Annotated in this window: 46 protein-coding genes and 8 pseudogenes (1 of these 54 running past the window's edge); 33 read left to right on the top strand and 21 right to left on the bottom strand. The window is 40.2% G+C overall.

Features of this window, described 5'->3' with window-relative positions; all coding sequences use genetic code 11:
* Window positions 1-43: 43 nt before the first annotated feature.
* Both clpB and CYLST_RS29720 read left to right on the top strand, forming a co-directional pair.
* Window positions 44-2686: an ATP-dependent chaperone ClpB gene (clpB, locus tag CYLST_RS29715; protein ID WP_015328248.1), complete on the top strand. Its 2643-nt coding sequence runs from the start codon at window positions 44-46 to the stop codon at window positions 2684-2686.
* Between the two features lie 105 nt (window positions 2687-2791).
* On the top strand, window positions 2792-3379 hold the full coding sequence (locus CYLST_RS29720) for an HdeD family acid-resistance protein (protein WP_015328249.1): 588 nt from the start codon (window positions 2792-2794) through the stop codon (window positions 3377-3379).
* 38 nt (window positions 3380-3417) lie between these two features.
* Here CYLST_RS29720 and CYLST_RS33845 read toward each other — a convergent pair.
* Window positions 3418-3633 (bottom strand): annotated as a pseudogene (locus CYLST_RS33845) (IS701 family transposase); the annotation flags it as partial.
* A 12-nt stretch (window positions 3634-3645) separates the two neighbouring features.
* On the opposite strand from CYLST_RS33845, the pseudogene CYLST_RS36190 reads away from it, so the two are divergent.
* A pseudogene (locus CYLST_RS36190) lies at window positions 3646-3861 on the top strand (cupin domain-containing protein); the annotation flags it as partial.
* Between the two features lie 198 nt (window positions 3862-4059).
* Here CYLST_RS36190 and CYLST_RS29730 read toward each other — a convergent pair.
* Window positions 4060-4341 (bottom strand): hypothetical protein, encoded by a 282-nt coding sequence (locus CYLST_RS29730; protein ID WP_015328250.1) that lies wholly within the window; start codon window positions 4339-4341, stop codon window positions 4060-4062.
* A 202-nt stretch (window positions 4342-4543) separates the two neighbouring features.
* Here CYLST_RS29730 and tnpC point away from each other — a divergent pair.
* The 7 genes and pseudogenes from tnpC (at window position 4544) to CYLST_RS29765 (ending at window position 10485) form a co-directional block, all read left to right on the top strand.
* Window positions 4544-6049 (top strand): annotated as a pseudogene (gene tnpC, locus CYLST_RS29735) (IS66 family transposase).
* Between the two features lie 5 nt (window positions 6050-6054).
* On the top strand, window positions 6055-6492 hold the full coding sequence (locus CYLST_RS29740; RefSeq protein WP_051056206.1) for a sulfotransferase domain-containing protein: 438 nt from the start codon (window positions 6055-6057) through the stop codon (window positions 6490-6492).
* A gap of 89 nt (window positions 6493-6581) precedes the next feature.
* Window positions 6582-6854 carry a sulfotransferase domain-containing protein gene (locus CYLST_RS36450; RefSeq protein ID WP_041234084.1) on the top strand — a complete coding sequence of 91 codons (273 nt, stop codon included), beginning with the start codon at window positions 6582-6584 and terminating at the stop codon, window positions 6852-6854.
* Window positions 6839-7444 carry a sulfotransferase domain-containing protein gene (locus CYLST_RS29750; protein ID WP_041234085.1) on the top strand — a complete coding sequence of 202 codons (606 nt, stop codon included), beginning with the start codon at window positions 6839-6841 and terminating at the stop codon, window positions 7442-7444. The genes CYLST_RS36450 and CYLST_RS29750 overlap by 16 nt, the downstream gene beginning before the upstream one ends.
* Before the next feature lie 126 nt (window positions 7445-7570).
* Complete coding sequence (locus CYLST_RS29755) at window positions 7571-8761, top strand: chorismate-binding protein (protein WP_015328251.1); 1191 nt, start codon at window positions 7571-7573, stop codon at window positions 8759-8761.
* Entirely contained in the window at window positions 8758-9756 is a 999-nt protein-coding gene (locus CYLST_RS29760; RefSeq protein WP_015328252.1) for an aldo/keto reductase, read from the top strand. The genes CYLST_RS29755 and CYLST_RS29760 overlap by 4 nt, the downstream gene beginning before the upstream one ends.
* Before the next feature lie 69 nt (window positions 9757-9825).
* The gene (locus CYLST_RS29765) at window positions 9826-10485 is read left to right on the top strand and encodes an isochorismatase family protein (protein WP_015328253.1); all 660 of its coding nucleotides are present in this window, start codon (window positions 9826-9828) and stop codon (window positions 10483-10485) included.
* A gap of 120 nt (window positions 10486-10605) precedes the next feature.
* Here the strand turns inward: CYLST_RS29765 and CYLST_RS29770 are convergent, their stop codons facing one another.
* Window positions 10606-11910: a hypothetical protein gene (locus CYLST_RS29770; protein WP_015328254.1), complete on the bottom strand. Its 1305-nt coding sequence runs from the start codon at window positions 11908-11910 to the stop codon at window positions 10606-10608.
* Window positions 11911-12545: 635 nt separating this feature from the next.
* Here CYLST_RS29770 and CYLST_RS36885 point away from each other — a divergent pair.
* Window positions 12546-12957: pseudogene (locus CYLST_RS36885) on the top strand (hypothetical protein).
* Window positions 12958-12966: 9 nt separating this feature from the next.
* Here the strand turns inward: CYLST_RS36885 and CYLST_RS35620 are convergent.
* Window positions 12967-13107 carry a hypothetical protein gene (locus CYLST_RS35620; RefSeq protein WP_216595265.1) on the bottom strand — a complete coding sequence of 47 codons (141 nt, stop codon included), beginning with the start codon at window positions 13105-13107 and terminating at the stop codon, window positions 12967-12969.
* Between the two features lie 28 nt (window positions 13108-13135).
* Complete coding sequence (locus tag CYLST_RS29775) at window positions 13136-15526, bottom strand: TnsA endonuclease N-terminal domain-containing protein (protein WP_015328258.1); 2391 nt, start codon at window positions 15524-15526, stop codon at window positions 13136-13138.
* 123 nt (window positions 15527-15649) lie between these two features.
* Here CYLST_RS29775 and CYLST_RS35625 point away from each other — a divergent pair, with 123 nt between their 5' ends.
* On the top strand, window positions 15650-15940 hold the full coding sequence (locus CYLST_RS35625; RefSeq protein ID WP_216595266.1) for a hypothetical protein: 291 nt from the start codon (window positions 15650-15652) through the stop codon (window positions 15938-15940).
* 65 nt (window positions 15941-16005) lie between these two features.
* On the opposite strand, the gene CYLST_RS36200 is transcribed toward CYLST_RS35625, so the two are convergent.
* The gene (locus tag CYLST_RS36200; RefSeq protein WP_245587549.1) at window positions 16006-16467 is read right to left on the bottom strand and encodes a hypothetical protein; all 462 of its coding nucleotides are present in this window, start codon (window positions 16465-16467) and stop codon (window positions 16006-16008) included.
* Window positions 16464-16949 carry a ParB N-terminal domain-containing protein gene (locus tag CYLST_RS36205; protein WP_245587550.1) on the bottom strand — a complete coding sequence of 162 codons (486 nt, stop codon included), beginning with the start codon at window positions 16947-16949 and terminating at the stop codon, window positions 16464-16466. The genes CYLST_RS36200 and CYLST_RS36205 overlap by 4 nt, the downstream gene beginning before the upstream one ends.
* Before the next feature lie 523 nt (window positions 16950-17472).
* On the opposite strand from CYLST_RS36205, the gene CYLST_RS29785 reads away from it, so the two are divergent.
* The 4 genes from CYLST_RS29785 (at window position 17473) to CYLST_RS29800 (ending at window position 21289) form a co-directional block, all read left to right on the top strand.
* Window positions 17473-17925, top strand: coding sequence for a helix-turn-helix domain-containing protein (locus CYLST_RS29785; protein WP_015328259.1), 453 nt, complete (start codon window positions 17473-17475; stop codon window positions 17923-17925).
* 413 nt (window positions 17926-18338) lie between these two features.
* Window positions 18339-19385: a tyrosine-type recombinase/integrase gene (locus tag CYLST_RS29790; RefSeq protein ID WP_015328260.1), complete on the top strand. Its 1047-nt coding sequence runs from the start codon at window positions 18339-18341 to the stop codon at window positions 19383-19385.
* A 106-nt stretch (window positions 19386-19491) separates the two neighbouring features.
* The gene (locus tag CYLST_RS29795) at window positions 19492-20814 is read left to right on the top strand and encodes an AAA family ATPase (protein ID WP_015328261.1); all 1323 of its coding nucleotides are present in this window, start codon (window positions 19492-19494) and stop codon (window positions 20812-20814) included.
* The gene (locus CYLST_RS29800; RefSeq protein ID WP_015328262.1) at window positions 20807-21289 is read left to right on the top strand and encodes a hypothetical protein; all 483 of its coding nucleotides are present in this window, start codon (window positions 20807-20809) and stop codon (window positions 21287-21289) included. Before CYLST_RS29795 ends, CYLST_RS29800 begins: the two co-directional genes overlap by 8 nt.
* 83 nt (window positions 21290-21372) lie before the next feature.
* Here CYLST_RS29800 and CYLST_RS29805 read toward each other — a convergent pair.
* From CYLST_RS29805 to CYLST_RS29840, 9 genes and pseudogenes are all read right to left on the bottom strand, one after another.
* A pseudogene (locus CYLST_RS29805) lies at window positions 21373-21957 on the bottom strand (molybdopterin-dependent oxidoreductase); the annotation flags it as partial.
* A gap of 520 nt (window positions 21958-22477) precedes the next feature.
* Window positions 22478-22885 carry a helix-turn-helix domain-containing protein gene (locus tag CYLST_RS29810; RefSeq protein ID WP_015328264.1) on the bottom strand — a complete coding sequence of 136 codons (408 nt, stop codon included), beginning with the start codon at window positions 22883-22885 and terminating at the stop codon, window positions 22478-22480.
* 91 nt (window positions 22886-22976) lie between these two features.
* Window positions 22977-23288, bottom strand: a complete 312-nt coding sequence (locus tag CYLST_RS29815) for a hypothetical protein (RefSeq protein ID WP_015328265.1) — start codon at window positions 23286-23288, stop codon at window positions 22977-22979.
* Complete coding sequence (locus CYLST_RS36210; protein ID WP_015328266.1) at window positions 23273-23455, bottom strand: DUF5674 family protein; 183 nt, start codon at window positions 23453-23455, stop codon at window positions 23273-23275. The genes CYLST_RS29815 and CYLST_RS36210 overlap by 16 nt, the downstream gene beginning before the upstream one ends.
* 111 nt (window positions 23456-23566) lie before the next feature.
* A complete protein-coding gene (locus CYLST_RS36455; RefSeq protein WP_281172840.1) occupies window positions 23567-23698 on the bottom strand; it encodes a hypothetical protein in 132 nt (43 codons plus the stop codon).
* Between the two features lie 350 nt (window positions 23699-24048).
* Entirely contained in the window at window positions 24049-25386 is a 1338-nt protein-coding gene (locus CYLST_RS29825) for a TnsD family Tn7-like transposition protein (RefSeq protein ID WP_015328267.1), read from the bottom strand.
* Between the two features lie 3 nt (window positions 25387-25389).
* Complete coding sequence (locus CYLST_RS29830) at window positions 25390-27066, bottom strand: ATP-binding protein (RefSeq protein ID WP_015328268.1); 1677 nt, start codon at window positions 27064-27066, stop codon at window positions 25390-25392.
* Window positions 27050-29278, bottom strand: coding sequence for a Mu transposase C-terminal domain-containing protein (locus CYLST_RS29835; protein ID WP_015328269.1), 2229 nt, complete (start codon window positions 29276-29278; stop codon window positions 27050-27052). The genes CYLST_RS29830 and CYLST_RS29835 overlap by 17 nt, the downstream gene beginning before the upstream one ends.
* 22 nt (window positions 29279-29300) lie before the next feature.
* Window positions 29301-30123: pseudogene (locus tag CYLST_RS29840) on the bottom strand (TnsA endonuclease C-terminal domain-containing protein).
* 516 nt (window positions 30124-30639) lie between these two features.
* Here CYLST_RS29840 and CYLST_RS29845 point away from each other — a divergent pair.
* The 10 genes from CYLST_RS29845 (at window position 30640) to CYLST_RS29890 (ending at window position 47457) form a co-directional block, all read left to right on the top strand.
* Window positions 30640-31296 carry a hypothetical protein gene (locus CYLST_RS29845; RefSeq protein ID WP_015328270.1) on the top strand — a complete coding sequence of 219 codons (657 nt, stop codon included), beginning with the start codon at window positions 30640-30642 and terminating at the stop codon, window positions 31294-31296.
* A 32-nt stretch (window positions 31297-31328) separates the two neighbouring features.
* Window positions 31329-32231 (top strand): hypothetical protein, encoded by a 903-nt coding sequence (locus tag CYLST_RS29850; protein ID WP_015328271.1) that lies wholly within the window; start codon window positions 31329-31331, stop codon window positions 32229-32231.
* Between the two features lie 390 nt (window positions 32232-32621).
* The gene (locus CYLST_RS29855; RefSeq protein ID WP_015328272.1) at window positions 32622-33656 is read left to right on the top strand and encodes a tyrosine-type recombinase/integrase; all 1035 of its coding nucleotides are present in this window, start codon (window positions 32622-32624) and stop codon (window positions 33654-33656) included.
* 109 nt (window positions 33657-33765) lie between these two features.
* A complete protein-coding gene (locus tag CYLST_RS29860) occupies window positions 33766-34236 on the top strand; it encodes a hypothetical protein (RefSeq protein ID WP_015328273.1) in 471 nt (156 codons plus the stop codon).
* Complete coding sequence (locus tag CYLST_RS29865) at window positions 34233-34928, top strand: hypothetical protein (RefSeq protein ID WP_015328274.1); 696 nt, start codon at window positions 34233-34235, stop codon at window positions 34926-34928. Before CYLST_RS29860 ends, CYLST_RS29865 begins: the two co-directional genes overlap by 4 nt.
* A 135-nt stretch (window positions 34929-35063) precedes the next feature.
* Window positions 35064-35675, top strand: coding sequence for a hypothetical protein (locus CYLST_RS29870; protein WP_015328275.1), 612 nt, complete (start codon window positions 35064-35066; stop codon window positions 35673-35675).
* Window positions 35676-35975: 300 nt separating this feature from the next.
* Window positions 35976-36248, top strand: coding sequence for a hypothetical protein (locus CYLST_RS29875; RefSeq protein WP_015328277.1), 273 nt, complete (start codon window positions 35976-35978; stop codon window positions 36246-36248).
* Window positions 36249-36260: 12 nt separating this feature from the next.
* Complete coding sequence (locus tag CYLST_RS29880; protein WP_015328278.1) at window positions 36261-40610, top strand: SDR family NAD(P)-dependent oxidoreductase; 4350 nt, start codon at window positions 36261-36263, stop codon at window positions 40608-40610.
* Window positions 40611-40696: 86 nt separating this feature from the next.
* Window positions 40697-47143, top strand: coding sequence for a type I polyketide synthase (locus tag CYLST_RS32645; RefSeq protein WP_051056207.1), 6447 nt, complete (start codon window positions 40697-40699; stop codon window positions 47141-47143).
* Window positions 47140-47457 (top strand): hypothetical protein, encoded by a 318-nt coding sequence (locus CYLST_RS29890; protein ID WP_041234089.1) that lies wholly within the window; start codon window positions 47140-47142, stop codon window positions 47455-47457. The genes CYLST_RS32645 and CYLST_RS29890 overlap by 4 nt, the downstream gene beginning before the upstream one ends.
* A 300-nt stretch (window positions 47458-47757) precedes the next feature.
* Here CYLST_RS29890 and CYLST_RS35340 read toward each other — a convergent pair whose 3' ends face one another.
* The 4 genes from CYLST_RS35340 to CYLST_RS29920 all read right to left on the bottom strand — a co-directional run bounded on the left by CYLST_RS35340 (window position 47758) and on the right by CYLST_RS29920 (window position 50275).
* Window positions 47758-47949, bottom strand: a complete 192-nt coding sequence (locus CYLST_RS35340; protein WP_172642203.1) for a hypothetical protein — start codon at window positions 47947-47949, stop codon at window positions 47758-47760.
* Window positions 47950-48370: 421 nt separating this feature from the next.
* A complete protein-coding gene (locus CYLST_RS34955; RefSeq protein ID WP_157162738.1) occupies window positions 48371-48508 on the bottom strand; it encodes a hypothetical protein in 138 nt (45 codons plus the stop codon).
* Between the two features lie 87 nt (window positions 48509-48595).
* Window positions 48596-49492 (bottom strand): peptidoglycan-binding domain-containing protein, encoded by an 897-nt coding sequence (locus tag CYLST_RS29910; RefSeq protein WP_041234146.1) that lies wholly within the window; start codon window positions 49490-49492, stop codon window positions 48596-48598.
* Window positions 49493-49888: 396 nt separating this feature from the next.
* Window positions 49889-50275: a hypothetical protein gene (locus CYLST_RS29920; RefSeq protein ID WP_015328286.1), complete on the bottom strand. Its 387-nt coding sequence runs from the start codon at window positions 50273-50275 to the stop codon at window positions 49889-49891.
* Between the two features lie 387 nt (window positions 50276-50662).
* Between CYLST_RS29920 and CYLST_RS29925 the strand changes: the two genes are divergently transcribed.
* From CYLST_RS29925 to CYLST_RS29935, 4 genes and pseudogenes are all read left to right on the top strand, one after another.
* Window positions 50663-51049: a helix-turn-helix domain-containing protein gene (locus tag CYLST_RS29925; protein WP_041234091.1), complete on the top strand. Its 387-nt coding sequence runs from the start codon at window positions 50663-50665 to the stop codon at window positions 51047-51049.
* A 59-nt stretch (window positions 51050-51108) separates the two neighbouring features.
* Window positions 51109-51609: a transposase gene (locus CYLST_RS29930; RefSeq protein ID WP_085960646.1), complete on the top strand. Its 501-nt coding sequence runs from the start codon at window positions 51109-51111 to the stop codon at window positions 51607-51609.
* A 97-nt stretch (window positions 51610-51706) separates the two neighbouring features.
* Window positions 51707-52009: a tyrosine-type recombinase/integrase gene (locus tag CYLST_RS33870; protein WP_245587551.1), complete on the top strand. Its 303-nt coding sequence runs from the start codon at window positions 51707-51709 to the stop codon at window positions 52007-52009.
* A 349-nt stretch (window positions 52010-52358) separates the two neighbouring features.
* A pseudogene (locus tag CYLST_RS29935) lies at window positions 52359-53754 on the top strand (IS110 family RNA-guided transposase).
* Between the two features lie 468 nt (window positions 53755-54222).
* Here the strand turns inward: CYLST_RS29935 and CYLST_RS33875 are convergent.
* Window positions 54223-54426: pseudogene (locus CYLST_RS33875) on the bottom strand (transposase); the annotation flags it as partial.
* A 114-nt stretch (window positions 54427-54540) separates the two neighbouring features.
* On the opposite strand from CYLST_RS33875, the gene CYLST_RS29940 reads away from it, so the two are divergent.
* From CYLST_RS29940 to CYLST_RS29950, 3 genes are all read left to right on the top strand, one after another.
* Window positions 54541-56397 carry a fatty acyl-AMP ligase gene (locus tag CYLST_RS29940; protein WP_015328289.1) on the top strand — a complete coding sequence of 619 codons (1857 nt, stop codon included), beginning with the start codon at window positions 54541-54543 and terminating at the stop codon, window positions 56395-56397.
* A 106-nt stretch (window positions 56398-56503) separates the two neighbouring features.
* Window positions 56504-56839, top strand: coding sequence for an acyl carrier protein (locus CYLST_RS29945; protein WP_015328290.1), 336 nt, complete (start codon window positions 56504-56506; stop codon window positions 56837-56839).
* Window positions 56840-56890: 51 nt separating this feature from the next.
* Window positions 56891-57671, top strand: the 5' portion of a protein-coding gene (locus CYLST_RS29950; RefSeq protein WP_015328291.1) for a hypothetical protein. 590 nt of this gene lie beyond the right edge of the window; 781 of the gene's 1371 nt are visible here — the first part of the coding sequence; its start codon is at window positions 56891-56893; its stop codon lies beyond the right edge, outside the window.

Consider the following 57671-nt stretch of genomic DNA (forward strand, 5'->3'; position numbering starts at 1 on the left):
TTGACTGCCTAAATAATTTATTTCTCAGCTAAGGGGCACGATTATGCAACCAACCAATCCCGAGCAATTTACCGAAAAAGCCTGGGAAGCCCTTGTTCGTACTCCCGAAATTGCCAAGCAGTTTCAGCATCAGCAGATTGAGAGCGAACATTTGATGCTAGCGCTACTGGAACAGGAAGGACTCGCCAGTTCTATTTTCAACAAAGCTGGGGTGAATGTTCAAAAACTCCACGAGCGCACTATCGACTTCATCAACCGTCAGCCCAAAGTATCGGGGGCTAGCAGTGGTTCGGTATACATCGGACACAGTTTAGAGAGGCTGCTCGATCGCGCCGAACAATACCGCAAAGAGTTTGGTGATGAATATATTTCTATTGAACATTTAATACTTGCCTTTGCCAAAGACGATCGCTTTGGTAAAGGGTTGTTTCAAGAATTTGGACTGGATGAAAAAAAACTCCGCAACATCATTCAACAGATTCGAGGGAGTCAAAAAGTGACAGATCAAAACCCGGAAGTTAAATATGAAGCGCTAGAAAAATACGGACGCGATTTAACCCAATTGGCACATGAGGGCATACTCGACCCAGTGATTGGACGAGATGAAGAAATTCGCCGCACGATTCAAATCCTTTCTCGTCGGACTAAAAATAACCCCGTGCTGATTGGTGAACCCGGTGTCGGTAAAACGGCAATTGTAGAAGGATTAGCGCAGCGCATTGTCAGTGGTGATGTCCCGGAATCATTGCGCGTTGGCGTAGCCGGCCGTAGGCATCGCAAACTAATAGCTTTAGACATGGGTGCGTTAATTGCCGGAGCCAAATACCGAGGAGAATTTGAAGAACGCCTGAAAGCTGTCTTAAAAGAAATCCAAGAAGCACAGGGACAAATCGTCTTGTTCATTGACGAAATTCACACTGTAGTTGGTGCGGGTGCAACGCAAGGATCGATGGATGCTAGCAACTTGCTCAAGCCGATGCTTGCTCGCGGCGAACTGCGCTGTATTGGTGCCACCACGCTAGATGAATATCGCAAGTACATTGAAAAAGATGCGGCTTTGGAACGTCGTTTTCAGCAGGTGTATGTCGATCAGCCCAGTGTGGGAGATACCATCTCAATTCTGCGCGGTTTGAAAGAGCGCTACGAGTTACACCACGGCGTGAAGATTTCTGATAGTGCGTTAGTAGCGGCAGCTACTCTGTCTGCCAGATATATTAGCGATCGCTTCCTACCCGACAAAGCTATTGATTTGGTGGATGAAGCTGCGGCTAAACTAAAAATGGAAATTACTTCCAAACCAGAAGAATTAGACGAAATCGATCGCAAAATTCTGCAACTGGAAATGGAGCGGCTGTCACTGCAAAAAGAAACAGACAGTGCTTCCAGAGAGCGGTTAGAACGGCTGGAGAGAGAACTTGCAGAGTTAAAAGAACGGCAAGTTGCTCTCAATGCTCAATGGCAAGCAGAGAAGCAAATCATCGATCGCATTCGCCAAATTAGACAAGAGATTGAGCGTGTCAATGTAGAAATTCAGCAAGCCGAACGCGATTACGACCTCAACCGGGCAGCAGAACTGAAATACAGCAAACTCACTGAGCTGCAACGACAACTAGAAGAAGCCGAAGCGCGACTAACTCAAATCCAGACTAGCGGTAAATTTCTGTTGCGCGAAGAAGTCACCGAAGCTGACATTGCCGAAATTATCTCCAAGTGGACGGGTATTCCGGTGAGCAGACTGGTTGAATCGGAAATGCAAAAACTCTTGCATCTGGAAGAAGAGCTACATGAACGTGTGATTGGTCAGGAGGAAGCTGTAAGAGCTGTTGCCGATGCAATTCAACGTTCCCGTGCTGGGTTGGCAGACCCGAATCGTCCCATTGCCAGCTTTATTTTCTTAGGCCCAACCGGGGTGGGAAAAACAGAACTGGCAAAAGCTTTAGCGGAATATCTGTTTGATACCGAAGATGCACTGGTGCGGATCGATATGTCCGAATACATGGAGAAACACGCTGTTGCCCGTCTCATTGGTGCGCCTCCAGGTTACGTGGGCTATGAAGAAGGCGGACAACTCACCGAGGCGATTCGCCGCCGACCTTATTCTGTAATTCTGTTTGACGAAATTGAGAAAGCTCATCCTGATGTATTCAACGTCCTGCTGCAAATCCTGGATGATGGTCGCCTAACTGATTCTCAGGGACGCACAGTAGATTTTAAAAATACGATCGCGATTATGACCAGCAATATTGGTTCAATATACATTTTGGATGTGGCAGGAGACGATAGCAAGTACGAACAAATGCGCGATCGCGTCATGGAAGCAGTTCGAGAAAGTTTCCGCCCCGAATTCCTCAACCGCATTGATGAAATAATTTTCTTCCATAGCTTGCGGAAGGACGAGTTGCGCGAAATTGTCAAACTACAAGTGCAGCGTTTAGAGGAGCGACTGCGCGAGCGTAAACTCTTGCTCAAAATCTCCGACGAGGCTCTCAATTGGATTGTTCAGGTCGGTTATGACCCAGTTTACGGTGCTCGTCCCCTGAAGCGGGCGATTCAGCGAGAACTAGAAACTCCGATTGCCAAAGCGATTCTACGCGGCGAGTTCCACGAAGGCGACACAATCTACGTCCATGTGGAACACGAACGACTGGTGTTGAAGCGCTTATCACCTGAACTGGTCAATGCTTAGAGGGGGCAGAGGAGCACAAGGGAGAGATAACTCTTGGAAAGACTTGGGTTAATCACGTCTCTCTTTCAAGATTTAACCACATATCAAAACATTTTTGGAAAAGCTATGACTTCTGAAGATTTTAGAGAAACCAGAACAAATTCAGCATTGGCAATTGTCTTAGGTGTTTTGATGATTCTGCTGGGAATTGCAGCGATCGCAGAACCATTTATTGCCACTATTGCCATCACAATCGTATTCTCCTGGACTTTAATTATTGCTGGCATCGTCCGAATTGTTCATGCATTTCAATCACGTCACAAACGAGGCTTCTGGACAACACTAGTAGTTGGTATTCTATACGTAATTGGTGGAATTTTGTTGATTAGCAACATCTTTGGTGCTGCGCTCTCTCTCACCTTAGCTTTTGGATTTATCATTTTTATTGAGGGTGTATTGGAGGTGATTGCAGCATTTGAAATGCGTCGATATCCAAACTGGGGTTGGGTACTATTTAGCGGTATCATGGCTATTATTCTAGGGATTTTTATTCTGTATCAATGGCCTGTCAGCGCAGTTTGGGTATTGGGAGTATTTGTAGGGATTAATTTTTTGTTGACGGGCCTTTGGATGATCATGCTTTCATTAGCTTCTCGTAGTCTTCCTGACTATAGGGCAAGAGGTAAGGATTCAGGTGTAATATTGCGGAAGTAAAGAAGGGCGAGACTGATAATTATCCCTCATTTGTCACTCTAAGCAGAGGAAAATACAAAATCAGGGCAAGTCAGGAATATCAAAATTGAGGAAGTAAGCCTATAAACAATGGATTGAAGTTTAGCAAACCCTAATGATAGTTGGGGGATGGGAAAAACTGTAAGCCAAGGTTGAATTAAATTAAATAGGATAAAAGGTTGGATAATTAAACGGAGATTATTTAAAATATTTTTCCAGCCTTTGTCATCATCCCAAGAAGTGGCTGAGAGCCTTCCGCCAAAGGGCCAGCCGAGTATTTTACTGGCACTGTACGCATTGACCCCCTGTTCCCAGCAAACGATCCAGTACGCACGTCTGGTGCCAGTGTCACGTTCGAGCCTGGTGGTCGGACAGCATGGCACACCCACCCGTTAGGACAAACCTTGATCGTTATGGCAGGTTGCGGCTGGGTGCAGCGATGGGGTGCTCTAAGGGAGGATGTGGGAATTCACATGGATTGAGATCCCAAACCATCTGATTAGTGGAGAGTTAGACATAATTTTACTTGGGCTGATATGCAACCCTCTAATTTAAATCTTATAAAAGTGATAGGCAAGATTTTGCCTATCACTAAATTGTTTATAAATTTACCTTGTCTACAAGATAGTTACTCGATGTGCAATTTTTTGCACATCGAGTAACTATCTTGGCGTAGCATCTATCGTTGGGATTCCACATTGCGAGATGCATAGGCTGACTTGAGATCCAATCGCTAATGCGGCTGAATTAGAAATTGCTCTAGCCAAAATAATATTACCTAGCTTGTCCTGGACTTGATACCTGCCAGTAGTGGCATCATATCCCAAGATTGTCACATTAGCTTCTTGAGCGCTTTTTTGATCGCGTTGTATTTTTACCTGGGTGGATCGGTATAAAGTTCGATTTGTTCCAGCCAGTCTTCGTAAAATTGATAATTCATCCATCAATCAAATCCATCTATCAAACAACTGCTTTAGGATCGCGTACCCCTCGCTTGAGAGGTGGTTCATTTCGTCCCTGAAAAAAGATGATTTATTTATTGTTTTGTAACCGTTCAGGGGGTAGAAGAGAGATAGCCAAAAATTACCCCCAAAATCTGATAAATTAAGTGACATGGAACAGAAGTGCGTCAATCACTGAGAACAGATACCCCCAGAAGATTGGGGAAAGACTCCAGCCAGTGTCAAAAAACTGGTGGAGACAATGGCGCAGCAAATAGAGCAACAGTCAAAGAAACTAACGGAAGTCTTGACAGTTCAAGAACAATTATTAGAAAAAATTAATCGGACTTCCGTTAACTCATCATCACCACCATCAAGTGACCCACCGGGATTTGGAAAAAAGCTGCAAAAGAAAAAAAGCGGTAAAAAGCGAGGGGGTCAGCCCGGTCACAAAGGAAATAGCCGGGACTTATACCCAATAGAAGAATGTAGCGAAGTAATAGACCATCATCCAGAAGAATGCAGAAATTGTGGCTCTACCCTGACTGGAGTTGATACAAACCCCTATCGTCACCAGATAGTAGAAATACCACCAATCAGTCCCATAGTCATAGAGCATCGTCTACATCAATTGACCTGTAAAGGATGTGGCACAAAGACCCGTGCAATACTACCAGAAGACGTGAACCCAAGTGGATACGGAGTCAGAGTAGTAGCACTAGTAGCACTTCTGAGTGGAGTGTACCGCAACAGTCAGAGAATGGTACAAAGTGCCATGCAAGAAGTGTTTGGAATCTCAATATCATTGGGAACCGTCAACAGACTGCGGCTTGAAGCGAGTCATGCCCTGGCAACCTGTGTAGATGAAGCCAAACTATATATTCAAAACGCAAACATCGTCGGAGCCGATGAAACCAGCTTTAATCAAGGAAATATAGATGGTAGTAATCCTGAACAGAGAAAAGCTTGGTTATGGGTTGCAGTCACCTAGTCACATTTTTTGAAATCGCCCTCACCCGTTGCACCCAAGGGGCAAAGAATTTATTGGGTGAAAACTTCAGGGGGATTTTGAACTCCGACCGTCATGGCGCTTACAACTGGGTAGATTTAGAACGACGGCAATTATGTTGGGCGCATCTGCGACGGGAATTTATCAAAATATCGGAACGGACTGGAGTCTCGGCAGAATTGGGAACAATTCTGGTGAAACAACAGGAGAAGTTATTTGAGTTATGGCATCGAGTCCGAGATGGTACGTTATCTCGTGGTGATTTTGTGGTTTTGGTTCAGGAGATTCGCTCATCCATCAGAGCAACTTTGCACGAAGCTAACGAATACGAGATTACAGGACGGGAAAAAACTCCCTTAGCAAAAACAGTCCGCACTTGTCGTCAACTGCTCAAAGTTGAGTCGGCGATGTGGTTATTTGTGACAACTTTCGGTGTCGAACCCACTAATAATGCGGCAGAAAGAGCGATTCGGGAAAGCTGTGATATGGCGACGGACTAGTTTTGGCTCTCAAACTCAGGCTGGTAGTGTTTTTGTGGCTCGGATGTTAACTGTGGTGACAACCCTCAAGTCCCAACAGCGTCATGTTTTGGAGTTTATGACTCAGGCTGTTATTGCGGCTCGTGGTGGTACACCCCCTCCTTCTTTGATTCCAAACCCTACTACTTGTGCTGATGATTCTGATTTGTTGAAAGCTGCCTAATTTTATTGCTGGATTTTGGGGGTTGTTTTTCGTCTTCTTTATACCCCCTGAACGCTTACGATTTTTTTGAGTTTATTAACAGTTGGTGGCAGGTCAGAAATCTTCCGAATGTCCTACTAGTCCACTATGCTGATTTGATTCAAAATAAACCTAATTGGGTTGAAAAAATAGCCAAGTTTTTAGATATCAAAGTCGATGCCGAGTGCCAGGAGATGATCTTACATAAATCTTCTCTAGAGTATATGCGAGAGAATTCCGAAAAATTTGAACCTCGAATATTTCAAAAGCACCAATTCATTTACAAAGGCACCAATGGACGCTGGCAAAATTTATTAACGCAGCAACAGATCAAGCACTATGATGATATGATTGCTAAAAAATTAGGTACTGCCTGCGCTAACTGGGTAAAACATGGGGGAGCTTTACCTATAGCTTGTGATTGACTTTGACAATCCAGCAAAACTCAATCCGATAAATTTGAACGAATTTCAAAAGCCCAAGAGGCGGCATTCTTTAATAAATAGGATTACTAATGGCAGAATACAAACAGGTACTGGTTAAGGACGGTAAGAATCCAGAGGGATTAATTTCATTTCCTATCTTCATTACCCAGAGGGAAATTGGTGCACTTAATAGCTTTATAGTTCGCGATTGGGATACCTTTATAGTAGCCTATCCTAAATCTGGTACAACATGGATGGAGCAAATTGTTCACCTACTTGCTAACAATGGAGAGCAAGGTGACAAGATATTGAGTGAAGCGGTTCCTTGGCTAGAAGGTGCAGCAACTTGTTATGGAGTTTAGATAGACTCATCAGAGATAGTGGAGATCGCCGTTACTTTCACAGTCATTTACCTGTGTCTTTAATGCCAATATTTGGCAAAACCAAAGCCAAATATATTTATGTTGCTTGCAATCCAAAGGACAATGCTGTATCCTATTATTATCATGCCCGCAGCAAAATGGGATACGAAGGGAATTGGCGTGAATTTATTAAGCTATATATTGAGGGCAAGGTCGGTTATGGCTCAATATTTGATCATGTATTGGACTGGTGGAAAGTAAGTCAGGACTCAGATAATGTCATGTTTGTTAAATATGAAGACATGACAAAAAACTTAGCTCAAGTAGTTACAAATGTTGCTAATTTTATAGATATCCCCTTAACGTCTGATTTACTAGATGCTGTGATTGCGGCAAGTCAATTTTCTGCAATGGCAATTAATCCGAAAGCTAATCTAGATTGGGTTCCTCAGCGAGAAGGTATTCCTAAACATATGCGTAAGGGTATTGTAGGAGATTGGAAAAACCATTTTTCTTCAGAAGAGAATCTTCTCTTTGATGCTATGTATGAATCGAGATTTCTGAAATTGAGTTTGCAATTTGAATTCTAGTCAATCAAGCGTAAGGATTCAGGTGGCGGGGTATTGTGAGCTTCATTACTTTTTTAAAGTTTAGATTTTTCCTCTCAATAGCTAATAAACAGCTAGTAATTAATTATATCTCAAGGAGATTATCAAATGTGGATTTGGCATACCGAAACTAAATATATACGATGTATATCACCATTACTAAGCATTGAAGTAGTAAATATTGATGGCAAACTAAAAGTAATAACCTGTGGCACTTTCAAGGAGTCAATATGTTCAAATGCTCCTACAACATTAAGTCAATTATTGGTAGCTTTAGACAAATGGTTAGAAGCGCAAAGTCTTACTGCTTCAGGCATTATTGGGTATGAATGCAAGTCTCTTCTCAATGAGAAACTAGATTGGGTAACAGATTCAAATCTAATTGATCAACAGATTCAAGGTGAATCTGTTGTTTTTGTCATGCAAGCAGGAAACACTGAGGAAATTTGTGCTAAAAATAGCATTAGTAGTATTGATAGTATTTTAACTAAGGATGAGAAAAATAATTCTCTAATTAATAACCAAACAGTTGTAGAAGTCAATAAAGTAGTGACTCATGGATTGGAACTTAGGCAAAAACTGGATATTGATCATTTGGTCGTATCAGTACGTTTTCCCGTATATATTAATCCTGACCTACTTAATGATTTGGTCAATGGTGTCAAAACTCCTATCCACCAAAAATTTTTGATTAAAAGTGATAACTGGAATCTTATCAGCTGTACACCTGAGCAATTTATTTCGATTGCTGACTCAAAACTTCAAGTGCAAATTCTAGCTGGAACTTATCAACAAGGCAAAGATTTCGATAAGACTAGCTTAATAAATGAGCATCTATCTGCCCGTAATACTCTTCGCTCTCTTGTAGAAGATGTAGTTGGAAAACTTGAACTGATAGTGGATTGTGACTTACTTGCATTTGACAAAATTACACACTTCCACTCAGCTTATGAAAAACCTTACCATAGTGATATCTCTATGCTTTCGACTCTGGCACATCTAACACCGAGTCCGGCTACAGGAACACAAGACAAGCATACACAATTTGCTATTCAACAAATAGAAAGTCGCCCTCGCGGTTACTATGGTGGTTGCTTTTTTCTGAGAACTCCTGGTTGTCTAGAAAGCTTAGTTTCTATCCGTTCTATTTTCAAGATGGAAAATAGTGAAACTGGTGAGATGATTGTCGGAGCAGGTTTGAAAAAAAGTTCAAGTTTGAGTAGTGAAACAGTAGAAATTATCTCAAAAGCTACTAGTACAGCAAAATTACTAAGTGTACAACTAGGAAACTTACAATGAACCCATTGCAGAAGACGAGTTTGGGAAGCACAGGTTTAGAAGTAACCCGTTTGGGGCTAGGATGTACTTCTCTAGGAGGGATGTATGAAGATATATCAGAAGAACAAGCCTTTGAACTGGTACATCGTAGCCTTTCACTTGGATTAAACCTGTTCGATACAGCACCTTTCTATGGGTCAGGCAAAAGCGAAGAACGGTTGGGTAAGGCCTTAGCGGAAATCCCTCGCGATCAGTTTGTACTTGCTACTAAGGTAGGTCGGACTTTGATACCAACTTTGGGTGATGATCGTGGTAAGAAAATTTTCGTCAATCCTCTCCCTTTCCGACCAGTTTTTGACTTCAGCTATGACGGTGTGATGCGCTCATTCGAGGAAAGCCTCACTCGGCTAAAGAGCGATCGCATTGATATTGTGCATATCCATGATCCTGACGACCATTATCAAGAGGCGATTGAGTCAGCGTATCCGGCTTTGGAAAAACTACGCAGCCAAGGCGTTATCCGTGCTATTAGTGTCGGCATGAAACAGTGGCAGATGCTGGTTAGATTTGCCCATGAAGGAGACTTCGACTGCTTTTTACTAGCTGGTCGTTATACCTTACTTGACCAAAGTGCTATGTCAAAACTCTTCCCTTTATGTATAAAAAAGAATATTAGCGTCATTTTGGGCGGTACTTATAATAGCGGTATTTTGGCAACAGGAGTCCAGTCAGGTGCTAAATACGATTACGCAGAGGCTCCACCAGAAATTGTAGACCGAGTACGTCGTATAGAAGCTGTTTGCGATCACTACCAAGTTTCCTTAAAGGCAGCAGCCTCACAATTTGCTTTAGCTCACTCAGCAGTTACCACGATTATACCCGGTGCGGCATCAGTAAAACAGATGAACGAAAACTTTAATTTATTACAACAGAATATTCCTGATGACTTCTGGACAGAGCTACAGGCTAAAAAGTTGATTAATCAAGATGCGCCGCTACCGAAAGTAACAGAATAGCTCAAAGTTACCTCAATAAATCAAGTATCTTTGCTGAAGATAATAAATGATGAAATTTGGCGAAATAAAATGAATAAACTTAGCGCAGGTTGCCATCCCTATCAGTTACCGGGAATCGAATGTCTGCAATATAACCGAGTTCAGTGGTCAGTTCTACCTCATAGAGCAGCACTGTTAATTCATGATATGCAAAAGTACTATTTAAAACCTCTTATGGGTGGAGATGAAAGGCCAGGCAGACATTTAATTGAGAACATCAAGGCAGTTCGAGAAGTTTGTATTGCAGCGAATATACCTATTATCTACAGTGTTGCTAGTCCCTGTGAGCATATTGAGCAACGTGGTTTGCTGTACGACTTTTGGGGCGGTGGGATGAGCAACATTCCAGATCATGTGGAAATTGTGGATGAAGTGAAGCCAGACAATAATCGTGATTACATGATCATCAAACACAAATATAGTGCTTTCTACAAAAGCAATTTGGCAGATACTTTAAAGACTTTAAAAATAGACCAGTTAATTATCACAGGTGTTTATAGTCATATTGGCTGTACGGCTACTGCACTCGATGCTTTGATGAGAGATATACAAGTTTTCTTTGTTGGAGATGCAGTTGCAGATTTTTCACTGGATTTTCATATGGCTTCGATTGCTACTGTAGGTAATTGCTGTGGACAGATTTTCTTAACTCAGATGCTCAAGGAAACTCTTTTGCCACTGGGCATATAGCGGTATGCACTTGGATGAGATACATCATAGTCCCCTCATCGCTTGCGGGGAGGGGATTGGGGGTGGGGTTTTTGTATCTCACTCAACCGAGAACCGCTATAAGTAGGTAAACATAATTAATTACACAAGTTTATGTTCTGCACTTATCTGCTTGCCTCTTTCGGTTACTCCCTCTTTTAAGCCTGTATCCGACTCCAATGCTTTGACTATGCTCTGAATGCGCTTTTGCGATCGCTCGCTGCGTTCCTGGTTTTGGCTTTTTGGTTTTTCAAATGGGATTACGTTGTCTATCTCAGGGGATTTTTTTACTTCTCTACCACCAGCTAGGGCTAGGGCATAGGTGTTGGCAAATGTTCCTAAGGGACGTTTTGGATAACTGGCGTAGGGGGTATACCATTGGTGGCGTGTTGTGCATTCTACCCAATCTCTAACTCTTGCTTCGATTTCATGTTGGTGGCGGCAATTTTTTGTGCAGCCAGGGGCGTTAATGGCGGTGGAGAGGCAAAATTCGACTAATTTCTCACCCTCTAAGTCTAAAAAGACGATTCCGTAGCCCACGAAGATTTGTAAGAGGGTGTTTGTTTGTTCTCGTCCCGTCCAACCGCTGGCGATTATTTCTTCCCAGTTGGTACGCCACTGTGCAACGTCAGCAGACTCTTGCTTGCGATATCTCTCCCGTGTAATTTGTTTTTTGGCTTTTTTCGCTATCCGTTTTAGTTTGGTTAAATCTTGCCGACTGGCCGCGCGATCGCAATAGTCGAGAAAGACGGAAACCGAGTCACTAATAGGTTGTAAGTCGTTATCCAGTAAAAATGACCCGCTACCCGGTTGCATGGGGCAGCGGATGGCTTTATAGTTGGTTATTTGTTTTTCACTGTAGGCTTTGGTGTAGGGGAAGATTTCTAGGTGCCCTTGCCGCAGGACAAAGCCTGCATTTCTTAAGGTAATCTCTAGAGCGCAGGCTAGGGTAAAGGTAGGCAGGGGGGATGCAAAGGTTAGGATCAGGTGATAGCCGCCACTAAAGCTGGACTGGAGGATGATGATATCGACTATGCCGATGTCCTCTAGCGCCCCTTTGATACGATTTATAGATTCAAGGTTGTGGTAGTCACCGAAGAAGTCTAAATCGATTGTGGCGTAACGGGTTGTGTTGTCAAAGCGGAGACCTACTAGTTTCGACTTGTCTTGGTGCAGTTTCCACAGTTGGGAGGGATGGAGGTAATGGTCGATGGTGCGCCATGCTGGTTTTCCACCTTGTGCTTGATTGGGGGCAACTATCGCCCCAAATGGATGCCAAAAGCGCTCTACATAGCGTTTACCCACGGATTCTGCGGGCAGGTGAGGTTTGATTTTCTTTTTTAAAGGCTGTGAAAGGCTTAATTGGGGCTTGTTCTCGACATCTGCCCCTAAATTTTCTTGGAACATGAGTGACTGTCCTGATAATTTTTGTGCATCAGGTAGCCTTGCTGTTAGTCAAAATGTGTTAGCCTAAATTTGAAATTTTTTTTTGATTCAATCAATCAATCAAGCGTTGGTTATTCGCTTGTTGGAGGCGACTGGTAATCGTCTCATGGTTAAAAGCAAACAGAGATTTATACTTGTTTAGGCTTAGACATACGTAGGCTTAGACTAGCATTTAGTCCAAAGCGCTTGATTGACCAACAACAATGCGGCTACCCAACTTTTTTTTGGGTTCTATTAGGTAAAGTTAAATTCTGGGATAAATTCTCTGCTAGAGAGACTGCCCACAGCTACCTATGCAGCACGAATATTATCCTTATTTCTATTTGTAGATACTTCCATTGCTTTCATTTGGGTTTTATAATCCTCCCAAGTTTTTTCAAACACGTCAGACTCATACATTCGCAACAAGACCTCCTCTTTATCAGTCAAATTGGGAAGTTGTGACTTGAATGAAAAAATGGGCTTTTAGCTCACATTATGCTTCACAAAGCAGATGTCCATTTTATGCTTCAAAAAAGCAGTCAAAGTAAAAACCTAACTTCCATGTAATACACGGAAAAACTGTTAACCTAACGGTGTATTACTTGGAAAGGGTTATGTTGAAACGGGATATTCAAGGGAAATTTGCCCTGAAAAATGATGATTACCGTCAAGTACGCTCTTTGAGACTAACAGATGACACCTGGAAAGCATTGGGGCATTGCTGCTGAATGCTATTGATTAACAAGAGCAGATTATTTAGAAGAAATAGTAAAAAGCGACAATCTACCAAGTAATACATGGAAAGAAGACGACACTTTTCCGTATATTACACGGGGAGAGGAAAATCAAGATCAACAACCTGACATCGCTGAAGAGCATACACCGACACTGCTGAACATGGTAGAACTTGAAGCTTTACGTGACCAAGTATTACAGGAACTAAAATTAGGTAAACAAGCCCCTGGATACAAAACAACCCAAAAAGCTCTGAATCAATTCATCACTCTATTGAGCAAAAGATTGTAAATTTTGTCCCTACTCCCCAACCTTATCTCGTTGTGGCTTGCGTTGTCCGACACTCCTACGCCCATTTTTCTTGGGAACTGCTTCAACATTGTCAGGCTCAGTTGTGAAAGACATTACAAAAGCCTCAGAACTTTGTTTATCTTGTGGCATTTCCTCCGAGACTACGGCAGATTCCTTCTTAGAGCGAGTTTGCCTCTTCTTGGGCTGGATTTGCACTTCTGCTGTCTCCGTAACAGAACTGGGTGTATTTTGTGTCGTTTCCGTGACCCATATCAAAGGGGTCATAACGCACGGGAACTTTGGTTTTTTCAACAGATGGATTGCGAAAAGCATCGTTCCAGTAATAAAGATAATTGACTTTAATTCCTTGTCCCGGCTGGACTAAAGCCGTTCCTTTGGTTGTACTGGGGCGTGTGGACATGAGGAAGTCTTCGTTGTAGGCGATGTGCCGGTGTTCTCGTTCCCCCGCTATCAGCAACCCGTCGGTATAAACTTGTAATGGTGTTGCCCCCAGGGAATCGTGCTCGCTTGCGTCGTAAATGGTGTAGGCCCACTCGGTGAGGTAGGTATACAAATCTGCCAATGTCCACACAGCTTGTTGTTTGGGGTCAACGGATGGAGTCAGCTGTCGTGGCTGTTTACTTGCTTGGGTGTTACCTAAGAGGTTGTATACAAACTCGGTATTTGTTGTGCCGAATAATCGTTCTATGACTGAACCAAAACGCGGTTTGCCTCCAGGTCTGGTTTTTTTGATGCAGTGGTAGCGTGCTAGTAGGGTGTCAAAGTAGAGGCTATGAAATTCTTTGCCTCCGTCTACGACTACGGCTTGGGGAAAACGACCAAATCGCTGGATACAAGAACGTAGTGCCATCATACAAGACCTGTAACTGGGTGGGTCAAAGGTGAGATAAAGGGCGAGGATACGACGGGAATAGGCATCAATGAGTAATGTCAGCCAAGGTCGTCCTAAGTTCCGTCCTGTGGCTTGTGAGCGTAGTTCGATGTCGAGTTGGGTGTGGTCAATGTGGGCGATGGCAAAGGGTCTGTCTCCGTGTCGGGGTGTGGTTTTGGCTAGTTCTAAGATTGTTGGTTCTGTTGGGTATGCGGCTTTTGCTCCCTGACGTTTTTTGGTTTGTTCGTGGATTGGTCGCTGTTTGATGCGGTGATAAAAGGTACGAGAACTCAGGGGTTGTATATTTAATTCGTTGCAAGCTTTGACGTATAACCTATATACCGAAGCTGCTGGTGCTTGCCTTGGTGTCTCAAAGTGCTCGGTAATAAATTTATCGAGTAGTTCCCTTGATTGGTTTGGTGCTTTGGTTTGACGATTTCCTCGCCGCTTTGTACGTGGTAGTAAACCAACGTAACCGCAACCATACTTGGTTTCGGCTTCTCGAAACTGTTTTACCCATCTTTTCAAGGTACTGGCAGGAATATCTTTGTAGATATCTGCGTGGTGCTGAATATAGGCTTGTACTAGATGAAATCGGTGATTTGCTTGGCTGAGGTCGGCTGGAGAGGCTGCATCCATGAGTGCCTGCACTGCATTATTGATGGATGCTTGTTTTTCAGAGTTTTGAATTTTGATGTTGCCGCTTTCCAATAGTTGCAGGAAATATGCTGTTGGTAGTTGGATGGGTTGTCCAATTTCTGGTAGGAGTGTGGTGGTGGTTTCGCCTTTGTTTACTAATGTCCAGGGCTTGGAGTCCCATAGCAGGACTGTGTTTGGTAGGAGTGCTGTGGGTAGGGGTATTGGTTGATGATGCTGTGAAGTTATGGCTAGATGTGTGTAGGCTTGATGGGTTTGTTGGTCTAGATATAGCTGTACTCGCCAGTGTTCTACTAGGGGCGCTGCATACAGGTCTACGTAGAGTTGCTCTGTGGCTATCATGGCGTAGATGTCGTTGGCTCTGATTCCGGGGCTTGAGGCCAGTGTGGCGGTTATGGTGATTCCGGGGTTGGCTTGGACTGCGGTGAGTATTTGTTCTGTGATGGTGTGGGGGATGTTGATGTTGAATGGAAGGTAGTCTTCTAGGAAGATGAGGTTTTGGGTGAAGATGGGATGCAGTTCGCTATCGGTGCGGATGTAGTATTTGAGTCCATAGGAAGAGGCATGGGCTGTTCCCGGTGGGCTGTGCCATTTACCGTCGGCAGTTTTTTGGTAGCGTCCGGGGTATTTTTCGGCTAGTCGTTTGAGTTCGGTTTCAGTTTTCCATTCTTCCCAGGCTGCACCATCAGTTCTCAACACGAAGAAGTCTGGGGTATGGTAGTGACCTATTTTGCGTCCTGTTTTGTTTTGGTACTGGATGAGGAAGGAGGGTGGCTGGTCGTAAAACTCTAATACCTCTGGGTCGTGTTCCATTTGGTAGATTGCCCACAGTTCTACGGTGTGGCTTTCAAAGGAGATGGTTTGACCCATTTTCCGGCTGGGGTAAACTCCGCTGACGTTTTTGGCGCGTCCTTGTACACGGCGTGAGGGTGGGGCTGACCTGATTGTGGCAATTAGGTCTAGGCAAGATGCCGTTAGTTGCTGTTGGGAACACCATTGGTCAAATTCAGAGGAGTTCATGGAACTAGAAGATGATAGGTGTGTGTTTGGGCTTCATTTTTTCTTGACTCCCCCCAGAACCCTATATCTAGAGACAGTTTTGGAGTTTCACTACACAAGTCTATATTACTGATTACGGGGGGAGTGAAGCAGATATTGGTGATTTTGAATCATATTTTGGGACAAAAGTTGATTTTTGTGCTGCTAAAAGCTGGCTGTTTGCTTGGGGTTTTGTCCTTTAGGGTTTTTTCAACTCATGTTCATATTATGGTGCAGAAAATCAACTCTGGCTCATTATTTGATGCAAAGTTTTATTTCACTTTTTCCCGTAAGGCTTATTTTGCCGTTACTTATGGCTCATTTTATGGTTCACATTTTAGCCCAAGTTATGGTTCAAGTCATAGAAGTTTCAACAACTCCGCTAAAGACACCTGAACTGGGAAAACATCACTAAACTTTTGCATTAAGCAAAATATTCTCCTCCTCTGTGACGCAGATGGTTACGAAAGCAACTCTGCATCAATCTGTCGCGGACGTAGATTCACAATTTCAAGGCTCATATTCACTAAATTTCTCAATCCAAACACAACAAATTCATTAGTTATATTAATAACTCGTCCCACAATTTCCAACTCTGGCCGCAGTCTCTTCTTGAATTGATATACTTGGTCAAGCTGGAAACGCCGAAACGGTTTGCGTTCGCCACTACGTATCCAAGCAATACCATCGGCTATACTATTTATCTCACCTGCCTCAATCAGGTCTATCACCTGGTAACAGATATCTTGATTGCAAACAAACTTGTACGCTGCATCAATACTCCGGTTAAATTCCATCTCCAGTGCAACAACTGCCTTAAATTTTTTCAGTTCTCGTAATTGAGAAATTAAATCAAATACTTTCTTACCCTTGTGATAACTGCCAACACTTAAATTTAGATTTGCTGAGACCTCCTGAATCACTCGCTTACCTTTACTAATTGAGACTTACTTTCATTTAGCGAATGATTCAAATTTGAATCATTCGATTGATTCAAACGACGAGCGTTCTCCCTTTGTCTTTCTTTCGCCTGGGGACGAAGTACCCTCTCCCAGTACTGCCCCTCGTTAAATTTTTGGTAATGAGTCTTCCCACCTTCCCCGTGGAGATTAAAGTCAAGCACTAGTTTCAAATCTTCTTCAGGCGAACCAGACTCGACAAATTCCACTTTCACAGCGGAAATTAAGAGCTTGCGAGCTATCTGCAATCGACACTTACCTGCCAAGACGACATTTACACCAGTACGCGCAGATACTTTCAAGGATTCAAGAATCCCTTTTTCTGAGATACTTTTTTCCAAAGCCGGACGATCCTCATTCTCACCATATATTTCTATCAGCTTCGGATGAACAACCAACTCCGCAGGAGAAATATATACAATTGCCGGATTATGCACCTGAGACATATTTATACTCCGGGTCACAAAGTGTCACTCAAAAGATAAATCCAATCTTGAAAAGCCTAAGCAGGAAACAGAAAAATCTTAAGCAGCAAGATTTGTAGCACTTTCACTCATCGCTGAAAGTGACAATTAAAAAAAGTACTTAAATCTTGTAAGTAGCAAAATATTACCTACCAGAAAAACTATTGAAGAGAATTTTTTAGGTGGAAAAGTATTATTCCCAATCCATTGAAAACCAATACGACTTACTAAAGAGAGATTTAACCCACTGGTATTTGGGAAAAAAACATCTAAAGAAAGGTTTGTAAAACTGGGTAAACTCATGATATGATGGCTCTAGATGATTAAGTTGACAAAACAAAGTTCCGTTCTGTTTTAGTAACATGTGGGCCTGTTTTTTCCTCAAAGCCCTGCTACTAACAGGGTTTTGAGTGAATATTTAGGAAAAATAAACGCTACAAAATAAAGTATATCAGGTTTCGTTCCATTTGGCAAAATTATACAGTAGAGAGGGGTAAATTTTTAGATGCCTCACCTTCAGATATTAAATTCTATTGAAAAACAAGCACTAGAGCACCTAGCCGCAACCAGCAGCGATGAAGTTAGCAAAAGAGCGAAAATTCTGCTGGGACTAGACGAAGGTAAAAAATACTTAGCCATAGCAGAAGAGATTGGTGTAACTGAAAAATCAATAGCAAAGTGGAAGAAAAGATGGACATCAAGTACCATCTCATCAGAAACCCAGGAGTCGGCGATCGCCAAGGCTAACGAGGTATTAGGTGTAAACGTAGGCAGACCTAAAAAGTGCAAAAGTACAGAGGCGAGCAAAATCGTTGAAATCAGCGAATGGAGCAAGAACCGAAAACCCAGTCGTTCAAAGCACCATTACCATATGCAGGTAGCTGAAGAAGCAAAGAGCAGGGGGCTGCCAGCACTATCGCCAAGAAGTATAGGTCGGATCTTGGAAGCGCAACCCTAATAGCATCAAGCTTAATCAAGCTAACGGGCAATCCTATCTATTCAAAACGCCAGAATAACAACCAACTCACCGAAACTGTCAAGTTAAAAGGTTTGCCCGAATTGTTGCCAACAACAATTGGTCGCCGCCTATAAGCAAAAGAGCATTAAGAAAAATTGATAATTCCCTTAAACCATTCCAACCACTGGGATGGTTTAATTTTTGCCTTGCTCATAATTCAGTCAGAATACATAACGTAGTATAGTCAAGCGTTGGGTAACAAGCGAATAGCACTAATACCACAGCAGTATATTTAGCAACATTCCAATTGTGAACGTCTAATGGAAGATTTATCGCGCCAAAGTGAGTGCGGTCGGGCAAATTGAGAGAGAATAGTTTTGATATCGAAAAGTTCCGTTTTCGCGCTTAATGCTATGTCCGATACTCCATATCCCCAAGAGCGTGCATCCCCAAAAGCAAACGATGACACTCCTATTGCTCATGCGGTAGAGTCATTAAAAAAATCTCTTTCAGCCCCAATTGAGCGGTATTTTGCGGCAACTCCTGATGAGCAGGATGTCATTGCTTTGATGCTTGCCAATATTCGCGCACCCAGCACCCGGCGCGAATACCAAAAAGATTTGCGAAAGTTTTTCGTGGCTATGACTGGTATTGAGCCGAATTCTGACAGCGTGTTGGAGTTTCTGCACCTGACCGAGAAGCGGGCGGTGGCGGTGGTGTTGAAATATAAGGCCAAGCTACTGGCACAGGGGTTGAAGGAAGCAACAGTCAACCGTCGCCTCAGCAGCATTAAATCGTTGGTGAAGTTTGCCCGCAAGTTGGGTGTGTGCAGCTATACGCTAGAAGATGTAGAGTTGGAAAAGGTAAAAGCGTATCGAGATACCTCTGGGGTGGATGCCCAAACCATCGACAGTGTAGTCCAGTTAATTGAGCGCTCAACAGTTCATGGGAAACGAGATTATGCGCTGTTGCGGCTGTTGTGGGAAAATTTACTGCGACGCAATGAGGTGAGTCAATTAAATATTAAAGACTTCGACCCACACTCTGACAGGTTGCGGATTTTGGGAAAAGGGCAAGGTACGAATGATGAATGGGTAAAACTGTCAGTAGCAACAGTTAATGCTATCTGTGATTGGTTGCAAGTCCGGGGGAATATTACCGCCTCCTCACCCCTATTTATCGCCCTTGATAACCGCAGCAAAGGGCATCGTCTCACTGGGGACGGCATCCGCAAAATTGTTGTCAATTATTTTGATGCAGCTGGTGTGAAAAAGTTAATGTCACCGCACCGCATCCGCCATAGTGGGATTACAACTCTTTTAGAAGCAACCCAAGGGGATGTGCGAAAGACGCAAAAAGTCAGCCGTCATGCCAAGCTGGATGTGCTTCTCCAGTACGACGATAACCGTAAACAAGGTCAGTTAGAGATGACTTATTTGTTGGCAGATATGATTGACTAGGTGGATGCCTAAGCCAGGAAGTCACCCCCTGACTCGGCTACAAACAAAAGCCGCCCGTTGAGCGAAGCCGAAACGCAATATCGTGCATTCAGAGGAGAATTATGACATGAACGCCATGCTGACAGAATTTACCCTCGCCAACTTCAAAAGTTATCGTACAAGCCGCTTACCCCTTGGATCTTTGACCGTGCTAATAGGAGCCAATGCCGCAGGTAAAAGTAACGCGCTTGAAGGTTTGCGCTTTCTGTCATGGCTGGCACAAGGACAAAAACTCTCCAGCATTCAATATGCTGTGAATAGTGCCGAGCGGCTTGTACGTGGTCGAGTAAATGACTTGTGCCATCGGGGAGAATCAAGTTTTACCATCGGTTGCCGTTTGGACTTAACAGAGTGGAACCAACTCGATATAACCCTGAATGTGCGTGATGGAGAATTGCATATCAGTAGTGAGCGAATCGTTGACTCGACAAATTCAGTCCCCCTATATGAGCTAAATCAGCCTTCTGAAGGAATAAATACTGATGTTGGTGTCGCCTATAACAACTTTGCCAGGGGACAAAACAAACCACGAATAACGTGTAGCGATCAGATGGCTATCTTTGTGCAATTAGACAGCCCTGCTCGTTTTGATGCCAAATATGACAATTCCCAAAAGATAATTCCTGAGACAGTCCGCGAATATCAACGAGTCTTACAGAATATCCTGTTCCTAGATCCTGTTCCCGCCAAAATGCGCGAGTACAGTTTCAAATCTGATAAGCGATTACAAGAAGATGGTACTAATCTTTCCAGTGTTCTGTTTCGCTTATGGGAGAACCAAGCCGAAAATCAACAGGCAATTCTCAACTTTATTCAGAGTTTACCAGAACAGGCTATAGATGGGCTAGATTTCCTTTTGGGTCCACGGGATGAAGTCATGGTGAGACTAGCGGAGACTTTTGGCAATAACCGTCGCTATTGTGAAGCCGCGTTGTTATCAGATGGCACATTGAGAGTGTTGGCGATCACCGCAGCTATGCTATCGGCTACGGAAGGTAGTTTAGTAGTTATCGAGGAAATCGACAACGGCGTTCATCCCAACCGCGCCAAGCATCTACTCGCCAGCATCCGAGATATTGCCGAACGGCGTAAATTACGAGTGCTGCTTTCCACCCACAACCCAGCCCTAATGGATGCCTTACCCGACGCAGCCCTAGGTGATGTAGTCTTTTGTTTTCGAGATCCAGAGGAAGGGAATCAAGGCAATAGCCGCCTTGTCAGGCTTGGGGATATGTACGATTTCCCCAGTCTGATATCACAAGGACTACTGGGACAACTGGTAACTGCTGGGGTAGTGGATAGGTTCGTTAAGTCGCCGCACACACCTGAAGACAAAAAACAGAAAGCTATGGCATGGCTGTCTCGTTTGCAGGAGTACGGCAATGAGTAGTATTTGCCTGATTGATACCAGCATATTCGTGGAAATACTCGACGTTCCCAAATATAATCAGCATAGAGCATCAGTTCTCGAAGATTTTAAGACCTATGTTCAATCTGGCTGTACTTTTCTGTTACCTATGGCGACCATTCTCGAAACAGGCAACCACATTGCCCAAAACGGGGACGGCACAATGCGAAGGAAAACAGCCCTACGTTTTGTTGAACAAGTTAAAGCTGCATTCAACGGAGAAGCCCCCTGGCAGCCTACTGCATTTCCAGACACAACAGAGATATTGCTATGGATTGATCAGTTTCCGGATCTGGCAGGCAAAAACAAAGCTCCTGATAAGCAAGAAGGAACAAGTTTCGGTGATCTCAGCATCATTGAAGAATTTAATAAATTGTGCAAACGCTTCCCCATGAGTGAAGTGTTTATCTGGTCATTAGACAGGGATTTACAGAGCTATCACCGAACGCCAACATGAATATATGAGCCAGTTTACCTTCCTCCAGTCCGAATTTCCCGCAATTTACGAATCTGCCCACAAAGCATTTAAAACAGCCTATCGAGATCCGAACAGTCAGCTAGATTATTTGAGCCAAGCGATCGCATCATCAATTGCAGTAAAAACGCCGCTTCGTTGGAAGAACGACCAGAACTATAGGAAGCTACTCGTTCAGGAGTTTTCCGAAAAGCAGATAAAGCAATTTCATAAATCTCATCCCAACTGATGCGTTCATAATGAGACTTACCTTGACGTAAAATTACTGGAAAACTCAACCTGCCAAGACCGTCTGCTTCCAGGGATGTGAGTTTTTGGAGTTCGTTAATACTGTGTTGTTCAAAGAAGTGGCTAGGGACTGGGGGTTTAATTTCAGCGGAGATAGCTTCAACACTTTTCATACACCGCTGGAGTTTTTCCCCTTCTTCATTAGTAAAACCACCTTTTTGTCCACCAGTTCCCCAGGCACATGACAAGCAAGCACTTTTATGAAGTAAAGTTTTCCAGAGTTTTGGTCCTTCTGGCGACAATGTATGATTTGCCCAGTACTTAATAATAGGTAAACCGCCCCCAAATTCCGGCATATTCTCGTTTGTCTCTTCTAACAGAGGTAAGGAATGGATATTATGCAAGTTATCTTTATCCATCATGTAGCTTACTTACACCTCTTAGTTACGCCTAAACTATGTTGCTTGCAATCAGTGTCAGTAGATGACAAACTTTCGAGAATGAATGTAAAAACAAGGGTTTTAGCCGTTCTATAAAACCTACTCAAAACTACCCAGGTCTAAACAAAGCTAAACAATAGGCGTTTTAGTGTTTACTTTCTGATTCACAGTAGTCTAGTTATAGGCGTGGCAGGCTGTACCGGAAGCTTAGGGTTTGGGGAAGTCTTGACAAAACTGGACTTATTCGATCTCAAACTATGGTCTTTAATGGGAATCATAGCCTTACTATAGCAATCGTAAATCATTCGCGAGAAACAAAATCGCTCCCATGGGAAATGCGTACTTTTAATCACCGTATTTTCTCACGTTTCAATATCGGATTGCTATATACAGCACTTTGCGCGACTAACTGACACAGATTTTATCTTATTTTCCAGTTGATGTCCTCAACTCTTGTACCTAACCGTTACGCAAAGTGCTGTATTATTTATGTTCTTTTTGTTCATGCTGTTTTTGCTGCTAAGAAGTCTGCACTTCTAGATATTACATCTAAAATATCTGCTGGTTCGAGCAGAGTAATTTGCGCTAAGACTTCCTCTTTAATCTCCTCAACAGGACGATTTTTAAAATTTTGGGCATAATTCAATGGGCTATTTTCCCAACCTTGACGGTAGGTAGATAAAGATATATAACCATCCAAGTACTGTTGCAGCGATTCACTATCACCCCCACTCAGTTTTGCCAGACGCAAGAAATTTTTAGAGTCAGCTTCAGGAATGACTTTCGCTTTTAACCATCTGTATACAGTTGTAGAATCTACACCAATTTTTTCAGCTAACCTTTTTTGAGTCCAGCCTTCTTGTAATAACTGTTCAATCAACTGAGCTAATTGTTTTTGGCGTTCCTGCATAGTAGACAACCTGGTTCTACCAGTTAGAAAAGTTACCTTTGACTTATGAGTAATTTAAAAAATTACTTGTTATTATATTGTTAGTTAATTACTATGCTAATGATTCAGACAGTAAACCGGACATATCTAACACTCTTTGAGATAAAGCACTCGACTGTTCTGCAATTTTTCTACGTTCTTTATCATTAGACAAAATATTATCAAAAGTCAATTTCCATCTTGCTAGTTTAACTTGAATGTTAACTAGTTCTTCGGCATATTCCGGTTCAATTTCTGCGGCAGTCCACTCAATAAACCATAGAGTTTCATCTGTCACACTTTCAACAGCCTCTTTATAAGCAGTATTACAAAATGTTCTAATACGCGCTAAGTTGGAAGCTATATGTCCTAAGCGAGTTGGCATTTCGTCACATTGAAACCGGATTTTTTTGCATCTAAATTCTGGTTCATATCCACTCCAGCCAAAATACCTTTTTCAATGTCTACTGCAACTTTAATGTAAATTTTCAAAGTTTGCAGCATTGACTCAACTTGTTCTTGAGTTGCACGCTCCCTGAGAATAAGTATCAAATATTATCTCCTACCTCCATAAATGTATAATAAATCACACATTTGCTGAATTATCCGGGTTTAGCAATTACTTACATGATTATTGCATTGTATCAAAACTTTACGGTGCAGCTAAAGTTGTTCACTGCGCTGACTATTCCCTAACACCCCAGCCCCTTCGGAGTTGTCTTTGGCAATGATTTGGCAGACTTCGCCCAACTGGTAAGTATTCGGTACTTGAGTTCGCTCCATTATATCTTTCACGATGTTCCATAGTGCAGATATCAAGTTGAACAATTTGGGGCTGGTTTTTGGCTCAACCGACCAATATTTTCAGCACGGGAGCACCACCGACACCTAGCTTCAAGGGTTTTGAGCCAGAGAAATTGTTAGACATTTTTATTGATCGTTCAACTGTATTGTTTGTCTAGGTGTAGAGGAATAATAAAGTTCAACAATTTCAGGAGATACAACCCTTAAGTTTTGGTTATCCATCACAGATGCCAGAAAAATAAAGTTGAACAATAACTGTCCTCGGTTGAGTTCAGTTTACCAATGTAGAAGAGTGCAGGTCGAGAAAGTTGAATAAAAAAGTTCAACAATATAGGGTCTGATTAACTGGAGTCTGTTCCTACACTATCATTCAAAGACTTCCACAAAGCTTCTAGCTTACGCAACATATTCATCGGACTATTGCCATAATTGAAACTAAGGCTGTACGCAGCTTGCTGAAAATTTCGTCTATCAACAACATTTAATTCCAAATACTTTTGTTCCCATAATTGACCAAACGTCACGATTCTTTCAAATCGAAACTTATCAACTTTAGTCAAATTCACGCCACTCTTACTATATTTAAAACCGCAATCACATTCAAAAGTCCCTAGAGGATTTTTTATACAAGAATAGGTCGAATCGATATCATTGTTTAAAAGCATCACTAACTTCGTAACCACAGAATGGAGATAGTGTTTGCAAGCAGGATTTAGACAAAGCCAAGGACCCTTACCAAAAGGCTTATATTTAGATTTCCGAGCAAAAAATGTTGAAGGCGAATTCCTCAAAAATCTAATCATCAGCAAATGCATCACCGGGTCAAAAACTTCCAGATGCAATCGGAAAATGTTAAATAAATTTATGTTATTGTAGCTGACATTTATACCAAGAGCCTCAAGAAATTCACTCCCATAAAAAGACAAAAACTTCTGTCGTAAACCTTGCTCATATACCTGACGGTCTAGAGTCGCTAAATTCCTCTTAATCAATAAAATTATATATTGGATATGGAACCAATCTAATTCCTTAGAAGGAAGCGATTTGAAATCACAGGTCATTAACCATTCAATATCAGATGCAATTAGGCGTAACAACTCCTTAGTGGACTCATTGTAATTTCTGGTTACATTTGGTATGGGACAGTTCTCCAAACTAGCAATACCAACTTGATACCACTTATTACTCCAGATAGGTACAATGCTGTCGCTTAAGACAACATCATGAATTGTGCAGATAAGAACACCAGGCGTTTGGTGAAGTCGATGCCAATATGCTTCGCCAAATGTATGCAAGTTTTCAAAAAGACATTTTGGACAAAACCTAAAATATTTTGGCAGATGAACCAAGCTGGCAATTCCCCGATAAATATGTGTCCCCAATTCTCCTTTCATGTACTTCAAAATAGCTGACCTTCTGTCAGGCATAAAGACTGCATACATGGGATACAGTGTATGTTTTTGGATGAGACTTTCCACTGTATGTGGAGAGAGCAGTGGGAGATTTTTAATTAAAGAAGCCAAGTTGTAGGGTAAGTCAGCCCTAACTATAATGTTTCGGGAATTGAACAATTCTTGCAACGTTTCATCAGGCTTTATATTACCACTTCTGGCGTGATAACGTGCAAACACACTATATAAAATCTCATCTGGGTAAGGTGTGGGAAAAAAACTAAGCATATACTACCCACTAATAAAAAAGTCTTTGAGTGGGTCTTTAATAATCCCCAAAGCCTTTAATTCCTCACAAGCTGGAGTTTGATCTTTCTTGGCATTTTCAACAATAACTCGGATATCATTCTCCTGATATTTCGGTTGAAGTTTTGTTTTTTGTTCCCGATGCTTCCCTTTCTCCGTTGAAATATTTCCACATTGCAAAGCTAGTTTATAAGCCTCTTTAATTAACAGTTTTTTATCTGCATCTTCCCCATGAGAAGCAACAATTTTTTCGGCACAACTCTTGGCAGTAGTAGGCGGAACATCTAAGTTAATCAGTTCAATAATCACATGGCGTAGCGTTGCTGATATGTTCCCCATCCTTTGTGATGAGCGTGCTAATCTTCTCACTTCTTCTAAATCTCTTTCATCAAGAGAATCCAAGCACTTATTGCGGTATAAATTTGTATCCAAGGGGGCAATATCTTTGTATTTCATCATCCACTTTTCATCCCCAGACCTAATAGCATCTAACATTGGTTTAACTAGATGCAGCCCGTCAGCAGCACAAGCGTGAATCAAGTCAACAGTGATTAATTCGCTCCCTAAAGCAATAGCTCTCCATTGCACCATTTTATAGAGTTTAATGACGATATCAATAATCCCTTGGCTTTCATAATATAGAGCCGAGGTAATATTTGCAGTTAAGGGGATATATTGTTTTGTCCACTGAAACTCCCACATCCCTTCGATAAAAAAGCTCCATTCATGATTGTTTTCCATCCTGTCCCAAATTACTCCTCCTTCTCCCACACCTCTTCTAGCATTTCTAAAATTACCTTGAAGAATTGGGAAAGCTTCATTTGTACCAACGCGAATTACTGGAACTCCAATAATATTGTCCATTTTCACCAAAAAATTCAACATTTCGGAGCTATTTCTTCTGGCTGCCGCTAAATTTTGCATTTCATCGATAACTAAAACTCCTAAATGTTGGGTGTGTGCAATTTGGGCAACTTGAGCCAGCATATAATCTTCAGAGTTGCGTTTTACCCCAAATTTTTGGAAGTTATTAGTGCCGAGTAATTTGTCAACGGCTCTGAAGAAGTCGATACACAAACCCTTCAAAGAACCTGCATGGGGACAGTCAACTTTCAACCAAACAATTTGGTAAACACTATGAGCCGGATGGACAATCACCTGGGGATATAAAGAGAGGATATTTAGGAGATTGGTTGTCTTACCTATTCCGGACGGATCAATGATTGTTAACCCAGATGCCGAGGTGGGAACATCTACATACTCCTCTAAGTTAAAGCCTCCCCCAGAAAGCACCGCCTGATAAATTTGACCGCTACGCAGTGCATATTCTGGTTGCAAAGGATTTCGCCTCAGATAACCTTGCATAATTAATACGCAAACTACCTGTTGTAAATCGACGGTTTTATTCAGTGGGTCAAAATATCTCGATAGTCGCTCAATACAATGAAATCTGTACTGAGGCTCTAGTTCTCTTTCTGAAGATTTGCACGCAGGAACTCGTGTCACATACTCAACAAATTTCTCTCTAGAAAGGATAGGAGGAAGAGAGCGAATTATTGGATTTGTATTATATTCAGGCAACTTATGGTCTCTGTATTTAGCAACAGCAGCCCATTCACCTTTGGGAATTCTCACCCATTCCCACTCATTCTCTATGTTCATTAAAACGCTCCTGGCGCTTCTTTTTCAGAAGCTCCAAATGATCAGGTTGTAATGATTTATTTTCTTTTGAGTCGGAATTTTTGTTCGGCACAACTGTTTCAGATATAGGAGTTTCTGTCTTAGCTAACTCGAACCCCTCGTAGTTGCGTCGTTTAGCCTTCTCGGAGGCTCTGTTTTCCCTAATCCCCGCAACTTTTTGGGTATCGCTTACCCTATTATCAACCGTTACAGAAGCTAAATTATTAGCTCTGTTGACGACACTTTCAATGTCAGCAATTAAGTCAACACCAGCTTGAATTTCATTGCTTTGACTTTTCTGATAAAGCCACTTTTCATAAGCCAGCAAATATTCAATATCATGTATATTTTTATGAGAAAAACGTTCTTCTGGATCTAAAAGAAAGCACTTCTCAAAATCTCTACCATCAGGAGAGCGGACATAAATAAAATTTGGTTGGCGATAGTCGTAAGAAATATCTAATAATTTCTCGGACTTAGAGAGCAAATTACTTCTAGCTTTCTCAAACCAGAACTCTTTTAATGCCTTATCACAACTGTAGTACATTCCCTTAAATTTGATGCCACGAGCGGTGATGGTCGCTTTATTACTTGGCATCAAATTTAGCTTGACGATATCTTCAGGAAAAGTCCTGAGTCTACCAGAACGATTTTCTATCCCCCACTTCCATAATTCTATGGGTATGGGATTTACATTATCAGTAATCATCATTTCTTCCCTATTATAGCTGGCCAGGTAGTGATGATTATTGTGATAGCGAATTAAGTGGATAATAATTTCAGTAAACTGGTCTATGTCAACCCTGCTATCAAGACGATAGTCTCGCCCCCCTCTTTGTCTAAAATCTGTGTCTATATAACCAGGTAAAAATGGTTTGACATGACCATGAATGGTACGGAAGTACCTCTCTACTAAACCCTTCCAATCAGCACGGTAAGGTGCAGCATTTTCAATCCGGACATTGAGATTCGGGATTAATGTCTCTACTGCCATTCCTGCAAGTTCGCCCCGGTCGCCCAAAATTGCATCTGGCAGATGGTGGCAAGGCCATTCTGTAGAGGAAATATTAATGCCATATTCCTGACAAAACTGTATTTTATCTGTGGCTGCATTGGCTAGAGCCATCATTGCTCCTGTCCAAGAAAGTCCCTCTAAACCAACATAAACCCCCACAATCATTCGGCTGAAAACATCAATGATTACATAAATTACTGGTCTGCCAATAATCCAGTTAGAATTGTACTTGGAAACCAAATATACATCGGCAATTGTGGCATCAATTTGGTATCTAGAACCGGGACCAATGGTTTCCATCTTAGATGTTCCTAAAATTGCTCTATGCCCCAAAGCAAATCTTTTCGCTCCCTTTCGTTCTGTAATGCTTTTTTTGATATCTGATAGTTCGACTTCATACCAATATTTCAATTGAGTGAATGTCGGCCGAAGTTCTGGGGGAATTAATAGGGATTTTTTTACCCCATTTTCGTCGTAACGAATCTCTGATGAATAATATTCCCTAATCATTAATTTATAAGTAGTCCTCAAAGAATTCTGTTTGTTATTGTTGTAAAATTTAGCTATGGATATTCTAAAAATTTTCAGATCATCGTCTGTCACATTAATCCCAACACCAATTTCTGGTGTCTGGGCATATTTTCTTGGTCTTCCTCGTTTCTTTTCTCCATATCCCTTTGGCTTTCCGAGACCTCCGCAATTTGAATAGTCAGGTAAAAGCGCATTTTGATTTTTCCCTCTCTGCCAGAATCTTCTTAAATATTCATAAACTGTTTTTTCGACTAATTTAGTTTCACTTTTCCCCTGGTTATATTGTTCAACAACCCGCTTGATGAGAGAACCGCGTGACGAGCGATAGTATATATCCGGTTCTTGTTCAACCAGAGATGAAATTATTGACCAAGCCTTTTCTCTATAATCATTTTGGATCTTGGTTAAATCTTCATTACTCAAATGCCTTGCCCAAAGGTCTTGTTTGAGCTTTAATGCTTGTCCCGTATGAATTGCAACTCTTATATCTGAAACTTTTTTAGGTTCGGGAAATCCTTTGGGTGCATTTATGTCAAACACAAAGGCAATGTTATAACCAGAATCAATCCACAGAACCCTCTCAATTAAGTTGGGAGGGTCTGAGTTTATCCATTCTATGAGGTCGTTGACAAATAAATTGTTATTCATTTCAATTTTGAAGGCTGCCTGATTATTTAATAATAATTTTTTGAATTGCTTGAGATGAAGGACAGCTAGATATTTTGGTTGATTCCATATCCATTAATATTTCTTTGGTGGCAAGCAGATGCTTAAAAAGCATTAGTGATGTCCCGGCTTCTATATTCATTTCTCTGTCTAAAGCTGTTGTCACTTTGTTGATAGTGGCACTACTTTTTTTGGAGCCGAGACTTTAAAATACTTGAGAGCGAACGTAGTTCCTCAACTGCCATTTCGGTAGTCGCCTCTAATGAGTAGGAAGAATGAATCCACTCGATATTCAGAGCTAAAAGCCTGGGGATTTCTTTTTCCGTTACAATTCCCCAGTCAATATTTTGGTCAGCATAATAGCGTCTTTCTAACTCAAATTTCTCAGCTACTGATTTTTTTTCCAAATCTGAAGATGGCTTGACTGTTCGAGCAATTTGAACTGACTTACCCAATTCATTGATTGTTAGCATGAAGTCAGTAGTTAAAACGTAGGGTGTACCGCTAACTGGGTCAGTGGGGTATTTCATTCCCATGTCACTAGCGATACTTGTACATAAGTCCAGGTCGAGCAGGGGGAATTGCTCCCTGATATCTACGACAATATCTGACCACTCGAACAAGTAAAATAGCCGCCGCTCGTGGTCTGATAAGAAATGATGCACTCGATTGGTCTTCCAACCAGGGCGTATTGCGGATCTGCCCATTGACGGGAAGTCAGAGACGGTGATCCAAGGCTTGTAGTTCTCCCCACTACCTTGACCGCGACCTTCTTTGATGTAGCGTTCAAACTTGGCCTCGGTCCACTCCTGCCTACCTCTCGCCATAAAGCTTGCCTTTCTGGATCTGCCCAGATCATGCACATCCAGAAATTGTAGAACTTTTTTATTTATTGTTGGACTTTTTTATTTATTGTTGAACTTTATTATTCTTCTACACTAGGGAATCGAGATTTTAATCGGAGATGTAGTCGGACAAAAGATAATTGTTACTTATTTTGTATAGTCGTGGTAGAATATGTTTGAGCCTACTCCAAAACATGGATTTTGACCGAGAAGATTCAAGGCGGCTAAAGCCGCAGCCGCATTCCTCCCCATGTCTGACCGCTCGTGTTCGGTGATGGGCACTCAGACCACACCCTGGTGATGGTTTGGGAAGGTTGCCCAGTACGAAGAAAAAATGAAGCGGCGCTCCGCGCAGTGCCGAACGCGAACAGCGTCTCGTAGAGCACAGAAGGCGATGACGCGGAGCGATCGCTTTTAGCGATCGCATCTGGAGGAGGTGATGGCACAGAGCACCCACCTGACCACAAACGCGGGAACGATTAGATTTGAGGAAATCTTATGACTGCACAGCACCGTCTGCCCATTCTCAAACCGAATGAGACTTACACATTCCGCAAATACTTTGATTTAAGATTTGCTCCAGCCGATATTTTGCAGGAGTTGGGAGCAAGTTTAACCAAAGCAAAAATTAATTTACCAGTTAATACCAATAAAATTCCGCGGCTTGTAGATTTGCAGGGGCGTTTAGAAGAAGCAATCAGGCGCGTCAGTCTCACAAGTGAAGCTGCACGACGAGAAGTATTGATTGCTCCCATCTTATTAGAAGTTGCACACATCACTGAATCAATGATTAATATTGAATATCCCATTGAGGTTAACCAATTTCTGCGTGGCGATTTGGACTATTACCTGCAATCTCAGCATGGAGTATTAGTTGTAGAAGCAAAACAAGCCGACCTGACGCGAGGGTTTACACAGCTGGCAGTCGAATTAATTGCCCTTGATCAATGGATCGAATCAGATGAACCAGTATTGTATGGCGCAGTGACAACAGGTGATATTTGGCATTTTGGTAGTTTTCAACGTCAAAATAGGTTGGTAAGTCAAGACTTAATGTTGTATCGAGTACCGACTGATTTAGAAGCATTAATGCAGATTCTGGTCGGAATTCTCAGTGAAACCAATAATAATTCAACTGCTGTTGAAAGTGCTTAAACAAATCGCATAATAAAAATCGTTTCTTTAACATGATTGAAAAAATCAGCCTGATTAATTCAGAGACTAAAAAAGTCCCATCTTTATCAAGAATTACCAAACCGAATTATCACCCGCAAGCAACTGATACAGCCATAGAGGTGGATATTTATCTGTTTGCTAGATTGCGACAGCTATCACTAAAGCAACGCATAGAAATGTTTATTGCCCATGATTCTGGGGTAAAAAAACTTTGCCTAGCAGGAATTAAATCTCGACATCGTAATGTTCCTGTAGAGAAAATTCGTTGTATATTTGCTCATGCTGTCCTCGGAGAAAAACTTGCTCCTGATTTTCAACCAAAAGGTATTAATGAACGTATGTGGGTTCAAGATTCAATTACGCTCGCAGGCGAACTTCACCAACTTTTTGAGTCAATAAATATCTCTTACTACGTTAGTGGAGGTATAGCCAGTTCTATTCATGGTGAACCTCGCTCGACTCGTGATTTGGATTTGGTGATTGAAGTCCAGCCTGAGCAAATTGATTTGTTGGTAAGGACACTAGAAACTGCTGGATATTATTGTCCAACAGGTGCGGTAGAATCTTTAAAACGAAAGCAAGAACAAATGCTCAACATCACGCATACTGAAACTATCGCCAATGCTGACCTGTATATCAGTGATACTTCATCTTATGCAGTATCGCAGATGTCTCGACGGATGTTAATTGATATAGATGGAATAGCTTCATTTTGGGTGGCTTCACCTGAGGATATAATTTTGCAGAAGTTGCGATGGGGAAAGGGAAGTAAATCAGAAAAACAGTGGCGTGATGTTCTGGGGATACTCAAGTTGCAAGCAGAAAATTTGGATTATGGTTATCTAGCAGATTGGGCCGAAAGTTTAGATTTAGTTGATCCTCTGAGTGAAATATTAACTCAAGCTAAGATATGAAAGGTTGTGTAAACAGAATCAAAAATTTCTTAATACTAATACTTGATGTAGATTGACATGATCTGAGAAATGAAAATCCTATGTTGCCAGGAATTAAGGAATCATGAACTAAGCATTTCACATAAAATTGGTATAACGGTATAAGTAGGTAGACAGAGGAAAACAAAATATATTTTGTTTTGTAAAATGGCTAAAACGCAACCAGAATAACGCATCAAAGCAACTTTATATATCGTTTCATATTTTGGTTATGTCACGTTCATCTACTTAGCTGATGCATACAAAATTTAAAAGGATACCAATTTTAAAAATGGTTATGACAGATGGAGCGCCCAAAAACTTATCCAGCAACTTTTGCAAAATCCAAAACGGTATGAGGTAAATTTATCAATGGTTTATAGTGATAGTTCTGCTCCTTTACCACCCATTAAACTCATTCCCCTTGATGACGAAACTGCAAATATTACTAATATACAGTGCAGAGGAATTAATAGAAAGATAAAAACCACTGCACCAACGGACATAAGGTGGGTAAAGGTACAGGAATTTTTACGCAGTAATAACTTTGCACTCAACAGCCGCAAGTTATATGAACGGGAACTAAAACGGTTTTTAGGTTGGACAGAACTGCACTATCATGAGTTGCGCTCCCGGCATCTGGCACAATACAAAGAATATCTAATGACTGAAGCCTATATAGAGGGAGATAAACCTCTTTCCAAAAGTAGTATCAATGCGGGGTTGGCGGCAATTAAAAGTTTCTTTAAATGGTTTATTATCACCTATCCAGAGATTATTGCTACCAATCCCACACTGGGGATAAAGCTGGAAAAAGTACCCGTGCCGCCAGCACAGAGTTTAACTGAGAAAGAAATGCAACAGGTATGGGTAGCTTTGGAGTTTTTGGGAGAAACAAAGCAGCGAGATATTGTACTCATTCACATTCTCAATCATGGACTCCGTGCTGGGGAAGTGGTTAATTTAAATGTTGGTTCGTTTGATGGCAAGTTGCTGTTTTTACCTGATACGAAAACTAATGAACCACGTCTAGTTCCGTTACGTTCATATAGTCGGGAAGTAATTGCTGAGTATCTGCAATTTCGTGAGGAGCAGGGTGAGGTATTGACTAGCCTTAGTCCATTGCTAATTTCACACCATCATTCACACAAGGGGAAACGGTTAAGTTATCACGGTATTTATTTTGCAGTAGAGAAAATAGGAGAAATTGCCGGGATTGATAATTTACATCCCCATGCTTTTCGTCATACTTATGCTACTGATTTATTGTTATTAGGTGTTGACCCTAGTCATGCACGTAAGTTGACGGGACATCAAAGTGAGAAAGCTTTCCGGCGGTATACTCTGCGTAGTGAACAAGAAGCTGCTATCTCGGCTTATTATCGTGCTATTGGTGAAGAAGTATAAATAGTATAACAATTATAAATCATTTGTGTATGGGAGAATGGCTGAAAAACTTATAAATATTAGTCAACATTTTAGTTGGCATATTGAGCAATTGAATATAGGTGTATAAATGCCAAGACCACTTAATCCAAAATGTCAGTTATGCTCTAAATTTTCAACAACACAAGCAAAAGTTTTACATGGTTCAGAAGGTGATGGTTGTTGGAATCCTCATGTATGTCATAATCGCCGTTCTTTTTATCGCCAGCGTATAAAGCAGGATGCAGATGTTGAAACAGTGAATGTGGAACCACCTGCGACATATTTTGCAGTGCTTTACTTATATAAGGAACCGGGAGATAAACCGTTACATGCTTTGGGTGCCCAATTATGGCATGGACAAAAACCTATTTGTCGTCTTGAACCAATCCATTGCTTTGGGTTAACAGCAGGTAAAATTAAAACCTATACTGAGCAGGTGTTGCAAGCTTTTTCTCGGCAATATGAAATTCCGTTGTCTCAATATAAGGAGATGTTCGAGGTTAGCCCCATCCACTGTCCAGTGCGTCCTTGCCCATTGCATCCGGAGTTATCAAGATGAGTGCATATCGACAACTCACTATCTGGGATGTACTTGATGAGCTTTCAGAATCTCCACCCACTTCATCATTGAATGCTGTGTGGGAGTGTTTGGATGCAGAACTCTGGGAGTTGCCTGTGGAAGCACAGTTGTCAACTGCGGGTGCGGCGTTTAGTCAAATTGCCCAAATTCTTAGAGAACGGGCGAATATGCTGTTGCAAGATGTGAGCGACAGTCGAAATCTTGATGGGCCTATTGTCAGTACTGATATGTTTGCTGGGTTGGTGCGAACTACAATGCAGCTGGATTTAGATGATTTGATAGAAATTGAAGTGCCGCAAATATTTAAGGCACATGGTACACATCAATTTTCTCATATTAGCAGTAAGGGTGATTCTGTGGCAGCACCTGTTGAAAAGGGTCAGGTGTTGGCAATGCTGGAACAAATCACCTGTGTGGAAGATGTGCATGAATTGGCGGGTGATGAAGATGTAGAAGGATGGCAAAGGGCGATCGCTAATTATTTAACTCGGACTCCCGGTGAGATTTCTTTAACTAGGTTACAATCTGTGTTGCAAATGCCATTAGTGGAGGTGTGGTTGGGATTGTTACTGGGTGGTTTTACTTTGGAGCAGCGTGGCGATTTTTATGAAAGTCAGGATGTATGGATTATTGCTGGCAGGGAAAAAGGAAAAAATCCAAATTTTTTCTAGTGACGCTCCCTTACCGCCCTTATTTGTCTATACTTTAGTGTATAAGATGGTGTAGACATGGTGATTTCTTCTAGTGGCGCTTCCCTTACCGTCCTTATTTGTCTATACTTAAGTGCATAAGATGGTGTAGACATAGTGAAAAAAGTTGAACGCGAATCAATAAATTTTAAACTGCCTAAGCCTTTGGTCGAAGCCCTCAGGGCTAAAGCCAGAGAACTTGAAACCACAGCCACGGATTTAGTTATTCGGGGGCTACACCATGTTCTGAGTTTGACTGCTGAAGATACAGACAATGGTATAGATACTAATGTAGAAACTCGTCTACAGGAACTGGAAACTCAACTTATCCTAGTCGCTTCTCGTATTGAGGGGCGTGTAGACAACGGTGGAGACGATGACTTAAAACAAAGATTTTTACAGTTTGAGCAAAAGACTGAAGCGATAGCGAAGCGCTCCGAAGAAATCGCTTTGAGATTGGCACAAATTGAAGGGGCAATCTCTTTACTATCCCAGCGCTCGTCAACTCCTCAGAAAAGGCAATCGTACCAATATCACCCACCGCAGCTTGAACTACAAGCTTATACGGGGGAAAATCTGGCTAAAAGATTGGGTATCGATGCGGCAACTTTGAAACGGGAGCTTCATAATCAGAGTTCTAAGGATTTTGAAAGGTGGTGCAGGTCGAAAGATCCTGGTTCTGTCGGGTGGCGGTTTGGTGACGATGGACTCTTCCACCCCATCAAATGATGGTTATGGCTGCAAAAAGATGTTATCTTAGCATAAAGGGAGCGGTAGAACCTGATTTATTTCCAATAACGACTATGATTACATACAATGTTCTTGCGTGAATGTTTACACTTTCATATAGCAATAGCCACCTGTTGCGGAAGTGGTTAAGTGTCGCTTCGTTGTCTAGACGCTGTAATTTCCTGTTTTGATAAGATCCTTTGGTGAATTCTTCCGTAATCATTAAATTTAGTTTTGAAGTAGCATCTATTCCTTGCCAATCTGGTAGGATTTAACACATCCATCAAGCAAGAGTGGGAGATGCTTAAAGGACAAGCTACTGAGTCACAAAAAATCTTAATTTTAGCAGCCATCCCCCACGGTTTGCGCTTGGATAAAGAAATTAGGGAAGTTGAGGAATGTATCCGACGTGCCGTAAGACGGGATATGTTTGAGGTTGAGATTAGGACTGCTATTAGACCCCAGGATATTCGTAGGGCGATCGCGCAGAGATCCCACCGTAGGCATCGCAGAAGAGAAACCCCAAGTTGTTCATTTTTGCGGACATGGCTTGGAAGAAGACTATTAAATTAAAGATGAATAGTAATGATTAACAACTTTTCTCTTAATATAAAAAAAATTGAGGCGGCATTGTTAAGTGAGCCATCAGTAAATGACTGTGTTGTAGTTGTGCGAGAAACAGTAAAATCAACCGAAGAATTAGTTGCCTATATTGTTTCTTCTAAACCACTTCTTTCACAGCAACTAGATTCATATTTAAAAAATATTATTCCCGCTTCCGAGATTCCAAATGCTTTTGTTTTTATTTCTTCTTTACCACTGACACCTGAAGGTTTAGTAGATCAAATAGTCTTGGAAAAGTTAGTATTTATTAATACAAAATTAAAGCAAAAATGGGAAAAGAAGTTACAAGAAAACTTATCTGTTGAAGAAGTAGCAGTAATAACAAAACAAACAACGGAATTTATCCAGCCTTTTCCTCTACCGAAATTACTGACTAATCAAGAATCAAATACATCATCCCATATAATCTCTAAACAATTAGTCTCTGAATCAGAAGAGGTAGTTACCAAATCAAAAGAAACAAAAACTTCAAAATTAGCTATTAGCAACGGAGGGCATTTAACTATACCTGAAGAAAGTCCCAAAACGCTTATTGATGCTTTGCTGCAAACAGCTACCAAACACCCTAACAAAGGAATGGTCTATATTCAATCAAATAATGCTGAAATTTTTCAAAGCTATGCTTCTTTACTTTTGGATGCTAAACGTATTTTAACTGGTTTACATAGCATAGGTTTAAAACCTAAACAGAAAGTAATTTTACAGATAAAAGATTTGCAATTTTATTTTCCTGCTTTTTGGGCTTGCTTGCTAGGTGGTATCATTCCAGTAACTGTTGCAATAGCACCAACTTATGATAACAGAAATAATGTAGTTGATAAGTTATTTAATATTTGGAAATTTTTAGAATGTCCACCAATTCTAGCTTCAGAGGCTCTGGTAGAATCTATTAGTAATTCAAAAAACTTGTTACCAATCTCAGATATAAAAATTTTTTCTATTGAAACCTTAATTAACAATCCAACAACACAAGCAATTTATCAAAGTCAACCTGATGACATAGCTTTCTTACAATTAACTTCGGGCAGTACTGGAATTCCCAAATGTGTTCAACAAAGTCATGAAAATATTATAAGTCACATTCATGCTTCACAACAATTTAATGGATATGAATCAGAGAATATTACCCTTAATTGGTTACCTGTAGATCATGTAGTTCCGCTCCTAACCTATCATCTCAAAGATGTTTACTTAGGTTGTCAACAAATTGAAGTATCAACGAATTTTATTTTAGGAAATCCATTGAAATGGCTAGATTTAATAGAACAGTATCAAGTAACTCATAGTTGGTCTCCTAATTTTGGGTTTAAGTTAGTAAGTAATGAATTAAAGAAAGTAAAGCAAAAGACGTGGGATCTTTTTTGTCTTAAATTTTTAATGAATGCGGGTGAACAGGTTACTTTTCCAGTAGTAGATGAATTTTTAGATTTAGTGGCTCCCTTTAAAGTTTCTTCTCAAGTAATGCAGCCTGCTTTTGGTATGGCTGAAGTATGTACTTGTATGACATATCAAAATAATTTTACTGAGGAAACAGGAATCTACTACTTTAAGAAATCTTCTTTGAATAGTATCCTTGAAATAGCCAACAAAAATGAAAAAGATGTCTTTAGTTTTATTGACTTAGGTCCAGCAGTTCCTGGAGTCCAGATTCGGATTGTAGACAATAATAATCAACTTGTTTTTGAAAAGGTAATTGGTCGTTTACAAATTAAAGGTACTGTTGTGATGCCTGGATATTTGTCTAATGTAGAAGCAAATGAAGAATCATTTGTAGGAGAAGGATGGTTTAATACAGGAGATTTAGGATTTATTTTCAATGGACATCTTATTGTTGCCGGACGAGAAAAAGAGCAAATTATTATCAATGGTGCTAACTACTATTGTTATGAAATTGAAGAACTAATCAATGGAATAAATGGTATAGTTACCACTTATGTAGCTGTATGTGGAATTCAAAATTTAGAAACAGGAACAGAAGATATAGCAATTTTCTACACCCCTATAATTTCAGGAATCAAGGAAAATATTGAATTAATTAAAAATATAAGAAGTCAATTAACATCATGCATTGGAATTAACCCTAGATATATTATTCCCATTCAAAAATCGAAATTTCCTAAGACAACAAGTGGTAAGATCCAAAGAACACAGCTACAAAAACAATTTGTAGCTGGTGATTTTCAAGAAGTTTTACAAGAAATTGATATTTACTTAAACCAAGATAAAGGTATTCCCGATTGGTTTTATCAAAAAATATGGCGACGGAAGGAAATATTACACAGTTTTCCGGAAATTTCTGCTGGTTTTTATTTGTTATTTCTCGATTCATCGGGATTAGGTGAATCTCTAGGGGCAAAACTCAATCAACCTTGGATAGGAGTTGAAATGGGAACGAGTTTTGCCAAACTGTCTGCCAATCGTTATTGTATTAACCCTCAAAATCCAGCAGATTATCAACAACTACTAGATTCTCTTTCTCAAGAGATGAAGCATATTAGCCAGATTTTACATTTGTGGACTTATAAGGAGTATGTTGAAGAAGTATCAAGTTTAGAAATGTTGGAAAAGGCTCAAGTATCAGGAGTTTGGAGTCTCTTGTTTTTGGTTCAGGCTTTAGCAAAAACTCACAATAAAGTTAACAAAATTCAATTAATGGTTGTATCTACTCAATCTCAGGGAATTGATGCCAAAGATTTAATTGCTTATGAGAACACTCCTCTTCTTGGGCTATTAAAAACAATTCCTCATGAAATTCCTTGGTTGTCTTGTCGCCATGTAGATTTACAAATAGATTTACAATCAACACCTGTTAATATCAATAGGGAGTTAGTCTTGCGAGAGCTTAAAGCGGTTACAAAAGAACCAGAGATAACTTATCGTCAAGAAACACGCTGGATTCCTCGCCTCAAAAAAATTGATGTCACTCAGAATTTTCCAGAAAAAATTCCTTTCCGACAAGGGGGAATGTATGTAATTACTGGAGGCTTAGGAGGTATAGGCAAGAAACTCGCTACATATTTATTGAAAAATTTCCAAGCAAGGCTGTTGTTATTAGGAAGAACTTCTCTACCACCTCAAAATGAATGGGCATCTTATTTAGTCCAAAATGATAAAATAGCAGAACGTATTCAAAGTTTTCAAACATTGAAACAGTTAGGAGGAGAGATTTGCTATGAGACATTAGATGTGTGCGATTTGCATAATTTAGATCAGGTAGTTCAGAAAGCACAGTCTCTTTGGCAATGTAGTTTAGACGGAGTGATTCATCTGGCAGGTATTTTTCAAGAGCGGTTACTTATAGAAGAAACTCAAGAAACCTTTGCACAAGTTATGTACCCTAAAGTATTAGGTACTTGGTCTTTATACCAATTAATTAAAAATAAACCAGATGCACTTTTTATAACATCATCATCTGTTAACGGTTTTTTTGGCGGAGCAATGGTGGGAGCTTATGCTGCTGCTAATCGCTTTCAAGAGCACTTTTCCCATAATCAAATTTCCCGAAATATTAAACAAAGCTATTGCTTTAATTGGAGTCAATGGGATGAAGTGGGAATAAGTCGTGGTTATTCAATGAAAATATTATCTCGTAATCGTGGTTACTTATCAATTAGCGATCAACAAGGTTTAGAATCATTTCTTATTGGGTTATGTTATTCTTCTTTTCCTCTTTGGATTGGATTATCGGGCAAGAATCCATATATTCGAGGATATCTCGAAAGCAAACCAGAAAATGTTGAACAGTTAGTAGCCTATGTTGTCAATAAAATTTCTCTGGACGAACCAAAGGGTTTTCTATCTAACCAAAATCCTGAAAAACATTTGTCAGAATTGGTTTTATCAGATTGCTTTGGCACACTTAGCACCATAAGTTCTGTTGTAGAACTTAAAGAAATGCCGCTAACAGCAACAGGAGTGATTGATTACCAGAGTTTGGTGGCTAGGATTAATGGTTTCTCTTCTAAGTCTGGAAAATTAATCCAACCCAACAATGAAATGGAAAATCAAATTGCACAAATTTGGAAGAATATTTTAGGGTTTTCTGAAATTAGTATCCATGATAGTATTTTTGCTATTGGTGGTAGTTCATTAAAAATGATCCAAATTCACCACCAACTCGAAGATTCTTTAGGACAAAAATTCTCCATAACAGAAATGTTTCAATATCCTACTATACATACTCTAGCTAAACATTTGGCTCAATTCTCTATTGTATTAAATAATTCTCAACAAAATAATGAATTAGACAAAATACGTGACCGTCGTTTAGCTTCTAATTTAAAACAAAGACAGAGAAGAAAAGTGGAATAAAAATCAATTTATTGATGTGTGCCATCAATAAAATATCTAACTCAGATCACTCCAATTTACAAAGAACAATCATAAAGAAAAAAAACATGAATGTTTTTACACAAAATGATTTAGGTAACGGTCTAGAAATCGCTATTATTGGTACATCTTGTCGTTTTCCCGGTGCCCAAAATCCTGATGAATTTTGGCAAAATCTCAAAAACGGTGTCGAATCAATTACTTGGTTTTCTGAATCAGACTTGAAATCAGAAGGTGTAGAGCCAAATTTATTTAATCATCCTAACTATGTTAAAGCAAATGGAATCCTTTCAGATATAGAGAAGTTTGATGCTGACTTCTTCGGTTTTAGTCCTAGAGAAGCAGCTATTATGGACCCGCAACATCGTTTGTTTTTAGAATGTGCTTGGGAATGCTTGGAACAAGCAGGTTATAATCCTAAAAACCATCAGGAATCAGTTGGAGTTTTTGCTGGAGCGGGAATGAATCTGTATGCTGGTGTAGGGATGACCAGTTACTTTCTTCATAATCTTTATCCTAACCGTGATAATTTGACTCCTTGGGATGGGTTTCAAATTATGATTGCCAATGGTGTAGAATTTTTGCCAACTCGGATTTCCCATCTATTAAATCTAAAAGGGCCCAGTGTCAATGTGCAAACTGCCTGTTCTACTTCATTAGTAGCAGTACATTTAGCTTGTCAGAGTTTGCTAAATGGTGAATGTGATATGGCTTTAGCAGGGGCAGTTGCTATCCATCAACCTCAAAAGATAGGCTACCTCTATCAAGAAGGAATGATTTTATCTACTGATGGTCATTGTCGAGCCTTTGATAAAAAAGCCCAAGGAACTATAGGTGGTAATGGGGTGGGTGTTGTTGTTCTTAAACGATTAGCTGATGCGATCGCTGATAGAGATTGCATTCAAGCAGTAATCAAAGGTTCAGCCATTAATAACGACGGGGCAACAAAAGTCAGCTACACAGCTCCTAGCGTCAGTGGTCAGGCAACTGTAATTGCCATGGCACAAGCGGTAGCAGATATTTCTCCAGAAACAATTAGCTATGTAGAAGCTCACGGAACTGGAACTTTTTTAGGAGATCCTATTGAAATTGCAGCTCTTACTCAAGCATTTCGCCGAAAAACTGAAAAAAAAGGGTTTTGTGCTATCGGTTCAGTGAAAACTAATATTGGACATTTAGACACAGCAGCAGGAATGGCAGGATTAATTAAAACTGTGTTAGCACTGAAATATAAAGAAATTCCTGCTACTATAAACTTCGAGAATCCCAATCCCCAAATTGATTTTTATAATAGCCCTTTCTACGTTAACACTCAATTGTCTCCATGGAAAACTAATGATCTGCCTCGAAGAGCAGGAGTAAGTTCATTAGGAGTTGGAGGAACTAATGCTCACATTATTCTTGAAGAAACTCCACTTCTAGAAAATAATGATAACCAAGTTGAGCGTTCTTTACATCTACTAGCTCTTTCAGCAAAAAGTGAGAAAGCACTAAAAGAACTAGTGCAGCGTTACATCACTTTTTGCACTACTGAGAAAGAAATTTCTTTAGGAGATATTTGTTTTACTGCTAATGTGGGAAGAGAACATTTTAATCATCGTCTAGCAATAGTTACAGATTCTACTAGCGAGCTTCAGAAAAATTTAACAGAGTTTATAGCAGGCATAGCATCACCCGTATTGTTCAATGGATCTGTGACAAGTAAGCAGGAGAAAGCGATCGCTTTTTTATTCACTGGTCAAGGTTCTCAATACATTAATATGGGGCGTGAGCTTTATGAAACACAGCCAACATTTCGTAGATATCTTGATCAATGTGCTGATATCTTGCGTCCTTATCTAGAAAGACCCTTATTAGAAGTTATATATCCCCAAACAACTTTAGACAATCTTAGTTTGCTCAATGAAACTGCATATACTCAACCCGCTTTATTTGCTATTGAATATGCCCTTTATCAATTATGGAAATTTTGGGGAATAGAACCCAAATTTGTCATGGGTCACAGCGTTGGTGAATATGTCGCAGCATGTGTAGCAGAAGTCTTCAGTTTAGAAGATGGACTTAAATTGATTGCCCAAAGAGGAAGATTAATGCAAGCATTACCTGCTAATGGAAAGATGCTAGTAATATTTGCTGGTGAAACACAAGTTAACACTATACTTCAATTACATTCAAATAATATTTCTATTGCAGCAATTAATGGGCCAGAGAATACGATAATTTCTGGAGAGAAAGAAGCGATTGAGCTAATAAAAACAGATTTAGAAAATTTAGGAATCAAAACGCAAGAACTTAAGGTTTCTCATGCTTTTCATTCTCATTTGATGGACTCTATACTAGCAGATTTTGAACAAATTGCTAGTGAAGTAACGTACTACCCACCTTCGATTCCTCTTGTTTCCAATGTTACAGGGGAGCTAATGAGTAGTGATATTGCTAGTTCCAGATATTGGACACGACATATTCGAGAAACTGTCAGATTTGAGAGTAGTATTAAAGTATTAGAGCAGCTAAACTGTGAGATTTTTCTAGAAATTGGCCCGAAACCAACTTTATTGTCCATGGGAACTAATTGTTTACCTGGAAATACAAAAACTTGGCTTTTTAGCTTACGTCAAACTGAGTCATGTTGGCGGTCAATGCTCTCAAGCTTAAGTCATTTATATCTTCATGGAGTTTCTGTCAATTGGAAGGGATTTGACCAAGATTACAGGAGATATCGGGTAATTTTGCCAACTTATCCTTTCCAAAGGAAACGATATTGGATTGATGCTCCTACTCAAGAATTAGCTACAGTCAAACAAAGTGCTGTCCTTAAATTTTTAAATCAAGGGAATATTAACCAGTTAGCTAATATGCTAACCTCAACTGGAGATTTTTCTTCAGAACAGCAACAAATATTGCCTAAACTATTAGAAACTTTAGTTCAAAAATATCAAGAAGAGCAAGAATATACTAACAGAAAAGTTGTTGTTGATTACTATAATTCTATGGCCAGTCAAGGTACTTGGTTAAATTATGAAAATGTGACAGTTCAATATGATGAAACTTTTCTAACCTTTGCTCCTTTTGCGGAAATTATACCAGGATTTTCTTGGGTTAAACTGGTTTCTGACCCCAAAAAACATAACCAGTATCTGTCTATTGTTTTCAATGGTCAAAAGGAATTACGGGAAGTTCTCTTTGCTAAAGTTGATTTTCAAGCTTGTGAAAAAGTGTTAGATTTTGGATGCGGCTACGGGTCAGATTTGATATCTTTGGCAAAACAGTTCCCACATCTTCAACATCTCTGCGGTTACACTATTTCCAATGAACAAGCGAAGGTAGGGCAAAATAAGATTTTGGCTAGCGGTTTGCAAGAGCGAATCACAATTTATAATCGGGATAGTGCCCAAGATGAATTCCCAGAACAATACGATTTAATTTTTGCTTTTGAAGTTCTACACCATATCAAACGCAAGGATTTATTATTTTCTAATGTCAATAGACATCTTAATGACAAAGGGTTATTGGTCTTAGCAGACTTTATCTCCAATCAAGGTTTTGCTATTGAACATGAAGAAACATCATCCTATTTTATTAACAAATCTGAATGGTTGGAAAAGCTTAACCAAAATCAGCTTAAAGTAATTGAGGCTATAGATGTAAGCCAGGAAATGGCAAACTTCCTGTATGACCCTGACTTTGAAGAAAATTTAGCTCAGAAAAGTATTGCTGGAAATCAAGATATTCAATCAGCATTTACTTCCTACCATCAGTTAGGGAATTTGATGCGTAAGAAAATGGCTATTTATATCCTACTTACGGCTCAAAAAGATACAGAATTATCATCAGAAGAACTCTCTAGCTGGAATCTAGAAAAACTTAATTCTTTAGTAGCTTACTCTGAAAAAGCTCCCCAGCAATGGCTTTATCAAATTGACTGGCAACCTCAACCCCTTATAGAAGTAAAACAGCAAAAATCCCAGCTAGAATCAGGAATATGGCTGATTTTTGCTGATATTGGGGGAGTAGGTCAAAGATTAGCACAACAACTGCTCCAACAAGGTGAAGATTGTATTCTTATCTATCCTGGAGAAACCTATCAAACTAAAGAGATTGGACAATGGGAAATTGTGCCAAGTGATTCAGAAAACTATAAACGATTGCTTAAAGATATTTCAAAGATTGGATTGTCTTTTAAAGGAATAGTCCATTTATGGAATTTAGACACTTTTGAAGTTGAGCCGTTAACTTTATCCAGTTTACAAGATACTCAAACACTTAACTGTGGTAGTGTACTTTTTCTCGTACAAGCCTTGGTGAAAGAAGAAAATTTACACGTAGACCGTTTATGGTTAGTGACAAAAGCTGCTCAAAAAGTACAAGATTTATCAACTCCTTTGCAGATACAACAATCTCCATTATGGGGATTAGGAGGAGCAATCTCTCGTGAACATCCTGAACTACATTCAGTTTGTTTAGATATTGAGCCTCATGAGAATTTTAATGAAGTGCAAGTACTACTAAAAGAGATACTCTCGTTCAGTCAAGAAGACCAGATTGTCTATCATCAAGACACTCGATATGTTGCAAGACTGGTTCGACATCCTTACCCTAGTGTCCACCAGCCTCAAATCCACAAAAATAGTAGCTATTTAATTACTGGTGGACTAGGGTCTCTTGGACTCCAGATAGCTCAGTGGTTGGTAGAACAAGGGTCTCGCTATTTAATCTTGACTGGACGCAATCAACCTTCCATATCTGCACAAAAAATTATCAGTGAACTTGAACAGTCAGAAGTCAAAATTTTAGTTATTCAGGCGGATATTTCTTCACCTAAATCGGTTGAGGATATGTTGAAAACGATTAAGACTGCTCTGCCTCCTCTACGTGGAGTAATTCATGCCGCAGGAGTCTTAGATGATGGTGTACTTATGGAGCAAAATTGGGAGCGTTTTCTTGATGTTATGACTCCTAAAGTTGCTGGAGCTTGGAATTTACACCATTTAACTCAAGACTTACCATTAGATTTCTTTGTGCTTTTCTCTTCTGCTGTTTCCTTACTTGGTGCTCCTGGACAAGGAAACTACGCTGCTGGTAATGCTTTTATGGACTTCTTAGCTCATTACCGTCAAACCTTAGGCTTACCAGCCTTGAGCATTAATTGGGGCCCCTGGAGTGAAACAGGGATGGCAGCTCAAACCAATTTTTCCGCTCTAAAACTAGGAATGATTCCTCCACAACAAGGCTTAAAAATTTTAGGAGATTTATTAGGACAAAATTTTACTCAAGTTGGTGTATTACCTGTAAATTGGGCTGAATTCTTAAAACAATTTCCTGCTGACAATGAGCCGCTTCGCTTTGAAAAATTCATCAAGGAACAACGGCAAGCACAATTAGAACAAGCACAACAATTGCCAAATCAGCCTTTTGATTTATTAGGCCAACTACAAAATACCTCTGAAGAACAGCGCCTAGAATTATTAATCGAATACATTAATCATCAAGTCAATAAAGTACTTGGAATTTCAAAAGAGCAGCCTCTAGAACAGCACGAAAAATTTCAGAACTTAGGGATTGACTCCCTAATGGCACTTCAGTTAAGAAATTTTCTGGAAATTGCTCTTAATATCTCTTTACCTTCAACTTTGATAGTGAAATATCCTACTATCAATCAGTTATCTACATACTTATGTCAAACTTTGTTTAGTGATAAGAAACAACTCAAGGTTATTGAAGATACTCATCAATTAAAGTCTGAGCAAAATCCTTGGATTACTTCTCTACAAGCTAATCCAGACGCTGAGATACGTTTGTTCTGTTTCCCGTATGCAGGTGGTGGCATTTCTATGTTTCGCCCCTGGTCAGTAGAGCTACCTCAAAAAATTGAAGTTTGTCCCATTCAATTACCAGGAAGAGATGAACGTTTACATGAAAAACCATTTAGAGATTTTTCAAAATTAGTTGATGTGCTAGTTCAAGGTTTAAAGCCGGAATTAAAAATGCCATTTGCTTTCTTTGGTCATAGCATGGGAGCTTTACTAGCTTTTGAAGTTGCTCGCCTATTACAAAAAGGTTATCAAATAACTCCTGTTCATTTATTCATTTCTGCTTGTCCAGCCCCTCATTTGTCAGAGTCTTTGCTATCTCTTCCCAACCCTACAGCTTCTGATGAAGAAATAATAGCGCAATTACACCGTTTCAATTCAATGCCAGAGTCGATTGTACAAAAAACGAACTTAATACTTGATGTATTACCAACTTTCCGAGCTGACCTTGAAGTTTTTAAAAGCTATAATTATTCGACTATAGAATCATTAGATTGCCCAATCACTGTTTTTGGAGGTAAGCAAGATACTTTAGTATGCTATGAGCATTTAATCCCTTGGCAAACTCAAACTAGGAGTTCATTTGACATAAAAATGTTTACAGGGAATCATTTCTTCTTACAAAGTCAGCGCTCAATGCTTTTACAGTCTATCGCAGAGTTAATGATCAACCACATTAGCAGCGGGAGCAACGCGATTTGGTGAAATCGGGGTTTAATTCTCAATTACACTCTTACATTCTCAATAAACCTGGGTTTTTTAGTTGCGATGGCTCCGCCCGCCGCAGGCATCCGGTTTGGGTTTACCAGGAGTCTGCTCTTGATTCTGGTAGGTGGGATAGTTGGGTTTGTGCTGATGGAAATCGGTGGGGTTATTTCTATGGATTCATCATCTGGCCGGACGATCGTCAAACTAGTCCACCTCCAGCAGGGGCAATCGGAGCGGCAACTGGTAGGGCAATCATGATGTTGATTTTGATGGTTTTATTTGGGTGGATTGGGTCAGGACTCGGCGCTTAGTGGGTTATGAGCCATTGGTTAGATTAGTGGGCTATGGGTAGTAGCCACCGAGATTAGCGGTTGACAGTACTCATATCAGGGTAACGCTCCCCTGTGAGTAATCAGATGAGATGAGATCCCATCTTCGGGTTCAACTTAGCGGGAAGATGCGGGAAGTGCTGGTATGATGCGGGATTCAGCACTTGGACAAGCTGGAACCGAGTTCAAGTTTTAATCAGATGAAATGGGATCGGCTTATTGAGAATTATATTTAAATTATTGAGAATAATCAGATGAAATGGGATCGCAGATTTGTTATTGCTAATTATTATCAAGTATATTTTGGTTGAAGTTGAAACGGACTACGCACAATTCCTCGTCTAAGGGAAAGTTGAGCATTTGTATAAATTCTATTTTTGATTCCCATAGATTACCTTCGTGGTACACGTCTTCTTCGGGCATGTCTTCTAATTGCTCAAGGTAAGGGCGATGAGTTAATGTGATGGTTCCCATCTGTATTGCGCCTGGAACGAATGTGCAGTTAGTCCATGCTTGATGCTGTTTTTTACCTTTGTCGTAAGCTGAGGTTATTATTTGATATGTTTTTAAACTCCAATTTCTGCGTGTGACGGTTTTTATTCCTGAAATTAAAGGATCAGGTATTTGTTTCTTCTTTGCTAGATTGATGGTCATCGAGAAGGAGAGGTTCATTTTGGTTAAAGTACTAATTTCAGCAAGGCGGATGGCAGTCTTACTGGATCGTTGAATCGGTTATAAGTTCGGTTCGCATGCACGGGATGCTCTAAAGCTGTAATTCTAGGAAGGTCAAATTGTACGTCGCAAAATGTACCAGAGTTATGCATCCATACAATCCAACCTATTGATTCACCTAAAAATGTCTCTGCACTGATATGTTGAACTTTGTCACCAACGTTCATACAACTGTGGATTGTGCAACGGCAACGATCGCCTTTTCCATGATTTCTAAATATTTGGCGCTGGGGCATTTGTCTATTTCTTGCCCTGGTCGGTAGTAGCGCCAAATGGCTTGTTGTAGAATCTTTGGCACCATTTCCCAGTGTGTGGGACACATCAGATGTTTTGGGGGGATGTTGCAGTCACACCCTACTGCATGGCATTTATGAGTCATATACATCTATCAAGGAAACTGTTTTAACAAGTCGTCACCAGGAATGACTGTGGTGTAGAAGATGTAATTGTTATTGGCTAGATAACGACGGTCTTGTTTGATAATTTTTACGAATTCACGATGGCCTTTTCTTGTACGACCTACTAGGCAACCGGCACTGGCATCCTTAATGTCATGTGTTGGTATGTCGTATCCCCAATGTTGGTTGACTCCGAAAAGTCCGGTATCTAGTTTGTCACCTGTGCGTTTGAAGTCTTTGTTGAAATCGCGATGAACTGTAATTGGTGCAACTTGTATTAGCGCTTCATGTCTATCTGCATTTCCATGCATACCAATTGCCCAGGATTTATATTGCCCAAACTTAATTCGGGCGGCTCCTGATGAATTCATTGGATTGATGGTGTAATAATTACCTGGCTCAGTCGTGGCCTGCCAGTGATTTACTATTTTGGGAATGCCATCTACTACTTCAATAACAATCCTTAAGTCGTTAAATTCGTTGGGTGCATCGTTATTAAGTGTCCAGTCTTCGTTCATTCCCTCTATATAGACAATGTTGTATTCCTTAGGCTCGCTGAAAACTAAATAGTTCTGTGCCAGCATATATTTCAGAATTTTGCTGGCGATATCATCGCCTAACTTCAGATTTGTCCATGCTATTTGTTTAGCTTCGATCAGGGCTTTGGCTGTGCCCGCTCCTAAAAAGTTATTTTCTCCAGTTTTGGACTGTTCTTGGAATCTTTTAAGCGCTGCCATAGAAATTGGACCGAATTTACCATCGGCGGGAGGTTCTAAAAACCCTAAGTTAATTAACAGAGACTGAACCTGTACAGCTAGCTCTACGTCTTGACCGATGGCGTCAAATCCCCATTTTTCTTTGGTTTCTAAAAAATTTTGAAGTTTCATGGTTTCAGTTTTGTTCTTGGTTAAGGTTAATTGACTTTTTGGGAGAGGCAAAATCTTGCCTCCTGATGAGCTGTTTTAAAGTTTGTCTGGATTCTCTTGTTCGCTAGATATGTGTTTGAGGATTTCGTCTTGTGCTTTGGCTTCGCCGTGCATTATTGCTGTGCTTGTAAGAAATAGGATTAATGGGCATCTAATCCAAGGATTGTGTAGTAAGTTCCAAGGGTTGACTAGCGCAGTTACTATCAGGGCTATTCCTGCTAGCTGAATGGTTGAGTAGAGATGTTTAGCCATGTAATGTGATGCCAGTATAATTGTCTTGTCTTTTTAAGGTTAAAAAGGGCACATTAATTAAAATGTGCCCTTTGCTCGTTCAGTCAGGTCAGGCTTTTGAGTCGGTTACGCAGCTTCTTCTAGTTCGTCGATTGGGCTGGTGCAATCGGGTTTGAGTAAGCTAGATTCAATTGGAATTAAGTTGTCACCGCTAACTATAAAATCCTTGGTGATACCGTTTTCATCCAATGGACGAATATAGATAGTTGTTGTTTCTTCTTCGCTGCCAGCAGCTTGTTGTATGCGAATAGAAAAGCTTGTTACGCCTGGGTTTTCCTGAAGATAATTTTGTAATTCCTGTGGAATGGCATCTAATTTCATGGTATGAACTGCTTCAGTTCCATGAATTTTGATAAATTCATCTACGCTGTGGGCTTGTACGTGGACTTCAAAATCAATTTCGGTAGGGTCTTGAGTCAGAAACTGCTCTAATGTTTTTGGTAGCTGTGTCATAGCGCCTATTATGAAGTGATGTCTGAAGGCATTAATAAAATGGCTCCCTCAAAAAAGAGAAGCCACCTTTTTATGGCTAATTCCATCATTAACATAGTCTCTATTGATCTAGATGTAAAGCTGATTTTTATTAGATATTCCAGGCATTTTGTAGCATTTTTCATTGAGAATGGTGGCTGAACAGATGCTGGTTTGGTAAAGTGGACTTTAATCTTGTCTGTTGTTGGTGGTAATAGATTATTTTTGAGTCTCTATGACTAATAAAGAAGCAATTGAAAATGATTTGATGTGCCGCTTATGTTCAGTTGCTGTGGTTGCACATGAGTTGCTGATACAGCACTTGCGTCTGTTATGAGGTACACTAAATTAAAATATAAATACCTTTAAATGAAGTCATACTCTGTCGAGTTTCGAGAAAAAATAGTTGCAGCACATCTTCAAAAAAACATCTCAATCAGGAAAGTAGCTAACATATTTTCCGTCTCAAAGAGTTTAGTGCAAAAGCTTGTAAAGCAACAAAAACTTGAAGGAAATTTACAACCAAAGCCGCGAGGGAAACCACAATTTAGTCATTTAACAAATGCGGAAGTAGAGTTAAGGGAATTAGTTGAAGCACATCCAGATGCAACATTGATAGAGTTATGTGAATTCTTGGCAGACAAGACTGGTAATTGGGTGGGTCGAAGTGCAATGTGTCGGGCCTTACAGAAATTAGGATTAAATCGTAAAAAAAAACAAAGCGGAGTACCCAAGCCGGGACTCTTAGAGTCTTAAATTTAAGATTAGATTATTGGGAAAAGGTCAAACATATAGAGCCAGAAAATTTAGTATTTTTGGACGAAACTGGCGTTCTACTTGGGTTAACGAGGACTCATGCCCGTTCACAAATGGGAACAAGAGCTTACTCTCTTAACCCCTTCTATAGAGGTTCAAAAGTTACAGTAATTGGAGCAATTAGTATTAACAAAGTAGTTGCATTAATGACAATGAATAATTCAATGGATGGCAGGGCATTTGAATTATTTGTTGAGAAGTTTTTAGTGCCAAATTTATGGTCAGGAGCAGTAGTAGTCATGGATAATTTATCCGCACATAAACTAGATTCAATTGTGCTAATGATTGAAGCTGTAGGCGCGAAAGTTATTTGTTTATCCTCATACTCTCCCGATTTTAATCCAATTGAATTATGGTGGTCACAACTTAAATCTTTTCTACGCCGTTTCGCTCCAACTACAACGGAAATGGTTGATAAACTAATCTCAGTTGCACTCGACTTAATAAATCCTCAACAATTAAGAAACTGGTTTGCTAGTTGCTGCTACTGTACCTCATAATAGCCGGAAACGCTGTATCAAAAACAGCAACAGTTAGTTTCACATCACAATGCGAATTACTGTGATGAAACAAATTGCCAGGTCATGAGCAAACAACTTGTTCGACTACCGAAAGTTGGTAAAACAGAAAAACTTAAACGTCAAACGTCAATCACCTAACTCTCGCAAATATTCCGAGGTCAGGACTAGGGAGCATTTGTTACCGGAAAAAGTTGAGGCGATGCGGTCAGCTATCAAAAAATCTAAGTGTCGCCACGCTCATCGAGACTCGACCCTAATTTTGTTGATCTACCGTCATGGATTGCGAGTGGCAGAGGCAGCATCTTTACGATGGGAGCAAATAGACTGGAATGGTGGCACAATTTATGTGAAGCGAGTCCAAAAGGGGACGCTATCGTGAACGCACAGTTAATAATCTCCAAAAAAGAGCGCAGCAATTAGGTTTTGTGCTTATTCCTCAGCCCTCAGAAAATCTGGTTTCTTAGAAGCAACTGCACAGGCGGCACTGCCACCCGCTATGAATGAAAGAAACTATTTTGAGGCGACTAATGAACGGGTACATTAGAATTATCCTGACAGTTAAAACCGAACCCACAATAGTGTGTTGAGCCTGATTAGGAGAATGGTTCTGGGGCTTTATGGCTATGACATTGGTGAAGGACAAAGTTTCCTATCCCGTTTGAAAGATTATCTATGAGTACATCCCCAGGTCAGGACATATCCATAATAACCATATGAGAGTTGCAGCCATGAAATTGCCACTCGTTCAAGGGAATAACCAGCCTGTCCCTGTAGAAAAAGTATCATCCACTTTAGAAGAAATTAACCAGAACGCAGCAGGAATAGACCTTGGTAGTGGAGAACATTGGGTTTGTGTCCCCACTGATAGGGCAGATAAAAATGTTCGCCGATTCGGATGTTTTACTCCTGATTTAATTGCAATGGCCGATTGGTTAATGGAATGCCGCGTAGATACAGTGGCAATGGAAGCCACAGGAGTTTATTGGATTCCAGTGTTTCAGATTTTAGAAGCCAAGGGTTTTGAGGTCAAATTAGTTAATGCTCATCACGTGAAAACAGTCCCTGGGCGCAAAACAGATGTGTTAGACTGCCAGTGGTTACAAAAGTTACACACCTATGGATTACTGTCTAGTTCTTTTCGTCCGGAAGACCAAGTTTGTGTTCTACGCAGTTATATCCGTCAACGAGACACTTTAATCAAAAGTGCTAGTGCCCATGTACAACGGATGCAAAAAGCACTCATCCAGATGAATTTACATCTCCACAAAGTCATCAGCGATGTGACTGGTTTGACTGGAATGAAGATTATCAAAGCAATCGTTGCTGGCGAACAAGACCCACAAGTTTTAGCATCCCTCAAAGACCCACACATCAAAAGTAGCACAGCAGATATTGCTGCATCTTTAACTGGTGATTACCGCCGTGAACATTTATTTGTTCTCCAGCAAGAATTGACCTTGTATGAGGTTTACCAACAACAGATTACTGCTGTTGACGCACAAATCGAAAAATGTTTAGCATCTTTTGAACCTAAGACTTTAGATGAACCGCCAATAAAGGGAAGAAAACGCCGGAAAAAACCGACTGCAAATCACCCAAATTTTGATTTACATAAGTATCTCTATCGGATGGCAGGAGTTAGATTTTATACTCATTGATGGTCTTGATGCTTTAACTGTTCAGACCATTTTATCTGAGGTGGGATTAAACCCAAAACGCTTTCCTACAGTTAAGCACTTCACATCTTGGTTGGGTTTATGTCCTGGTCAAAAGGTCACTGGCGGTAAGGTTAAAAGCTCTCAAACTCGTACTGTTGTCAATCGCGCTGCCAACGCTTTTCGCATGGCGGCTTTTTCCCTGACTCACAGTCGTTCTGCTTTGGGTGCATTTTATCGCCGCTTACGTTCTCGCTTGGGGGCACCCAAAGCAATAACTGCTACTGCACACAAATTGGCTCGTTTGTTCTACCGACTCTGGACAAAGAAGGGAGAATATTCTGATCCTGGTATGGACTATTATGAGCAAAAATACCAGGAACTGATTCTCAAAAACCTCCGACAAAAAGCTCAGGCTCTTGGTTTGGAACTTATTCCTATTTCTCTCCCCACCGAATGTGTTTCTTGAAAGAGGGATATTATTGAGCTTTTCGACAATTCCTATATAGCGTTTCCTATGCTAGTGAGGTACATCCAGACTTTGCTAGTTAAAGCTTTTAGGTTCAAAGATGTACCTCACCAGACCGGGAAACGCTATATCATCAATTATTCCGGCTACTATTCCCAAGTGATCCAAGTTTTTAATCTTAACCTCTTCTTGTTGGCCATTCATATTTTTTGTGCAATTTTATTTGTTCAAGGTTAATTGACACTCATTTTCTCACTATAGCGTAATTTTTCATGAATCGTTGCAATACCCCAATTACACCTAAAGAAATAATATGTCTGAGCTAAAAGTACAACTTTTGGCTGAAGAAGAAATTTAACTGTTGAAACAATATAGTAGCAAACAGATTTAATAAGTTACTTCTAGGCTCGACTTTATCCATTTTTGAGAATATGAGAGGATGTTTTAAAAGTCGAAACCAGTCAAAAATTATGTCGGTCGTCTGACCATGATATGAATCACAGCAATATAGATAAATGTTTCGGAGGTTTTGGGTAGTCTTTCATAATTTTTGCTTAAACGCCGACAGCAATTAAGCCATCCAAAAGTGCGCTCAACTACCCAACGCTTTGGCAAGAGGACGAAACCTTTCTTCTCCAAGGGTCGGAGAACGATTTCAACAATCCACCGAAACATAAGTCAAGTCTTACACTCATAGCTAAACCCAGAATTGCGAAGAACTTTGAAGTGACAAAGATATAGCAATAGTTATTGGTGAATGAAACAAGTTTGTGTAATAGAACTCACATGATTATTAATGTAGATCATTCCCCGCACAGTCTGCCTAAAGTTGCTACTTTAATAGCTATTCTTCGGTATAGAGCATTACACCAACCAGACTTTAGAGGCTATACATTTTTGGAAAACGGAGAAAAAGAATCAGACTGTCTGACTTATCAACAATTAGATAAAAAGGCACGGGCGATCGCAGCCCAATTACAGTCCTTTTTAGCTCCTAGTGAACGGGCTTTACTGCTTTACCAGCCTGGGTTGGAGTTCATTTCTGCGTTCTTCGGATGTTTATATGCTGGGGTTGTGGCTGTTCCTGCTTATCCACCCCGACAGAATCAGTCATTATCTAGATTGCAAGCGATTGTGTCAGATGCCCAAGTGTCACTGACGCTGACCACTCAATCTCTTTTAGCTAATATAGAGAAGCGGTTGGCTAAGAATCCGGAATTAGGCGCTGTGCAATGGGTAGCTACCGATAACCTCAACAGCGACTTGGCGTCAAACTGGCAAGAACCGACTTTGTGCGAGAGTGACCTGGCTTTTCTCCAATACACTTCAGGTTCTACTGGAACACCGAAAGGGGTAATGGTGAGTCATGGTAATCTGTTGCACAATCAGCGAATGATTGAAAAGGCTTTTGGGCATACAAAAGAAACTATTTTTGTAGGTTGGTTGCCCTTATTCCATGACATGGGACTGATTGGGAATGTGCTGCAACCATTGTATTTAGGTATATCATGCATTCTCATATCGCCAGTAGCATTTCTACAGAAGCCTTTGCGCTGGCTGCAAACAATTTCCCGCTACAAAGCGACGACTAGTGGTGGACCCAATTTTGCTTATGACTTATGTGTTCGCAAAATTACTCCTGAACAGCGCTCTACTCTTGATTTGAGCAGATGGGAAGTGGCTTTCAATGGATCTGAACCTGTCCGTGCAGAGACATTGGCAGAATTTACAACCACTTTTGCATCTTGTGGTTTTCGTGACGAAGCGTTTTACCCTTGCTACGGGATGGCTGAGACAACCTTATTTGTTTCTGGGGGTTTGAAAACAGCTTTGCCAACAGTACTCTGTGTTGATGGAACAGCTCTTGAACAAAATCGGGTTGTAGCAGTTAGTAATGAGTATAAAGATGGCCGGAAAATTATTGGCTGTGGTCATACTTGGTTAGAGCAGAAAATTGTGATCGTTGATCCCAATTCTTTAACCTTGCGTCGTGCTGACCAAGTAGGAGAAATTTGGGTTCATGGTTCTTCTGTTGCTGGTGGCTATTGGAATCGACCCGATCTGACCCAACAAACTTTTAACGCACAACTACAAGATACTGATACTGAATCAAAACCATTTTTACGCACTGGAGATTTAGGATTTTTGCACGATGGTGAATTATTCATTACAGGGCGACTTAAAGATGTAATAATTATCCGAGGAAGAAATTATTATCCTCAGGATATTGAACTAACAGTAGAGAAGAGTCATCCAGCACTGCGACCTAGTTGTGGATCTGTTTTTACGATTGAGGTAAATGGAATTGAACAGCTGGTTGTTGTTCAAGAGTTAGAACGGAGTTATTTACGAAAATTAGACACCAGTGAGGTGCTGAGAAATATTTGCCAAGCGATAACAGCAGAATATTCTCTACAGATTTATAGCATCTTACTGATTAAGACTGCAAGTATCCCTAAAACTTCTAGTGGTAAGATTCAACGTCAAGACTGTCGATCTAAATTTCTAGTTGGAGATTTGGATGTTGTCAGTGAATGGAGTGAAAATCCTCGGCATCAAGTCAAATTTATGAATTTGCAGTCTGATATCGAATTAACTTTGAACCAATTATCATCTGTCAGCAGTGAGAAAAGTAAGTTTTAAAAAGTAAGTTTTAATTAGTTTAGCAATCGCTAAACTAATTAAGTATTTCTAAAAAAACGTCAAAACGAAGGACATACTTGTTAGTAAAATAAACGGAGATGAAAAAATGGTTGAATTTTTGAATTTTCAAATGAGTAACTCTGATTTAGAGACTAATAATGCCTATCACGTGGAAGCCTCACCTGAAAAGCTTAAGACTACAGCAGAAATTCAAGCGTGGTTAGTGTCCTACCTAACAAATGTATTAAAAATTAATCCAAATGAGATTGATGTTACACTTCCCTTTGACTGCTACAACATGGATTCTGCGTCTGCCATTGGATTGAGTGGAGAGATAGAGGAATGGCTTGAATGCGAATTTGAACCAACTTTGCTGTACGATTATCCAACTATTGAAGCTTTAACAAAGTATTTAGCTAACAGCTTATCTATTAAGCAGTAAGTTTTTGATAAAAACCGAAATAAAAATTAAGTATTTGATAAGGTGAAAACAATGCAAAATGTCAACAGCGATCCAAACACAAGTATACCAAATCCCAAATTTACTGTAGAAAAGGAAATCAAACGTATTAAAATTGTTGAAAATAACTACCAGAATAACCTGAATTCTGACTACACTGAGAAAATTAAGGAGCTAGACCACAATTTCAAATATGAAGAACAAAGTAAATATTATTGGAATCCTCCTGAACTTTCACTTCTTTACGGAACACCCTTTTATGAAGTTGCTTCTTCATCTCAAAAAATAGCACTTAATCATCAATTTTGGATGTCAAACTATAGCCTTACCGCTTATAGTGAAATGGAAACAATTGACTATAACCTAATAACAGCAGATTGTTTCTCTGCTTTAGGCGGTAATTATAAAATTCTTGCTGAACAGCTTGAGCATGAAGCGGCTCAAGAACGTATTCATATTCATGCTTTTTTCAAAGTTAATTTCCAAACTTTGAAAAATTTGTTAGGCAAGCAAGCTTTTACTAATATTTTGCTGGAAAACAAGCCTGCCAACAATAGTCAAATAAATTTGCAAATTGCAAATTTTCAGTATCATAGTCTACGCTTTTTATCGACCCTAATTTCCTATAAAAGAAAACATTATGTCTCTCCTTATTTTAAAAAAATAGAAGCCAAAAATAAATTATCTGTAACGACTACTAATGGTTTTTTCCATGGATACGGAATGCTTCCTTCTTTTTTTATCCGATTCTTTGCATCTAGTTGGGGCAGTTCACCCTTCTTAGCTAGCCAATATTATACGTTACGTTATCTTG

The organism is Cylindrospermum stagnale PCC 7417 (assembly GCF_000317535.1).
In the GTDB taxonomy this organism is placed as follows: domain Bacteria; phylum Cyanobacteriota; class Cyanobacteriia; order Cyanobacteriales; family Nostocaceae; genus Cylindrospermum; species Cylindrospermum stagnale.

Excerpts from the sequence above, each read along its gene's own strand:
- clpB (WP_015328248.1), top strand. The coding sequence starts at position 44 with ATGCAACCAACCAATCCCGAGCAATTTACCGAAAAAGCCTGGGAAGCC.
- CYLST_RS29720 (WP_015328249.1), top strand. The coding sequence starts at position 2,792 with ATGACTTCTGAAGATTTTAGAGAAACCAGAACAAATTCAGCATTGGCA.
- CYLST_RS29730 (WP_015328250.1), bottom strand. The coding sequence starts at position 4,341 with ATGGATGAATTATCAATTTTACGAAGACTGGCTGGAACAAATCGAACT.
- CYLST_RS36450 (WP_041234084.1), top strand. The coding sequence starts at position 6,582 with ATGGCAGAATACAAACAGGTACTGGTTAAGGACGGTAAGAATCCAGAG.
- CYLST_RS29755 (WP_015328251.1), top strand. The coding sequence starts at position 7,571 with ATGTGGATTTGGCATACCGAAACTAAATATATACGATGTATATCACCA.
- CYLST_RS29760 (WP_015328252.1), top strand. The coding sequence starts at position 8,758 with ATGAACCCATTGCAGAAGACGAGTTTGGGAAGCACAGGTTTAGAAGTA.
- CYLST_RS29765 (WP_015328253.1), top strand. The coding sequence starts at position 9,826 with ATGAATAAACTTAGCGCAGGTTGCCATCCCTATCAGTTACCGGGAATC.
- CYLST_RS29770 (WP_015328254.1), bottom strand. The coding sequence starts at position 11,910 with ATGTTCCAAGAAAATTTAGGGGCAGATGTCGAGAACAAGCCCCAATTA.
- CYLST_RS35620 (WP_216595265.1), bottom strand. The coding sequence starts at position 13,107 with ATGCCACAAGATAAACAAAGTTCTGAGGCTTTTGTAATGTCTTTCACA.
- CYLST_RS29775 (WP_015328258.1), bottom strand. The coding sequence starts at position 15,526 with ATGAACTCCTCTGAATTTGACCAATGGTGTTCCCAACAGCAACTAACG.
- CYLST_RS36205 (WP_245587550.1), bottom strand. The coding sequence starts at position 16,949 with ATGTCTCAGGTGCATAATCCGGCAATTGTATATATTTCTCCTGCGGAG.
- CYLST_RS29785 (WP_015328259.1), top strand. The coding sequence starts at position 17,473 with ATGCCTCACCTTCAGATATTAAATTCTATTGAAAAACAAGCACTAGAG.
- CYLST_RS29790 (WP_015328260.1), top strand. The coding sequence starts at position 18,339 with ATGTCCGATACTCCATATCCCCAAGAGCGTGCATCCCCAAAAGCAAAC.
- CYLST_RS29795 (WP_015328261.1), top strand. The coding sequence starts at position 19,492 with ATGAACGCCATGCTGACAGAATTTACCCTCGCCAACTTCAAAAGTTAT.
- CYLST_RS29800 (WP_015328262.1), top strand. The coding sequence starts at position 20,807 with ATGAGTAGTATTTGCCTGATTGATACCAGCATATTCGTGGAAATACTC.
- CYLST_RS29810 (WP_015328264.1), bottom strand. The coding sequence starts at position 22,885 with ATGCAGGAACGCCAAAAACAATTAGCTCAGTTGATTGAACAGTTATTA.
- CYLST_RS29815 (WP_015328265.1), bottom strand. The coding sequence starts at position 23,288 with ATGCCAACTCGCTTAGGACATATAGCTTCCAACTTAGCGCGTATTAGA.
- CYLST_RS29825 (WP_015328267.1), bottom strand. The coding sequence starts at position 25,386 with ATGCTTAGTTTTTTTCCCACACCTTACCCAGATGAGATTTTATATAGT.
- CYLST_RS29830 (WP_015328268.1), bottom strand. The coding sequence starts at position 27,066 with ATGAACATAGAGAATGAGTGGGAATGGGTGAGAATTCCCAAAGGTGAA.
- CYLST_RS29835 (WP_015328269.1), bottom strand. The coding sequence starts at position 29,278 with ATGAATAACAATTTATTTGTCAACGACCTCATAGAATGGATAAACTCA.
- CYLST_RS29845 (WP_015328270.1), top strand. The coding sequence starts at position 30,640 with ATGACTGCACAGCACCGTCTGCCCATTCTCAAACCGAATGAGACTTAC.
- CYLST_RS29850 (WP_015328271.1), top strand. The coding sequence starts at position 31,329 with ATGATTGAAAAAATCAGCCTGATTAATTCAGAGACTAAAAAAGTCCCA.
- CYLST_RS29855 (WP_015328272.1), top strand. The coding sequence starts at position 32,622 with ATGGTTTATAGTGATAGTTCTGCTCCTTTACCACCCATTAAACTCATT.
- CYLST_RS29860 (WP_015328273.1), top strand. The coding sequence starts at position 33,766 with ATGCCAAGACCACTTAATCCAAAATGTCAGTTATGCTCTAAATTTTCA.
- CYLST_RS29865 (WP_015328274.1), top strand. The coding sequence starts at position 34,233 with ATGAGTGCATATCGACAACTCACTATCTGGGATGTACTTGATGAGCTT.
- CYLST_RS29875 (WP_015328277.1), top strand. The coding sequence starts at position 35,976 with ATGCTTAAAGGACAAGCTACTGAGTCACAAAAAATCTTAATTTTAGCA.
- CYLST_RS29880 (WP_015328278.1), top strand. The coding sequence starts at position 36,261 with ATGATTAACAACTTTTCTCTTAATATAAAAAAAATTGAGGCGGCATTG.
- CYLST_RS32645 (WP_051056207.1), top strand. The coding sequence starts at position 40,697 with ATGAATGTTTTTACACAAAATGATTTAGGTAACGGTCTAGAAATCGCT.
- CYLST_RS35340 (WP_172642203.1), bottom strand. The coding sequence starts at position 47,949 with ATGGGAACCATCACATTAACTCATCGCCCTTACCTTGAGCAATTAGAA.
- CYLST_RS34955 (WP_157162738.1), bottom strand. The coding sequence starts at position 48,508 with ATGGTGCCAAAGATTCTACAACAAGCCATTTGGCGCTACTACCGACCA.
- CYLST_RS29910 (WP_041234146.1), bottom strand. The coding sequence starts at position 49,492 with ATGAAACTTCAAAATTTTTTAGAAACCAAAGAAAAATGGGGATTTGAC.
- CYLST_RS29920 (WP_015328286.1), bottom strand. The coding sequence starts at position 50,275 with ATGACACAGCTACCAAAAACATTAGAGCAGTTTCTGACTCAAGACCCT.
- CYLST_RS29925 (WP_041234091.1), top strand. The coding sequence starts at position 50,663 with ATGAAGTCATACTCTGTCGAGTTTCGAGAAAAAATAGTTGCAGCACAT.
- CYLST_RS29940 (WP_015328289.1), top strand. The coding sequence starts at position 54,541 with ATGATTATTAATGTAGATCATTCCCCGCACAGTCTGCCTAAAGTTGCT.
- CYLST_RS29945 (WP_015328290.1), top strand. The coding sequence starts at position 56,504 with ATGGTTGAATTTTTGAATTTTCAAATGAGTAACTCTGATTTAGAGACT.